A 53,880-nucleotide genomic window follows, 5' to 3' on the forward strand; every position below is an offset into this window, starting at 1 on the left:
CCTAAAGCTCCCGCCTATCTCAATCAACTCTCCGCGCGAAACCACAACTTCTTTACCCTTAGCAAAGGTATTAAAAATCAAAAACACCGCCGCGGCATTGTTATTGACAACAAGCACATCTTCTGCGCCCAAAAGAGCTTTAAACAAACCCTTTAAATGCACATATCGTTCGCTACGATTTCCTTTTTCTTGATTGTATTCCAAATTATTATAACGCGTCAAAAGAGGAAGAATCTCTTGTAGAATCGCGGGAGAAAACACACTGCGCCCAAGATTTGTATGCACTACGATTCCGGTGGCATTGACGAGTGGCTTAAGGGATTTTTGCGTGATTTTGTAATACTCCTTAGCAATCGTTTGTGCACAAGTTGCCAAATCCAAAATTTCACCACCCTGAAGCAAATCTTGGCGATAGCCCTCCAAAAACTCCGCAATCAGTCGCTTTGCTAACGCAAGATTCAACCCGCTCGAAATTTCAGACTTTAGGGAATTTAATAATTTGTCCGCTTTGGGAATATGTCTTAGAATATTTTGCATTTCCTATTCTCTTTTTGGTAAATTTTAGCCTAGAAGCGTAACGCATTCTTACTTTATTTTCTGTGAATTTTGCAAGATTTTGCTTAAGATTTGATATAATTTTTATTATTTTTAAAAGGCTTGTGATGAAACAAATTTTATTTGCCATTGACGGAACGAAATCCTGCCAAAAAGCGGCAGAATTTGTAGTGAATTTTTTTGGAGATAGGGAAGATTGTGCCATTACAATCATTCATGTTAAAACTCCCATTATGCTTTATGGAGAAGCAGCATTAGCCGCTTATGAAGAAATTGAAAAAAAAGAAAGCGCAGAAAGCGATAAATTGCTAGAAGAATTTGCCGCAGTCTTTACCAACAAAGGCGTAAATATCAAACAAAAACTCCTAGAGGGCGAGGCTGTAACGGAAGTATTGTCTTATGCGAAAGATTTTGATTTGCTAATTATCGGGCAAAGCGAAGAAAGCTTTTGGAATAAAATCTTCTCAACAAACCAAAACGACTTTTCGCAAAAATCTCCGATTCCAATTCTAATTGTCAAGTAGTTTTCAAAGATTTGCATAGATGAAAACTTTAACCCTTGCAAGCATTTATGAAATACAAGGACACGCTTACGAAGCGGCAGAGATTTACAAAACAATTTTGGAAGAAAATCCCGACAATGCCGAAGCAAAAATCGCGCTCAAACGCTTAGTAAGCAATCGCAAAAATTACGGCAAAGCAAGTGAAGATATGCTAAATTTGTTTGTCCAAATGGATAGCGAAGTAGAATTTAATGAGTTTGAAAGGTGGTTATTGAAATTATGGAACTAAAAGAAGCGATTTTACAAACATTAGCCGAAATTGATACAAGCGATTCTAACCAACCCGATACAAAAAGCGCGTTAGAGAGCCAAAAGCCAGAACGTGATGCTTTGTTGGATATTTTGCCCTCTGATAACCCCCATCGTGAAAATACCGAAACTACGCAGAATCCCTATGAGCGAAAGATTGAAAAGCTAGATTTTAAAAACGCCGAAGAGCTTAAAATGCTTCTAACAAAAGCTTATTTAGAAGAGGAGAAATTCCTCAATGCCCTACAAGAACGAATCCTCGTGCTTTTTGAAGGACTGCAATCCCCAAATAATCGCAATATTGAAACCAAAGTGGATATGATTTTAAACTTTTTAGAATTTACTTTGGCAATTATTGATGAAAAAAAGAATCAAAAATGAAAAAAAAATCTTTATTTACTTTTGATTTACCATTTTGCTTTATAATTTCATCATCTCAACGGGATGAGTTGAGAGACAAGCTTAACGCAATGTTAAGTTTGGGTTTTCTTGGAAAAGGGAAAATTTTTCATCCACTTCTCCTTTGCTTAAGGACACTTAGTGTGAGTAAGTTCTTTGAAAGTGTTGTCAATTCTAGTGGGCGTTTTCCTGAATTTTTATTTAACCCCCTAAAATACCCAATCCTCCTTTTTGTAAGGAAAACGCCATGCTAGAAGTGTTGATGATAGAAGATGATTTGGAGCTAGCAACCATTCTTAGCGAATACTTGAAAGCTCATAATATTAATGTAACGAATTATGACGAACCCTATACGGGCATGAGTGCGATAAACACTCGGCATTTTGACCTCCTTCTTTTAGATTTAACACTCCCAAACCTAGATGGGCTGGAAGTTTGCAAGAGGGTTGCGAAAGAAAAACGAATCCCAATCATCATTTCTTCTGCGCGACACGATATTGACGATAGAGTGCTGGGGCTAGAATATGGTGCAGATGACTATATTCCTAAGCCTTATGACCCAAAAGAACTCATAGCAAGAATCCATAGTGTCCTTCGTAGATACAATCTCTCTAAGGAATCCAACCAAGAAGAAGCTTCTATTCTTCCTTTTGTGCTTGATAAAGGAAGCAGAGAGATTTACCTCAACAACGAAGCACTCAATCTCACCAAAGCAGAATACGAGATTCTAAGCTTTATGCTTGAAAATGTCAATCAAGCCTTGACGCGTGATTCTATTGCGGCGCACTCGGATTCTATCAATCCTGATTCTAGCAACAAAAGCATTGATGTCATCATCGGGCGTTTGCGCAACAAAATAGAAAAGGGAAGCAAAAAATTCATTTTTTCTGTGCGCGGAATCGGCTATAAATTGCAGTTAAAAGATGATTAAAAATTCTATTTTTGTTAAAATCACCATATTATTTATCGTGGCAATCATTTGCTTAGGCGCATTTTCATATTATTTTATCCGCGAAGAAATCAATGAGGATATTCTCAAAGACCAACTCAAATATAGCCAATTTCTCGCGACAATCAACCAATTAGTGCGCTTTGGTGGCAATATTGAACTGATTGAAAAATATCTCAAAGAATTGGATTTACACCAAATTCAAGATGCTAAAACCTTAGAACAATTTCAAAACTATTTGACACAAAATCTCGCAAGTGGAATGATTGCAAAAGTCATTAAGCAAGAAAATGGCATTTATTTGTTTTTGCAAACTCCGCAGGAATGGAAACTTTATGGTGGCTCTTATCCTCACAATCTTTTTAATTATTATCTTATTACCTTTTTTGCTTTTGTCGTCGTCGTTTTCTTGTTTGCATTGGTAATTAAAAGCATTTTACCGCTCAAAATTTTGCGCAAAGAGATTCGTAAGTTTGCCGATGGGCAGATGAATATTTCTTGCAAAATCAACCAAAACGATGAAATCGGCGAACTTTCTCGCGAATTTGAAAATGCCGCCGAGAAAATCAACGCACTAAACCAATCCCGACATCTTTTTTTGCGCTCCATTATGCACGAACTCAAAACGCCCATTACCAAAGGCAGAATCACGGCAGAAATGATTGAACACCCACTTTACAAAGAGAGGCTTTGTAATGTATTTGACCGCCTCAATAGCTTGATTAATGAGTTTGCCAAAATAGAGGAATTAAGCTCCCGTAACTATTGCCTCAACAAGCAAGATTATGTGCTAAAAGACATTTTAAATCGCGTGTTTGCAATGCTGTTAATAGACAAAGAACAAATCCAAGATTCCTTTATCCTGCCAGAGGAAAACTATCTGTTGCGCTGCGATTTTGATATGCTCACTCTAGCTATCAAAAATCTATTAGACAACGCGCTAAAATACAAGACAAAAGGCAAAATTGAAATTAAAGTTGCAGAGGGCAATCTCCTCATCTCCAACTTCGGCGCACCTTTGCCACACAGCCTAAAAGACCATGCAAAGCCCTTTTTCAAAGATAACAAATCCAACAAAAATGGTGGCTTGGGATTAGGAATCTATATCGTCAAAAGCACTTTGGAATCGCAAGGATTGAAGTTGGATTATTATCACAAAGAGGACAAAAATCATTTTGTGATTCTAGGCTTTGCCAAAACCAAACAATAAAGGAAAACTATGTTTAAACGCTTAAGAAGAATCAGGCTAAACCCCGTCGTTAGGAATCTCGTTGAAGAAACAACTTTGCGCACACAGGATTTGATTTATCCTCTATTTATCACGCATGGCAAAAATATCAAAAACGCAATCGCTTCAATGCCCGATGTTTATCAGCTAAGCATTGACAATGCTTTGGAAGAATGCGAGGAGCTAGAAAAGTTAGGCATACAAGCCATTATGCTCTTTGGGATTCCAGCAATCAAAGATAGTGTGGGTAGCGAAGCACTAAGTGAGGAGGGCATTATCGCTGAAGCCTTACGCGCCATCAAAGCAAAATTCCCCCAAATGTTGCTTTGCGTGGATTTATGCTTTTGCGAATACACAGACCATGGGCATTGTGGAATCCTCAATCCAAAGCTTCAAAGCGTGGATAATGATTTGACTTTAGAGATTCTCAACAAACAAGCCTTAGTCTTGGCACAAGCAGGTGCGAATTTGATTGCACCTAGCGGAATGATGGACGGAATGATAGAATCCCTAAGAAGTGCGCTAGATTGCGCAGGATTCGCACATATTCCTATTATGAGTTACTCTACGAAATTCGCAAGTGGATATTATGGACCTTTTCGCGATGTAGCAAACAGCACACCAAGCTTTGGAGACCGCAAAAGCTACCAACAAAACCCCGCAAATCGCAGAGAAGCAATCGCAGAAAGCCTAGAAGATGAGCGGCAAGGAGCGGATATTTTGATGGTGAAACCCGCCCTTGCATACCTTGATATTGTGCGTGATATTAGAGAACGCACCTTGTTGCCTCTTGCTGTGTATAATGTCAGCGGGGAATACGCCATGTTAAAGTTTGCACAAAAAAACAATTTGATTGATTATGAACGCGTCTTGCTTGAAACAATGATTGGCTTTAAACGCGCAGGAGCGGACATCATCATCACCTACCACGCCAAAGAACTCGCAAGGCTTTTGAATCCTTGAAAACGGAATCTCTAAGGCGAGATTCCGCATTTTGGATTGCCGCGTCCTTGCAATCCTCGCAATGACGAGAGGGCGGAATCGCAGGTTATTTTACATTTCAGATTTGCAAGTGCGGGTGAGTTACTGACGCGACACACGCTTCGTCTCTCATTTTATTTATTCCCCGCAAGAACGCAATGGAATCCCAAAACTTAATAGAATACTTTTTGCTTAAAGATTTATGTGTCTTATTCTAAGAAGTTAAAGTTGTGGAATCGCATTGAATGCGGAGAACTACACCATAGAGGGAAAAGAAAAGATTACAAGAAACGGAATGAATTTCTATGCAAAATCCAAAGTGGAAAACTAGATAAATCCCTAGCATAGAATGAAAAAGCTTATGAAGCAAACAGATAGCGCGACATTTGCAAGGCAAATCAAGAATCCACACAAAACCAAGAAGAAGCAAAAAACTTCGGAGAATATTATAGAATCGCAAAACCCACGAAAACCTACTTTATATTTTGCTCCTCTAGCTCCAAATATTGTGTGATTTTTTCCTCGCACAATGCCTTTTTGGCTTCAAATTCTGCGGATTTCTCTTGCAATTCTTGTGTGCTTAAACTCCCGCTAAAAAGCAATTTCTCCAAAGCTTTAATTTCGGATTCTAATACTTCAATTTCTTGTGGCAAAATCTCCAATAACCGCTTTTGGTGGTAGCTTAGTTTCACTTTTTTAGGGGCTTTGGGAGATTCTTTTTCGTCCAAATCCTTCGTCTCTTGAGAATCGCAAACTGCCTTTTGGGATTCTAGCTCCGCACTCATTGCGCGGTATTCTGCCAACTCATTTTCAATCTCTAAATACTCACTAAAGCTTTTATGGGATTCTACAATCTCGCCATTTCCTTTAAAAACAAAGAGTTTTTGTGCGATTTTATCCACGAAATAGCGGTCGTGGCTGACAAAGAGAATCGTCCCCTCAAAGCTTTGCAGATATTCCTCCAAAATATTAATCGTGGGAATATCCAAATCATTGGTTGGCTCGTCCAAAATCAAACAATCATACGCTTTTGTAAAAAGCAAGGCAAGGGCTACGCGATTCTTTTCTCCACCGCTTAAATTTCCGATTTTCTTATCCAAAAACTCTTTTGGAAACAAAAAATTCTTCAAATAGCCAAAAATGTGCATACTTTTCCCGCGCACTTCAATATGGTCGCCACCAAAAGGGCAAAAGGTCTCCAACAAATCCTTGCTATCATCAAGCATTTCGCGGTGTTGGTCAAAATAGCCAATCTTCACATCGCCGCGTTCAATACTTCCGCTTGTTTGCGCAATCTGCCCCAAAAACACCTTAAGCAAAGTAGATTTTCCCGCGCCATTGCGCCCGACTATCGCGATTTTATCGCGTTGTAGAATCCTTGTGTCCAAATTGCCAATCAAGACTTGCCCATTGCGCTCCACACAAAGATTCTTAGTTTCAAACAGCATTTTTTTGCGATTGATTCCCTCTTCTTGGTTGAAATGCTTTCGTTCTCTCTCTAGTTCTAAACTCATCTTGCGGATAATAGAGGGATTCTGCTTTGCTAGTTTGCGCATTTCCATTAGTCTTTCCTTGCGCCCCTCATTGCGCTTCACTCGCGCACGCACCCCACGCGCCAACCACTCTTCCTCCGCCTTTAAATGCTTGAGTAGCACTTCGTGGCTTTGGGCAAGACTTGCAAGTAATGCTTCCTTTTGACGCAAATAATCGCTATATCCGCCGCTAAATTGGCGAATCTTGCCCTCTTCTACTTCTACAACACGCGTTGCGATTCTGTCTATGAAATAGCGGTCGTGGCTAATAAACACCAATGTGAAGTTTGAGCGCAAAAGCATAGATTCCAAGAACTCCACCATTTGCACATCTAAATGATTGGTTGGCTCATCAAGCAACAAAATATCCGGCTTCGTGAGCAAAAGACAAGCAAGTGCGACGCGCTTTTGTTCCCCTCCGCTTAGGAGATTCACGAATCTATCTTGCAAGGATTCTAGTTCAAAAGTCTCCAAAACCTGTTTGGATTTCGCCTCCAAATCCCACGCATTATGGTGATCAATGAAATTAGAGATTTGTGCATATTCGCGCAGAAGATTTTTATCTTCGGGATTGTTTTGGAGCAATTTCGTGATTTCAAAATAACGCTCTTTTGCGGTGTTTAGGGATTCTAATGCTTCTATGATAGCTTCTTTGGTTGTTTGCCCTTCTTTGAAATGAGGTTTTTGAATTAAATGCGCAATCTCTAAATCTCCCTCCACAATGCGCACTCCCTCATCTGCCTCTAATTCTCCGCTTAGGATTTTTAACAAAGTAGATTTCCCCGCGCCATTGCGCCCAACTATCGCGATTCTCTCTCCCTCGCGCACATGGAAAGAAACTTCTTTTAAAATCACTTTATAATCGTATTGCTTGGAGATATTTTGCAAGGAAAGATTAGCCATTTTTGTGATTCCTTGATGTTGGCGGATTGCTTGTTTGAGAAGTTGGATTCTCTTGAGATTGTGTGCGCTTGTAAAGCCACAACACAAAGCAGAATCCCCCAATAAGCAACGACAAAAACTGCCCCAAAGTAAGCCAATCAAAAGCAATAAATCCTAGCTGCGAATCTGGCTCTCTAAAAAACTCCGCGACAAAGCGCATTAAAGAATACCACATACCATAAAGAATCCCAATTTCACCGACAAAACGCATCCTTTTGCGCCAAAAATACAGAATCACAAAAACTAAGATTCCCTCCAAAAATGCTTCATAAAGTTGGCTAGGGTGGCGCAAAACTCCCTCTACATAGATTCCGATTCCGCTTGTCGTCTCGCGCCCTACTAATTCTTGATTGAGAAAATTCCCAATGCGCCCAAACACATAACCTAGCGGAACACTAAGTCCTACCAAATCCATAAAAAGCCAAAAATTGACTTTTTTGATTTTAGCAAAACACAAAGAGGCAATCAAAAACCCAATCACCGCCCCATGATAGCTCATTCCACGAATACCGACAAAATTCCCTTGCCTATCAAAAGGATTGAAAATTTCCCAAGGGTGGCTTAAATAATAGCTCGTATAGGGATCATAAAACAAAATATATCCGAGCCTAGCACCCAAAATCACACCAATTTCAACCCAAACAAAAAAGCTATCCAAAAGCGCGTTAGAAATCGGGTAGTTATCCAAGCGCACAAAAACTTTCGCCACCAAAAGCGCGATGAGCAAAGCCAAAACATACATTAATCCATACCAATGCACAGGGATTCCAAATACACTAAAAGCAATGGGGTCAAAATGGCTATAAATAGAGTTCCATGCTGTCATTAACAACCTCAAAAAACTGATGCAATCCCAAACGCACAAAAGTATCGTATAGATAAGGACTTGCAATATAAAAATGAAACTTAAAGCCATTTTTTCGCGCAAGTTTCAGCCAATAACCAAGAATATAAAAATTCACTTCCTTTGCTTGTGGAATCTCAAAATGAAGCTCTACATTGGATTCGTTTTTGCGCTTTTCTAAAAGAAACTTCATATCGTGATAATCGCTAACTTCTTTCATCTTCCCGCGCAAAATATACACATCATCTCTTACTTTTTTGATTTTCAAACTTAGCCTTTTGCAAGAAATTGTGAGATTTTAGCAAAAAGCGATTAAAGATTCCATTGTGTCATTATGAGATACAAATTGTGCAAGTGAGTGAAAATGTTTCACATTTGCGCTCTACAAGCGATAAATGACGCCCATAAACAGCAAAACTCCAAAAATTTAAATTTTTTTACTTTTTATTGCTAATTAATTGACTTTTAAGGGGGGGGGGGGGGTATTATTCTGACTTAATATTTTCTTAAAATAGGAGTTAGAATATGAGGAAGACAAGACTTTCCTACTTTGCCACCAAAGCCTTACTTGGTAGCTCTATGGCATTGCTTGGGACACAATTAAATGCAGCAGAGATTACGATTGCTAATCAAGCGGATTTTGAGCAATATTTTGAGCTTGATGATACAAATACTTGGGTATATCAAGGAGCTAAGGAGGATACAACTATTAATCTCAACACTGATAATATGCCAAGATTTGGCAATCCCAATCAAGACATTTATATCAATATAGGAGAAAGCAACACCCTTACAATTAAAGATTCTAGTATGTCAAATCCTTGTGGGAATAACTATAACTCGTGTGATACTGATGCAATCATTTATAATTTAGATGTGGGCAGAGAATTTGATTTCAATGCCAATAATCAAGTCACTGGAAATACCATATTGCAAAACATACATCTAGAAGCAGCAAGGGAAACAGGAATCAATTCAAATTTAGAGATTAAAAACTCTGAAGTATATTTCGTAGGCGGTTCTTATGAAGGACAAAGTTATAGTGGCATTTTGGGAGTTGCGGGAAATTTAAAGATTTCTAATTCAGAACTTAACTTTTATGGAAGAGGAATCATAAAAGCTGCTGGAAATGCAACAATTTCAAATACCGGCTTTTATCTCGTCAAAGATAGCTTTACCGCACTAGAAGCAAACAATCTCACACTTATAGAGGCAAAAAGCTTCAATAGCGATATAACCACCAACAAAATAAGCGGGGTAAAAACCATTTCCTTTAGGGATTATGTTTCAGATTCTGCATTGCTTAATGAGATTTATAAGGACGCTAAGGTAGTTTTGCCGGAAGACCTTTTAGATTTAAACGATATCAATAATGTAGCATTGGTAGCTTATACACTTGAAGTCAAAGATGGTAAGCTTGTTGCCAATGGAGGAGCGACAGAGGAGGCATACAAGACAGAGAATCAAGTTGCATTTGATAAGGCTGCTATTGATAGATTGCAAGAATATATAGATAATGAAGACTATAAAGGAGATTATGTATGGAGTGATGATCTTGTTGCTAGATTACAAGAATATTTGGACAACGCAAAAGCCGCATTAGATTCCATTGACGCTAGTGATGATAAAGCCTATATCAATGCAGTTACAGGAGGCTTAAACAATGAGGATATGACTGCTGCTCTTGCTTTGCGTGGGATTGCGGATTCTCTTGGTGCTTTTGGGGCAGATTTGATGAGTAGAGAAGGAATCCAACTTGCCATTGATATTAAAAACGACACACAAGAAAATGGTAAGAGCGCAAGTAATTTCACTCAAGCAACCAATACAACGATTTCTGTGGCAAATGATATGTCTATTGGCTCAAGAATTGCAATGCAAAACAATCCTTATAGCACTTATGCAACAAATCTTTCTAAACTCAAGTTTGCTTCTGTGGCAAGTGATATTGCACCAAACTACCTAGATAATACTTATGCGCGCAGTGTATGGGCAAATGTCTTTGGTGGAGCAAATATCATTGATTCTCATAGTGGAGGATTGTATGGGGTGAGTGTAGGGGCAGACAACTATATCACCGACAATGTCTTACTTGGAGTATATTTTAGCTATGCAAACTCTACACTCAAAGATTCCTCTTTCAAACAAGAAAGTGATAACTACCAATTAGGAATTTATTCTAATATCCATTTAAATCCTTTGTGGGAGCTAAACTTAAAGGGTTATGGACAAATCTCTCCTATGGATACAAACTATGCCCAAACAGATGGAGATTATAAAGGAGATTACACAAGTAAGTTTTTAGGACTTAGTGCAAGCATTGGTAGAAGAGTGGAGTTTGAAGATAGAAGCTTTTATCTCAAGCCTTTTGTAGGAGCGAATTATTACTTTAGCTATATCCCAAGCCATACAGACAAAGGATTAATTTCTAAGAAAATGGATTCAAGCAAGAACAACTCTCTAAGCCTAGAAGTCGGAGCAGAGTTTAGAAAATACTTCAACGAATCCTCTTATTTCTTTGCGATTCCAAAAATTGAACAATATGTGCTTAATAGCTCCGATGACTATAATGTAACTTTGGCGGCTAATAATGCGTTCTTTACACAAGTAAGAACTGATGACAAGAAAAAGACTTATGGCGGACTGATTGTAGGTGGAAATATGAATCTCACAGACCAACTAAGTTTAAATGTGGGCGTAGGTGCAAAACAAATCCTTGCAGGAAAAGTGGATAGCAAAAATGAAACTTATCTCACAGGACAGGCAGGATTAAAATATAAATTTTAATTGATTGCAATTTACACCAAATAATTTTAGAAAGTTTCATTCTCCTTTAGCTGAAGCCACAAATCGCTTGAAGTGATTTGTGGTGTATAGCATTATTTTAAGATTCTCTCAATTACTAGATTTTAGGAATTTCATTCCTTTACAAAGACTTGCCAATGTATCCTTGCGCAACCTTACAAAAAGCTTGTAATCATCTATAATGTCGGCTTTTATCATTGCAATGCCTCCTAAGAAGTTGTGGCACATCTAACTTATAAATTTTACCACTTCGTCCTTATTCAAATTTATGTTAAAATCTACCCAATCTTTACCCACAAAGGCAAAAAATGACAACAAAAGCCACAGAATCCGTAAAACTCAAAGAATTAGACCTCTCAAGTATTTGGCATCCTTGCACACAAATGCACGACCACGAAGCAAACATTCCTCTAATTCCAATCAAACGCGCACAAGGCGTATATCTCTACGACTTTGACGACAAAGCGTATTTGGATTGTATTTCAAGCTGGTGGGTGAATCTCTTTGGACATTGCAATCCCTATATCAACGCAAAGATCAAAGAACAACTAGAAAGCTTAGAGCATATCATCTTTGCGGGTTTCACGCACAAACCTATTATTGATTTATCACGCAGACTTTTAGGGCTTTTGGATTCTAAATTTGGCAAATGTTTCTATGCTGATAATGGTTCAAGTGCGGTTGAAGTCGCGCTCAAAATGGCATTCCACGCGAGTGTGATTCAAGGCGAGAAGAAAACGAAGTTTTTGTGTTTAGAAAATGCCTATCATGGGGAGACGATTGGCGCATTAAGCGTGGGAGATGTGGGCATTTATACGCAAGTCTATCAACCGCTTTTACTCCAAACGCTTAAGGTCAAAGCACCGAGCAAAGAGGATTTTGCGGAATCTTTAGAGTCCCTTGAAGCTCTGCTAGAATCGCACAAAGGAGAGATTGTCGCTTTTGTCTTAGAACCTTTGGTGCAGTGTGCAGGAAATATGAATATGTATAGTGCACAATTCGTGCAAGAAGCAGTAAAAATGTGTCAAGAGGCAGGGATTTATGTGATTTTTGATGAAATCGCGGTGGGATTTGGGCGCACAGGAAGTTTGTTTGCCTACGAACAATGCGGAGTTGTGCCGGATTTTTTATGTCTTAGCAAAGGAATCACGGGAGGCTATTTGCCTTTGTCTGTCGTGGTTACAAGCGATGCGGTTTATCGGCTTTTTTACGCGCCTTATTCTCAACATAAAGCGTTTTTGCATTCGCATTCTTATACAGGAAACGCTCTTGCTTGTGCTTGTGCTAATGCGGTTTTGGATATTTTTGAACGCGAAAATGTGATTGCTAAAAATGCGATTCTATCAAATTTCATTTGGGAAAAATTGCAAAATTTAAGAATCTTTGAATATGTGCAGAATCTTCGGCATCGCGGTATGATTTTTGCCTTTGATTTGGTGGGATTTGAAGGGGAGCGCAAAGGCTTGGAAGTTTTCAATAAAGGCTTGAAATATGGGCTTTTATTGCGCCCACTTGGCAACACTATCTATCTGATGCCCCCTTATATTTTGACCAAAGAACAGGCGAATTACATTGTAGAATCCCTTGCTTCAATCCTTAAAAGTTTCGCACGATGAAATGCAACGACATTGATTTAAAAAATTGGCGCGACTGCGAACGACAAGCGACCAAAGGGGGATAAAAATGCAAGATTTAACTTACGAAGAAGCCATAGAACAAGTCATGAGAAACAATGGTGGATTTGCTTCCTTAAAGCAAATCTATAATGAAATTTGGCTCTTTAAGGATAAAAGCAAAATTAGCGGTAAAACCCCACACAATACAATTCAAGAAAGAGTGCAAAGAAGTCAAAGGTTTTTTAGAATCGGACTTGGTGTTTATGGGCTAAGTGAGCTAAAAGATAAAATTTTACTCCACGAACAAACTCCTAAAACCAAAGAACAAAAGATTGAAAAAACTCACGCAAAGATTCAAGGAATGCTCCTTGAACTTGGGAATCTACGCGGATTTGACACTTATACAAACGATAAAAGCTGGACTTTTGATGGCAAAAATCTCGGAATGCTAAGCTCACTTAAGAGTGTGCCACCTTTTACTTATCAACCAATCATTGATAGAAATATCACATTTTGCGATGTTGTGTGGTTTAGCGGGGAAGAGTTTTTGTATCCCACAAGGATTTGCGAGGTGGAGCATAGCACTGATTTTAGGGACGCTCTGCTTAAATTCAAAGAACTTGAATTTTTCAATGTTGAATTTTATTGCATTTCTGATGAGAATCGGAGAACAAAATTTGATAAAGAAATTGCTAGAGTGGCATTTGAAAGCATTAAATCAAGGGTTAAATTTTTCACTTATGATGAAATTATTTCTACTTATGAGTTTGAAAAACAAAAAATAAAATTTTAAAGACGCAAAAGCAAGAATCCCATGGTCTTTTGCCCCCCTTGCTCCAAACAAGATTCCACGCTAGAATATCTGCATATTTTAAGAAAATAAAATCTAAAAGCGCGATTCTATTTGGATTTGCTCCTTTTGTGGAGGAAGAGGGTTTGCTTTGGCGAGATAAAAAGCCACGAGGATATTTACTATCATTGCGATAAGCAAAAGTGGCGCGGTGCGCTTGATAATCTCCATTGGAGAAACTTTCGCGAATCCCGCTAGGGCGAGGATTCCACCTGCGATAGGCGATGCAGCCCTTCCCAAACAAGAAGCGATTTCAATAGGCAGCACCAAAGTAATAGGCGCGATTCCAAGCTTCGTTGCGACTTCTGGAGCTAATCTCCCAAACGCATTAAACGCTGCGATTCCGCTACCCATAATCACAGAGGCAAAATAAACCAAAAAGCTAAAAACAACAATACTCACCAACACAGCAAAGGTCGCAAACTCTCCTTGCTTTGCCAAGCTAGAGACTGCATTAGCTAGAATCCCCACACCGCCTAATGCTTTAATCCCTTCTGCGAAAACTCCAGCGGCAATAATAATGCTCACAACACTAACAAAAATCTCTGCCATTGCCTTTAATATCACGACAATATCTTCGCCTAACTTCTTAGCGTCCCTGTGCCTTACAAATTCCACGACAAAAACAAAAGCGATGCTAACAAAATTCGCTGTTACCACATCTAGTTTGATTTGCAAAAAATACGCTGCGAATAAAAACACAACAGGAAACCAAGGGAAAAGTATATAAAAAGTCGGGCATTTAGGATTGATAATTTGCGGAATCTCCACCGCATCGCTTAACGCGCCTTTTGCCTTATCCCTCTTATCCACCCAAGCAAAATAAAGCGGAATCAAAAGCGCAATCACAACCACATACGCAAGAACGCTCCAAAGTTGGTAATTCAAAAAAAGCCCTACGACATTGTCTTTTTGTCCCACCATATCCGCCATATTAATAGAACTTCCGTCCTTTGGTCCATAATCTAGCGCAATCAAAGAAAGCACACACACCGCCGTAATAGGACGAATCCTTAGCGCGAGTAAAACAGGATAGATACAAGCAAGAAGCAACAAAAGCAATCCCGCATAGCTTGAAATTACGATTTTCAAAGCCATTCCCACAACAAATGTCCCGCTTAGAATCAAATATTTGTTTTGGATTCTACCCAAAGGCTTATTTGCCAAAAATGCAAGTTTTGCAGACACATTAATATGCTTCATATAAGCAGCAAATCCTGCAACACTCATAATAATCAAGCCAACGCCTGAAAGTTGTGCTTTAAAAGTCGCGGTGATAAAAGCAAAGCTATCTAGCAAAACATTCAAGAAACTCGTTTCTTCTAGCAACCTCATCGGAGCTTTTGGAATCGGACTTCCCGTCAGATAAAATGCGCCCACAAGCAACACCAAGCCCGAAAACAAAAATACGAAGATTGGATTGTAATTTTTGAGTATATAATACGCGACAATCCCAACAGATAAAAGCGTAGAAACTATCATCAAGCCCGACATATTTTTCCTTAAAACAGAAGTTTAGCCACCAAAACTATGATGCTGATTATAAAACAAAAGATTTAAATTATCAAACTTTTTCTTTGTAAAGCCACAGCACAAAAGAATCGCAAATCACACCGAAAGCGGGATAAAAAGCTGCGGAAGATTCGTCAAATGTGTGCTTAGATTCTCTACATCAGAAAGCGAGAAAAACAAAAACTTCTTCATACTTTCTCTGCGCAAAGGCAAAATTTGCAAAGTATGCTTTTTGGAGTTTAGCCAAAGAATCGGATTATGTGTGTTGGATTGTTCTACTTCTATTTTTTTGTCAAACACTTTGGCAATGTGTTTATAATAATCCAAAGCCACTTCGTGGTCGCCCTCATCGTTAGGATTAAAGTCATAAAGCAGAATCTTAAGCCCAATTTGTGTGGAAAAGTCAAAAACAACAGAAGAGATTTTTTCCGCTTCTTCTATGTTTTTTGGCAAAATCACAACACTATGTGTTAGCACTTCTAACTCCTGTGCGCCAAATTTTAACAAAGGAATCCCCAAATCTAGCAAATATCCCTTATATTCTTCAAACAAATAACTCTCCACCAAAACTAAGCCGATATTTTTGTTTGCCTTATCGGATTGCAAAATAGACTTGAGGGAAGTTTCATAAAACTCAATGTGCCACGAAATATTTTCTTCATTCAAACGCGCATCATTCCTTAGTTTTTCAATTACTTGCGTTGTCGTGGGATTAAAAAAACACAAATGGAGGCGTTTGTTTTTGAAATGACTAAACAGCCACAACGCTTGATTAACACATTTTTCAAGATTCTTAGAATGTAGCAAATCAAAATACATCACTACATCACGCCCAAAAGGCGTTGGAAACTGCCCAAACTCCTCTTTGATTCTATGATAAATCTCGCGTAGCGTATTGGGTTCTCCCACAAGCAACAACGAATCATTAGGCAGAATCGTAGTAGAATATTTGGGCATAATCAATTCTTCATTGCGATAAATTGCGACAATTTTCCATTTTTTTTGTTTGATAACGCCTACGCTACGATAGGCATAAGGACTTCCAAAGGGAACGCTAATCTGCATAATCTCGCCCTGCCCCAAACCGATATATTTCGCGGTGCGCGGGACATTAGGGAACTTTTCAAACAACTTCGCACTCAAAACAAGGGATTCGTTAATCATCAAAAGCTGTTTGTCCTTTTCTTGCAAAGGAATCTCGCCTAGCATACTAATCTGCAAGGACTTACTATACGCGCGTAAAGTATGATAAATAATCTCTCGTTCTTCTTTTTTGTCCGTGATGATATAACAATCCGTGATTTGGGCGGTTAGAATCTCACGCAACTTACTTGGTGAGCTAGGATCAAACTGATAGCACTCGTCATCTTGAGGAAGATTCTGTGGCAAGAGATTCCTATCTGAAGAGACAAAAATATAAGTATTTTTATCCAAATGCTTCGCTGTTAAGTTGCTTAGAAATTCTTTTGCTACAATTCCATCTAAAATCAAAAGCACTTTTCGCATACTTCCCCTTGTAAAAAACTCGCGAAAATGTAGCAAAAAAAGGTTGAAAATGGAATTTAATCTACAAAAGACAGACAGAAATGCACGCGCAGGGATTCTTAAACTCTCTCATGGAGAAGTGCCAACGCCGATTTTTATGCCTGTTGGCACACAAGCAAGTGTAAAAGCACTAGATTTTAGCGACCTTTTGGCACTTCAAGCACCCATTATCCTAGCAAACACTTATCACCTTTATTTGCGCCCCAATGATGAAATCATCAAAGAACTCGGCGGATTGCACGAATTTAGTCGCTTCCCGCATAACTTCCTCACAGATAGCGGAGGATTCCAAGCCTTTAGCCTTAATTCCAATGTCAAAATATGCGAAGACGGAATCCTATTTAAAAGCCATATTGATGGCTCAAGCCATTTTTTCTCTCCGCAAAAAGTTTTAGATATTCAATACAATCTTAACAGCGATATTATGATGATTTTAGATGATTTAGTAGGTTTACCCGCAAGTAAAGAGCGCATTATGGAATCCATAAACCGCACGACTAAATGGGCGCAAAGCGCAATCAATTATCACAATTACAAAAAACAAGTCGCGCTTGAAAATGGAATCGCACTTACAAACAATATCTTTGCGATTGTGCAAGGTGGCACAGATAAAGAGTTTCGCGAAGCAAGTGCAAGGGATTTGACGAATCTAGCAGATTTTGATGGCTATGCCATTGGTGGATTAGCCGTAGGAGAACCCAACGAGCAAATGTATGAAACGCTTGATTTTACCACACCTCTTTTGCCCCAAAACAAACCGCGTTACCTTATGGGCGTAGGCACTCCACGCGATATTGTGGAGGGAATCGCAAGAGGAATAGATATGTTTGATTGTGTAATGCCTACAAGAAACGCAAGAAATGGCACGATTTTTACGCACTTTGGCAAACTCTCTATCAAATCCCCACGCTTCAAGCTAGACACGCAACCTTTGGATTCTAAATGCCATTGTTATACTTGTGCCAACCATTCACGCGCCTATTTGCACCATTTATTCCGCGCGGGAGAAATCAGCTACTTTCGCCTTGCGAGTATCCATAATCTCCATTATTATTTAGATTTAGTAAGAGATGCTAGAGAAGCGATATTGCAGGGTGAATTTACGCGATTCTATCAAGATTTTATGCGTGAGCAAGGAATCGCATAGAGAAATGCGGAAATTCAAAAATAAATATTACATTATAAAAGTAAGTTTAAAGTGCAAAATATTATAATATCAAAATATTTTTAGGCAGGGAATCCAGAATCCAAATCTTTATAAGGACATAAGTGTTAGCTTGGAGTGAAGAATTTAGCATTAAAAACCAACATTTAGACGAACAACACAAAGCTTTTATGCAGCTACTTGTGGAGACTTTGGCGTTTGTTAAAAGTGCTTCGCCCAACAAAGCGCAAGAATTAGAATCACGAATGAATCTTGCTATTGAAAGTGCCAAAGAGCATTTCAATGACGAAGAAAAATATATGCAACACATTGGTTATCCCTTTTTAAACCAACACAAAACACGCCACCGCGAATTAATCTCCAACCTTTCTATGCTTTTGATGGATATAGAAGATGTAGAAAATAGTGCCAAAGAATTTTATGAATGTTTGCATAATTGGCTGATTGTGCATGTTTTAGGCGAAGACAAACAAATAGAATCCTATCGCAACCGCCTACACGATGTTAAAGAGATTCCTTATAGCCTAGAGCAAAAGACAAAGATTTTAGCCGAAACAGAAGATATTAGAAATGGCAAATGGCATAAATACATTTGTTTATGCCATTTAAAAGAATTTAAAGTTTGTGATGCTTTGCATAAGATTATGCAAGAAGAAAGCACTTTTGTGCGGTGCAAAGTCTGCAAACAACCAATCGTTTTTCGCGATTCTAGTTTAGATGATGAAGATAATTTTGAAACTTTGGCGAAAAAATATTTTAAACAATTCTAGGAAACAAACACACAATGGCATTCATATCCAAAGGACATAAGGTTTTTAACGATGTCAAAAATTTGCGGAATCTCTTGCTTCAAGAGCGTAAAAATTTTGGCGAAGAAATTGATTTTTATTTGCTAGATTTTCGCACCTTTTATAGCAAAAAAGGCGAAAACAAATACAAGCCTGTGAATGATTTGGGATTATTCAACAAAAACGCGAATTTTACTGCAAACATTGACATTAAACAGCTTTACAAAATTGAGATTCTCAAAAAAAGCGAGAAGCCTACTAGAACCTTTGGAATCAAGCTTGTGCCAAACGAAAATACCGCATTGCACGCGGTTTTGTTGTGCAACAACCAAATTAAGCACCACGAAGAGCTAAAGAACGAAATCTATCAAGAGCTTTACAAAACGATGATTTTGCAAGACTACCTCATCGGAATCCGTGAATATGGCAAACTCACAACACAAATTGACGCGTTTATCAATGAGCTAATTCGGGGCAAAATCTCACCCAAAACACTTCTAACTATCGGCACAGGCGTAGCAAGTGTAGAGGGGAAAGATGGCGAACTTAAAATCTTCCAAAACCTACAAACAGAGATTCTAGGTAAAGAAGCCCAAAATGACGGCGCATTTGCTCCAAAAATCTGTATGCAAGCTGTGCATAAAGGCGATGAGCTTTTTGAATACATTAAACCCGTAGCAGGACGCGCGGGACGGAATCTTAAAGGCGAGATATTGTCTATTGCCCCGATTAAAGCCAATGCGGTTAGCGTTGATGCGAGTATTCGTGTGCGCGAAGATGTGGATAGAATCAAATTCCAAGCAGGAAAAGACGGGTTTTTCAAAGAAATCAAGCCGCTTTGTTTTATCATCAGCGATGAGCTAAACACACGCCAAAGCGCGACACAACAACAAGATTCCGCAGAAAAAACCAGCAATCCCGCACCCCTCCCACAATCTCAAGCACTTAATATTGATGGACAAACGCATAGCAAATCCAAAATCCAAACCGACACCGCCTTTATCGGCTCTCATCGCGGGGCAATCAAAGCACATACCGTCGTGATTGATGTGCTAGAAAAGGGCAGCGTGGAAGCCAAAGTCGCTTATATCAACAGCACACTTGGCGGGACGATTATGGCGGATTATATTTACATCAAAGAAGTGCGCTCTTATAATGAAATTTACCCACGATATAGCCTTGTTGTAGATAATATTCTAGGCGAACACAATACTTTTGAACTCAATCCTGCCAAATTCTCCTTTATGCGTCGCGACCGCTTGGATTATGTAATGCTCTCCGACCAAATCAAAATCCGCTTAAGACACTTGCGAAAACAAATGGACGAAATTTATGCTTATTTACTCGCCTCGCAAGGAAAAGTGCATAAAATCCAACGCGACCAAGAAGAAAAGCCCGGCGAACCTTTGCCTAAAAACCTACAAAGTATCGTAGAACAATACGAAAAGGCACTTGCACACTATAAAGAACACTTGGTAGAATATGGCGAGATTATCAATCTCTACTACACAAATGAGATTCGCCTAAAAGGCATTGACGAGGGCGCATTAAGCGCAAAGATGATGATTCGCGGCAATCCTCCTGCGGCAGAAACAATGATCAAATTCAAAGCCTACACAGGCAATCGCGAAGAGACGCTCAAAACAATCCTCAACCAAGAAACTCCCGCGCATTTCTTTGAAGTCATCAAAGACGGGGATTTCTTCCGACTTAAAAGCAACAAAGACTTTGACCTCTCCTTGCTTTCTTGGATTGATGAAATGCGCCCACAAAAGCAGTAAGGGCGGTAATAACGCAATATTTGGCTTAATTCTAATCATAAAGAATTGGTAAGGCACACTAGAATCTGAAATTGATTCTTTGGTGTATAGGCTTTATGATTTGCGCAGTGAGGAAATAAAAATCATAGAAACAAGCTAAAAATTTATTATCATTATGTTAAAAAGCAAAAATGACAAGGACAAAGGGCGAGAAATGGAAGAATCAAAGTGGTTGTTATTTGGCGTTTTGACTGCTGGTATTGGCTTATTGATGGGTTTGCAGAGGGATATACGAGCGGATTTTCTGCTACACCCTCACCAACTATGCCTAAAAAGTATGGAGAGATTACAAAAGAGATTCAACAAAAACAAATACAAGCCCACAAGCAAATCAATGCAAATCACCAAAAACAAAGAATAAGTCTTAGAAATAAATAAAAAACCCGCAAAAAATAGTCATTCTAATAATACAAATCCACAAAATCAACTCAATATTCAAAATAATATTCTTATGGAAAATGAGCTTAATGCTATAGGAAAATTGCCTAAACCTCTAGCAAACCGCGCTTTTGCTTTGCTAGAAAAAACTGCTGAACACAAAATGCAAATGGATAAAGAAATCATTGAACTAGAAAAACAAGAGTAGAAAAATAGAGTGAGCGATAGTCGTTGGTTTTATCGTTTGCAAGGCTTAGGGGCTGTAACAGCAACCATTTTTATTGTCGGGAGCTTAGGAATATTTGCTTATCTTGTTATACAAGATAAACCTAACGCTTGGCTTTCACTTCTTCCTACGATTATTACTTCAATTGCCAAGCTAGGAAAGATTAAAAAATCTTAAAATCATCGCTTTAACTGATGAGATTTTGAGAGTCAAAGCAAATGATAGAGATGTTTCGGGCATTTGCCCTCAATACGACAAAGATTCCACCACCAACACAAGCAACTTAGAATCTGACATTGATAATTTAGGCTTTGAAAGTGATTTATGTAGAATCTTATAGATTCCCAAAAGAGAATCTATAAGAGTGAGTAAAATAAAAAGTTAAATCTTCCTATACGGAGCTTGTCCAACTTCGTAGTAGTTGTTGCCTTGCGCGTCAATCGCGACAATCGCAGGGAAGTTTTCAATCGTCAATCGCGCCACCGCTTCAGGTCCAAGCTCGGGATAAGCCAAAACCTCGTATTTGGTGATACATTTTGAAATCAGTGCTGCCGCGCCACCCACAGCCACCATATACACCACGCCGTGCTTTACCATAGAATCAATGACTTCTTGAGAGCGATAGCCCTTGCCAATCATTCCGTGGATTCCTTGTTCAATGATTGTCGGCGTGTATTTGTCCATTCTCCCGCTTGTGGTTGGTCCCGCACTTCCAATCGCATTGCCCGGCTTTGCAGGGGTTGGTCCGAGATAATAAATCGTCTCGCCATTCAAATCCACCGGTAGCTTTTCGCCTCGTGCAAGGGCTTCAGTTAGGGCTTTATGCGCCGCATCACGCGCACAGAGAATCGTCCCGCTAATCAATACGCTCTCCCCTGCTTTAAGGCTTTTTGCGACTTCTTTGCTTAAAGGTGCAGTGATTTTTTTTGGTTCTGACATTTTTCCCTCCTTAAATTTCAATATCCGCGTGTCGTGCCGCGTGGCAGTTGATATTCACCGCCACAGGAAGCCCTGCAATATGGGTTGGATACCATTCTACATTGACTTTAAATGCAGTGGTTGTCCCGCCTAGCCCTTGAGGTCCAACGCCCGTTTTGTTTGCGATTTCAAGCAATTCTTCTTCAAGCTTCGCATAACGCGGGTCAGGATTCTTAGAATCTATCTCACGCACAGCTGCTTGTTTAGCAAGAAGTGCCGCTTTTTCCATTGTCCCGCCGATTCCTACACCAATCACCATTGGAGGACACGCATTAGGTCCTGCGAGTTTAACCGCTTCGGTGAATACTTTTTTCACACCTTCAATTCCATCGGCTGGGACAAGCATTTTTAAAATGCTTTTATTCTCGCTTCCAAAGCCTTTAGGGCAGACTTTAAGGTGTAGTTTGTCGCCCTTAACAATGCGCGTATGAATCACGGCAGGAGAATTATTTGTCGTATTTTTGCGCTCATAGAGAGGTTCTTCTACGACGGATTTACGCAAATAACCCTCTGTGTAACCCTTTTTGATTCCCTCATTAATCGCATCTTCAAGGTATCCGCCTACGATATGCACATCTTGCCCAATCTCCACAAACACCACGGTCATACCGGTATCTTGACAGATTGGCATCATATTGGTTTCTGCGATTTTTCCATTTTCAATCAGCGTATCAAGGATATTTTGCCCCAACGCGGATTGCTCGGTTTGTTTCGCACCCGCAAAGGCTTTTTTAATATCTGGCGTCTGAATACAACAGGCATCAATCGCAAGTTTTGCGACGGCAGATTTAATCTGCTCAAATTGCACTTCTCTCATAATTCCTCCTCAAAAGTTTAAATAAAAGCGTAGAGATTTTACTCCACTATTTGTAAAAAATGCTTTAAAAATCTTGCTAGACTCTAGAAAACCTGCAATGGAATCCCATGCAAAGACAACAAAAGATTCTATATTTAAAAATCAACCTAAATTTTCAAATGTAGAATCTAATTCAAAAATTTATAAACTTGGGATTCCGCCAAAGCGCAATCCCAAATCAAACTTATCTTATAAATATCCTGCAAACATCGCAAAGACATAACCAAACACACAAGAGCTAAACACCCCAATAAGTCCGGGCAAAATAAAGCTATGGTTGATAACGAATTTGCCGATATGCGTTGTGCCGGAGCGGTCAAACTGAATCGTTGCCAAATCACTAGGATAAGTTGGCAAAATATAATATCCATAACACGCAGGAGCAAACGCTACAATAATTGCTGGATGAACGCCAATTCCAAGAGCTAAAGGCACAAACGCTGCAATTGCTGCGGCTTGGGAATTAACGAATTTTGAAATCAATAAAAGCATAATCGCATAAGTCCAAGGATAATCCTGCACCACGCTTCCTAACGCGCTTTTCATCATCGGTGTATGCACTGCAAACATTGTATCTGCCATCCAAGAGATTCCAAATACTGCCACAAGCGCAATCATACCGGAGCGGAAAATTTCATTTTTGCCGATTTTTGCCGCATCCACTTTGGTGAAAATCAACAACGCAGAACCCGCAAGAAGCATAAACATTTGAATCGTATCTACCATACTCATCGGTTTGTTTTTAAAATGCGGACGCAATTCAGGAAATGCTCCTAGAATCGCAACGATTGCAATCGCGCCCAAGAAAATCCACATTGCAGCCCATTGCACACCGGGGAGTTTGACGCCAAGCAAAGTTTTAGAATCCCCATAAACATACTTTTTAAACTCTTCGTCTTTAAGCTTTTCTTGAAACTCCTCGTCTTTGTCCAAGTCTTTGCCTCTAAACCAAGAGAAGATTCCAATCACTAAAACCCCGCACAAAGTCGAAGGAATCGTGATTTTCAATAAATCCACATAGCCATCAAAACCTGCTAAATGAGTTTCTGCGTTTAACAAAAATGCAGTCAAAGAAACCACCGCCACAGAAACAGGAGAAGCAATAATTCCCATTTGTGAAGAAATAGAAGAAGCCGCCATTGGACGCTCTGGACGGATTCCGTTTTTAATCGCAATATCGTAGATGATTGGCATCATTGTATAAACCACATGCCCTGTCCCGCAAAGAATCGTTAAAAAACAAGTTACAAAAGGGGCTAAAATCGTTAAGAATTTTGGATTTCTTCTTAGGATTCTCTCCGCAATTTGTAGCATTACATCTAATCCGCCACTTGCTTGTAAAGTCGCACTTGCTACAACCACTGCTAAAATCGTAAGCATAACAGAAACTGCGGGTTTCCCAGGCTGAACGCCAAAACCAAAAGCCAAGACCAAAAGCCCAATGCCTCCTAGAAGCCCAAGAGCAATTCCGCCTTTTTTCGCACCATAAAACAAACAAATTAAAACAACAACTAGCTGAATGCCAAATTGTGTTCCCTCATTTAAGGACATTAAAAAATCCATAAACTTTCCTTTACCAAATAAAATTAACATATAATTATATTACAAAAAGCAACAAAAGCAGCAAGAAATTAACAAATGTTATAAAAATTAGAGATTATTTTAATTTTTTAAGTTTTATTTTAAATAAAAAGTAAAAATATATTTGAATTTTTAGGATTCTATGGAATCTTCTTGACTAAATTATAGATTGTGGATTTGCACAAGTGAGCAGACTCCATAAATATGCGCTTTAGCGTTGCCTTACAAGGATAAAATTGCTCCTTGTCATTGTGCGTTGGAATCTTTAAGGACGAGAATTTAGATTATAGATTGCCACGACTTCTGCGAAGTTTTACAATGACGGCAAGACAATCAATGCATCATTGCGCAAGGCATTGCGACAAGGCACAATATTAACCTTTAAGAAAATGTGCAATAGAATCCTCGCAAGAACGCTTTATTTGTCCATTAAATCTAATTTGCAAAAGCAAAAATAACCCGTTGGATTCGCCCTTTTGTGCGTTTTGTAGAGATTCAATCCATAGCCATATCCAAAAAACAATCCCAAAAGTTCTTGTTGATTTAATCGCTTCTCTACCCAAATTTTATTTTGTGGGCTGATGTTAGCGAAGTTATAGCTACACAAAATATATTTAGGTTCTAAAGTACAAATCTTGCCAACAAAGCAAGACAAATCCAAAATGTATTCAAACAATCCCGCACAAACAACACAATCAAAAGCATTTTTGCGGAATTGTGGAAACTCATTTGCGTTGAAATCACAGAGGATATTATCGCTTTTATGTGGATACAAATCCACTCCGCAATACTTTAATTTCAAGCCGTTTTCTTCTAAAACTTCTCTAAAATACTGCACACCGCAACCCAAATCCAAAACAGATTTTAAGCTCTTTTTCGCGGTTGGAGAAAGCAAATCTAGCAGAATCTGCGCTCTTTGCTTAAACTCCAAATCATATTGAAAATCTGCACGCCACAAATTGGCAGGATTTGCTAAAATTTGTGGAATCTCTAAAGAGTTTTTTGCAGCTTTAAACTCTAAATCCCCCCCCCCCCGCAGAAGTGGGCAGAATCTAGCGTATCAAGATTCTCTGCTTTAAATTCTGCGATTGCTTGACGCACAACTTGCAATCGTGTCTCATCAATACTTTCTCCAAATTCCTTTTGGATACTTAAGTTTAGATTTTCTAGCATATTAGATTTTAGGGATTCTATATTTGGCGCGGTGGGGTTGAAATTTACGCGTTTTGCTTTCAAATCCTCTATACTCCAAACTTTTAGGATTCCATTAACTGCGCTAAAACGATTGATATTTTCTTGATTTCTTGCAATCAACACCACAGGAATCCCAAAAGCAGTGCAAGGAGCGGCACAATGCAGGGCGCAAGTAATAATGAGCTTCGCTTCTTTTTTGTAAGTTTCTAACAAAGTGCGCGTTTTAGCTTCATAATCTCTAGGGTTTAGGGATTCTTCTATCTTTACCGATTGTTGATTAATTCTCACCGCATTTTGACGCAAATCCTGCGGGATATACTCCAACAAATTATCCGGAATCCCGACCAAAAAAACTTTATCCGCGCTTTTGCTTAAACTCTCCTCGCGTTTGGGCAATGTAAGCGTCAAACAACGCGATAAATAAGCTTGGATTCCTAATCTTTGGCAGAATCGCAATGTCTCTAAATCCCTGCAACCAATTTCCTTAAAAACAAAATAATAAGGATAGTAAGCGACGAAGTATTCTAACGCTTTATAAATGCTCTCTGCGAAATGTGTCCCAACAAAAATTGGCAAAGTCTCATGACTTGGAAAATAATGGTGGTATCCAAACCAACCTTGCATAATAACAGGTGTTAAATCCCCCCCCCCCCGCAGAAGTAGCAACTTTACTTGTGGCAAAGGTTGTGAGGCAATCTCTGTCATGGTATTCATAAGTCGCATTTGGTAAAAGCTTTGACAATGCACTATGCGTGGCAATCGTTTGGACATAATCACCAAGATTAAAGCTACCAAGCCTAGCGATATGCTTATGATAATCAAATAACAAAAAATGATTTTTTGCAATGGACTTGTTTTGCGATTCTACTTGCTCTCTTGTGGCGATAAACTTTGATAACAAAAGTATTTCTTCTTCGGTCGTTTCACGCAAAAGAGTATTTAATTTAGATTCTAATGATAAAAACTGCTTTTGAGATTCTGCAAACTTCGTATTTATTACTTTTTCTAAGTTTTGAAATCTTACATTTAATAGACTTTCAATTCTTGTGTCTAAATGATTTTGAACTCGTGTTAATTTATTGGAAAGCTTAAAATTATTTGCAATATAAGCAATCATCACCTTTTTGAGTTTCGTAAGCATAAAGTCTCCTAGATGATAAGTTTTGAATGATACAATGATGAGAATAATCTCATATAACTTTTTGTTCCTTTCTTTGGATTAAACGCATAATATTTGGGATATGTTTATAAAAAATCACTACCATCATTAGCACCAAAGGCGTATGTGTAGTAATATGTGGAATTTCTGGGTGCAAGAAAAAGCTAGAAGCTACACCGCAAAAAACACCCAAAAGCGAAGCAAGAGAAGAGATTTTGAGCAATTTCCCAACAACAAGCCACATCAATATTCCTAAAATCGCTTCTAAAGGTAAAAATACCGCGACGACACCCACGCAAGTTGCGACGCCTTTGCCCCCTTCAAACTTCAAAAATGGCGAGAAACAATGCCCAAAAACAGCCAAAAATGCCATAAACCATTGTGCTTCAAAGCTCACATTAAAAGCTTTGGCAATCATTAGAATCACTACGCCTTTAAGCGCATCACTTAGCATAGTTAAAATCGCAATTCTTTTAGCAAGTTTTGGATTCTGCGCTTTTAATGCGCGTAAAACATTCGTCGCACCAATGCTTCCGCTTCCAACTTCGCGAATATTCACCCCGCCAAAAAACTTCCCATAAATCAAGCCAAATGGAATCCCACCTACTAAATAACTAAGAGTATAGAAGATTCCATTTAAGCTTGTAAAAAAATCAAGAACCCCACTTAAAAGATACATTATTTTCCTTTTTATTCGTTTTTACCTATGTTTTTTGCAAAAATTAAAGATTTCACATTAAACATCTAAATGTTTTACATCTTTGGCGTGGCTTTGGATATAATCCCGACGCGGTTCGACTTCATCGCCCATAAAGAGGGAAAAAACATCACTCGCTTCATTTTCATCTGCAATCTCCACACGAATCAATCGGCGGTTCTCTGGTGTCATTGTTGTTTCCCAAAGCTGTTCTGGATTCATTTCACCCAAACCTTTATATCTTTGGATATACGCGCCTTTTTTGCTACTCTCTTCAATACTTTCTAGCAAACTCACCGCGTCCTTTCCTTGTAAGAATCCTAAATCGTATTCTTTGATTTTATCAAACACAAAACGCGCTTCTTCAAAAAGCGGGTGTGTGAAAAGCTCTTCGTCAATCTTAATATCTACCAATCCCGAATCTGTTTGGACATACAAATGAATTTTATCTTCATTGGTGGTTTCATTGAGGATATTAAAACCAAGTGTGATGATTTTTTCTTTGATAGTTTGGCATAATGCGTCATTTTCAAGACTTAATAAGTCGTTATTTTCAATTAAATAGCGCACGATTTCAATCAAAGCGAATCGCTTTTTCAAACTCTGCAAAGTAGAACGATAATGCGCGACAATTTTGAAAAACTCTATAATTTCCTTTGTCCCGATTCCTTGAAATTCAAAATTTTCAATTCCATTTTCAATCAAATATTCACTTAAAGCGCGTTCATCTTTAAGATAAATTTCCTTTTTACCTTTTTTGAAACGATAAAGCGGAGGCTGTGCGATATACAAATACCCTGCCTCAATAATGCCTTTAAGATAGCGGAAAAAGAAAGTCATCAAAAGGGTTTGAATATGGCTTCCATCGACATCTGCATCGGTCATAATAATGACTTTATTATAACGCGCTTTTTGAATATCAAATTCTTCTCCGATTCCACAACCTAGTGCGGTGATAAGATTCTTAATTTCATCACTTTTTAGAATCTTATCTAAGCGACTTTTTTCTACATTGAGGATTTTCCCACGCAAAGGCAGAATCGCTTGATAAACTCTATCGCGCCCTTGTTTTGCTGAACCACCCGCAGAATCTCCCTCTACGAGAAAAAGCTCACTGATGCTTGGGTCTTTGCTTTGGCAATCTGCTAATTTACCGGGTAATGTTCCTACGCTAAAGGATTCCTTTTTGCGTGTAAGTTCTCTTGCCTTTTTTGCCGCTTCTCTTCCACGAGCAGCCAAAAGTGCTTTTTGCATAATCGCTTTGGCTTCGTTAGGATTCTCTTCAAAGAATTTTGAAATTTTTTCAAAACTAAGCTTTTGCACGATAGGACGCACAAAAGAGCTTCCAAGCTTTCCTTTGGTTTGTCCTACGAATTGTGGGTCAATCACTTTAACAGAAACAATCGCAATCAAACCCTCCCGAATGTCATCGCCTGTGATTTTGGAATCTTTTTCCCGCGCATTGGCATTTTCTTCAATATAATTTGTGATTGCGCGTGTCAAACCCATACGGAATCCCGCTTCATGTGTTCCGCCATCGGTTGTGTGAATGTTATTTACAAAGCTTAATAATCTCTCATCAAAGCCCTCATTATAAGCCAAAGCAATTTCTACTTCTACATTTTCATCTTTACCCTCAAAACTAATAGTTGGCGAAATGAAAGGTTTTTTGTTAATATCATTAATAAATTGCGACAAACCACCCTCAAAATGATAAGTTTCGTCAAAATCACTTTGTTCATCTTTGAAATGAATCGTGATTTGATGGTTAAGATATGCAAGTTCTTTGAATCGTTTTTTTAGGATTTCTTTATCAAAAGTTACAATCTCAAAAATACTATCATCAGGTATAAATTCTATCGTTGTTCCATTGCGTTTAGTTTCCCCAATCACTTCTAAATCATTTTGTGGAATCCCTTGCGCAAAGTCTTGGCGGTAGATTTGATTGTGTTTGTAAATCGTCATTTGTAACGATTTTGAAAGCGCATTGACAACCGAAACACCCACTCCATGCAAACCACCCGAATAGGTTTTTTGGTCAAACTTCCCTCCTGCGTGAAGCACGGTTAAAGCCACTGTGGCGGCAGAAATGTTTTCTGTGGGGTGAATATCTACTGGGATTCCGCGTCCATTATCAGAGATTTTAGCTCCACCTTCTTTGGTTAAAATCACTTCAATTTCTGTGCAGTATCCTGCCATTGCTTCATCAATGCAGTTATCTACAACTTCATAAATTAAATGGTGCAAACCACTGATATTGGTATCACCAATATACATTCCCGGTCGTTTTCTAACCGCTTCTAAGCCTTTTAAAACCTTGATACTCTGCCCGGTGTATTCTAAATCTTCCATTTTTTCCCTTAAATTTGATTCTTATGACTTCGTATTATTTAAATAATAATTGGCATTACAACGGTGGAAAAATTCTCACTTTTTAGGATAAAAGGCGCGTTTTTACCATTAAGTCCCCAAACGAAATCCGCAGTATCAATTTGCATTAAAAAGTCCAAAACATGGCGAGAGTTGATTCCAATTTCAATTTCTTCGCCAACTTCAAGATTCATTTCTATTTGTGTTTTCGCTTCAGAATTATCTTGACTTAGAGATTCAAACAAGATTTCATTGGGTTTAAATGTGATTTTTACATCATTAGTAACGGAATTAATGACTTTGATTCCTTCGATGATTTTAGCTTTTGGAATCGTAAGTTCTGTTGCAATTTCTTTAGGCAAGATTTTCTCATAATCTGGGAATTTTCCATTGATAAGATGTGAGAAGAAAATATAATTTTGTGATTTGATGATAATATCTTTTTCATTGTAGAAGAGTTCAATATTATCAAAGAAAAGGCGTTGAATCTCTGTGATTGCCTTTTTTGGGAAAATCAAAGCTAAGCTGTTTCCTGTCGCATTGTCAAATTTCACCATTGCAAGGCGTTTGGTATCGGTCGCGACAAAATTATAAGAATATTCTTTAATATCTAGCAAAGCTCCATTGAGTTCGCGTTTTTGGTTATTTGTATCAATAACTGGAAAAATTTTTTTCATTGAAGTGATGAGTTGCAAAGAATTGATTTCTAATTTTGGTAGATTCTCATATTCTGGAAAAGTTGGAAATTCTTGAGCATTAAACATTGGAAGTTTGAAAGAGCTTTTGTTTTGTTGGATATGTAGATTCTCATTTTGTGTATAGAGATTTACATCGCCTTCTTTTAGTCTTTTGATGATGTCCAAAGCTTGTTTTCCATTCACCGTTGCGATTCCGTTTTCGTTGATATTTAATGAATCACCAATTGCACAAAGTCCCATTTCAAAGTCTGTGGCTTTGCAGATGAGTTGGTTATCTTTTGTTTCAAGATAAATGTGTGAAGTAATTTGACTGGAATCTTTTTTGTCCAAAAAAGGTTGTAAGGAAGTGAAGATATTATCCAAGACGCTATTTGAAATGGTAATGTTCATAAAGAACTCCTTATTATTAATTAAATTTAGAAGTATTAGTAGGGGATTTGAATTATTGAATAACTGCTACAAACCTCTAAAATTTGGTGTTTTTTGTGAATGAATTTTCGGTTTTGTTTTCACATTAATTCACTATTTTAGCAAAACTTTGTTTTTATTGTATTTAAATGCTATTTTATTTTGTTTTTTATTTCTTCAATGATAGTTTTAAAGTTTGCATTTTCGTTGATCTCATCTTGGATACTTTTCATTGCTTTACTCACAGTGCTGTGGTCTTTCATTCCAAAGAAATTTGCGAGATAAGGCATAGAATTTGGTGTGAGCGTTCTTGCTAAGTAAATTACAATTTTCCGTGCAATAACGATGTTTTTGGTGCGATTCTTGCTTTTTATATCCGAAGGTTTGAGATTGTAGTATTTCGCCACGGTTTCAATGATTTTATCCATACTTACATTTTCTTTGGATTCTTTGATATATTCTTTTAAAACATCTTTGACGAAATCAAGGCTAATTTCTTGGATATTAGTAACATTCATTGAGAAGTTGAGCTTGACTAAAACTCCTTCAATTTCGCGGATATTGTCGTTAATGTTTGCGGCGATAAAGTGAATGATTGTGTCATTTAAGTGGATTCTATCTAATTCACATTTTGCGCGGATAATGTTGATTTTTGTTTCTAGTTCTGGAGGTTGAATATCTGCAAGAAGCCCTGAAGTAAAGCGCGTTTTAAGACGCTCTTCTAAGCCTTTCATATCTTTAGGTGCGCGGTCGGAAGTTAGCACGATTTGTTTGTTATTTTCTTTGAGTTCATTAAAAGTATGGAAAAATTCCTCTTGGATTTGTTCTTTGCCGCTTAAAAATTGAATATCATCAATCAGCAAATAATCACAAGCGCGGTATTTTTCGCGGAATCGCTCCATTGTGTTGTTGCGAATATGTAACAAAAAATCGTTTAAAAATTGTTCGCTTGTTGTATAAATTACATTTTTGCCAACGGCGATATTTGCGTTGCCAATTGCGTTTAATAAATGTGTTTTGCCTAAACCTGTGTTGCCATAAATCACGAGTGGATTGTATTTGATACTTTGGTTTTGTGCGACAGCTTTTGCGACATTAAAGGCAAAGGTGTTGGAATTTCCCACGACGAAAGAAGCAAAGGTAAAGGAAGGATTGAGATTGTTCGTGCCATTTTGTTTGCGCACATTGGTTTTGTTTTCTTTCTTTTTATTGGAATAATTGGCAACTTCAACGATAATTTCAGGCTTTAAGCCATTGTGGATTTCAAATAAATGTGCAATTTTATCCGCGTATTTGGTTTTAACCCAACTCGCGATTAAAATATTTGGGGCATTTAGCACGATTCTATCATCGCGTGAATATTTTTCATTGTAGGTAATTTGACTGATATAATTATCAAATTCAAAGGGCGTGATTTCACTTTTAAGTTGTAATAAAATTTGATTCAAAATCTTGCCTTTTAAAGTTATTCACAGGTGTGAATAGTATGTGAATAACTCGTGAAATTTGGGCGAATTTTATCTCAAAATTACTAAAAATTTTATATGATTGCGCAAATTTTAAATCATTTCAATAAGGCGATTCGTGAATATTTTAGGCATTGATCCGGGCAGTAGAAATTGCGGTTATGCAATCTTGCGATTAGAAAAAAATGTGATTTCCTTGCAAGAAGCAGGATTGATTAAAATCAAAGAAAGAATCTTGCAACATCAGATTTTGGAATTTGTCGAAGGGATTGATTTGGTGCTAAAAAATCACAAAATAGATTCTGTGGCAATTGAAGATATGTTTTATGCTTATAATCCCAAAAGCGTGATTAAACTTGCGCAATTTCGCGGGGCATTAAGCCTTAAGATTCTACAAGAGTTGGGGAATTTTGCCGAATATACGCCTTTGCAGGTTAAAAAAGCTTTGACAGGAAATGGCAAGGCACAAAAAGAGCAAGTTGCCTTTATGGTTAAGCGACTTTTGGGACTTAAAGGCGAAATCAAGCCTTTAGACATCACCGATGCGATTGCGATTGCAATCACACACGCACAACGACTTAAACTTCAAAATAAGGAATCTTAAAATGCAAATTACACTTCTAAATTATACAGAGCTTAAAACTTGCGCCCACGCGATTCGCACTTGTTGGCAGAGTTTTGATAAAAGTGATGAGGGTGGCGAGAGGGACAAAGAATTGATTTATCGTGTCGGAAATAAATTTAAACACGCTTCGACTTTAGAACACTTGCATTATACTTTTTATATTCAAGGAATCTCTAGGGCGACTTTGCAGGAATTAGCGCGGCATAGAATTGCGTCTTTGAGCGTGAAATCCACGCGCTATACGCTAAAAGAGTTAAAAAACGCGGAATCTTTTTCGCCATTGAATGCAGAGAATCTTAAACGCGCAGAGGAATTTTTAGTTTTCACCTATAATGAAGCGGTGGATAAGGCGAGTGTGATGGCGTTGGAGAATTTGAGGTTGTTATTGCAAGAAAATATCAGTAATGATTTAGTGAAATTTGCAATGCCAGAATCCTACAAAACCGAGCTTACTTGGAGTATTAATGCGCGAAGTTTGCAGAATTTCTTGAGTTTGCGGAGTTCAAAAAGTGCGCTTTGGGAGATTCGCAATCTTGCTTTTGCACTTTTTGAGGCTTTGCCAGAGGAACATAGGTTTGTATTTGAAGAGTGTATGGAGGGAGGGGAAAAGAATCGAATAAAACTAACTTTACAAGAGCGAGACAAGTTTAAAATATACTTAGAAGAATTTGTAAAACAAGTAGATAGATGCGCAAAAATAGGAAATATAAAAGAATTCAAAATCAAAGACTTAGAATCTAATTTTTTTGACTTATTAAAAGGAAAATATGAAGTTAAATTAGATGTGGGTAGCGGGAGGTTAAAGAATGATGTGTGTGGAATCGCATTTACAAGAGTTGATATTTTAGGTAATCATTATGCAAACACCAATAAGCCAACAAACAGGCAAGGTATTTATATTTATTTTGATTATCGCTATAAAGATAAGGAATATTATATTTATTTAGGTTGTGGGAATGAAACAAAAAAATGCAAAGCAAAAAGTTTTATAGAATCTAAAAATTACTTTGAGGGAGAAGAATCTTTGGATATAGACAAAATACTGAATAAATTTTTGGAATTAGCAGAAGAATATAACAAAATTCCCAAAGAAGATTTTTTGATATTGTAAATAATACACATAAAAACAAAGAAAATATGAATAACTAAACTTATTTCTTGCGTTGCGATTCCACGAGGGAATCGTGCAAAGATATTTTAAAGAAGTCTAGCGTTATTTAATCTTGCCCAAAATCGCGTTAAAAGTCGCGCTTGGACGCATAATGCGGTTGCATTTTTCATCGTCTAATTTATAATATCCTCCCAAATCCACTTTAGAGCCTTGTGCGCTTAAGTATTCTTGATGAATCTTGGCTTCGTTTTCGCTTAATTCTTGCGCGATTCCTTTAAAGAATCCCTGTAATGCAGAATCGCTACCATCGTTTGCTAGGGCTTTGGCGAAGTAAAGCGCAAGGTAGAAATGGCTCGTGCGGTTGTCATCTTCACCAACTTTGCGTGAAGGTGCTTTGTTGTTGTTTAGCCATTCTCCAATCGCGCTATCAAGGCAGTTTGCTAGAATCTGTGCTTGTTTGTTGCCCGTTTTTTGGGCATAAAATTCAAGACTAGCCTGAAGTGCCAAAAATTCACCCAAACTATCCCAACGCAAGTGGTTTTCTTCTACGAGTTGTTCTACTTGTTTTGGCGCACTTCCACCCGCGCCTGTTTCAAACATTGAACCACCATTAAGCATCGGCACAACAGAAAGCATTTTCGCACTTGTGCCAAGCTCCAAAATCGGGAATAAATCCGTCAAATAATCCCGCAAAACATTTCCGCTAATAGAGATTGCATCTTTTCCTGCGCGAATGAGTTTAAGTGATTCCAAACAAGCTTCTTTTGGTGGTAGAATCGCAATGTCTTTGCCTTTTTCTTTGAGGCGTGCTTGCACTAAATCTATCATAATCTTATTGCTTGCTCTTTTAGGATCTAGCCAAAAAATCGCCTTATTTCCGGTCAAATCCGCGCGTTCAATCCCTAAATCAATCCAATTTTGCACCGCTTCAAATTTTGCCTCATTTGCGCGGTAAATATCGCCTTTTTCTACTTTGTGTTCTAGCAAAATCGCGCCTTTTTCATCTACGATTCTAAAGATTCCGTCTTCTTTAGCGATGAAAGTTTTATCGTGAGAGCCGTATTCTTGCGCTTTTTTCGCCATTAATCCGACATTAGACACGCTGCCTAATTGGCTAGGATTCAAAGTGCCATTAGCGCGTAAATCTTCCACCACCGCTTCGTAAATTGTCGCGTAGGTTTTGTCCGGAATGAGTGCGTTTGTATCGCATTCTTTACCCTCTTTATCCCAAAGTCTCGCGCCATTTTTAAGCATTGCAGGCATAGAAGCATCGACAATCACATCGCTTGGAATATGCAAATTCGTGATTCCTTTGTCGGAATTTACCATGGATAAAGGCGCACTTTTGCTTAGAATCTCATTGTATTTTGTTAAGATTTCTTGCTTTTTAGGGCTGTTTTCTGCCTTGCTTAGAAGTTCGCTTACGCCGTTGTTAGGATTCACACCAAGTCGTGTAAATTCTTCACCAAAGGAATCAAAAAGCTCTTTGAAATACACTTGCACCGCGTGTCCAAAAATCACAGGATCGCTGACTTTCATCATCGTAGCTTTCAAGTGAAGAGAAAGTAAAATATTTTCGTTTTTGCAGATTTCAATTTGTTTTGCATAAAACGCGTCTAAGGCTTTTGCGCTCATAAAAGTCGCGTCTAAAATCTCATTTTTATCTAGTTTGAGATTCTCTTTTAACACTTCTATGCCTTTGCTGCCTACAAATTCAATCTTCGCTTTAGTGGGTTCGCTAATCAAGATGGCTTTTTCATTATCAAAAAAATCTCCCTCTTGCATATAAGAAACGCGTGTTTTGGAATCTTTATGAAACTCTACGACGCGATAGGGATTTTTTTTGGCATATTCTTTGACTGCTTTTGTGCAGCGGCGGTCGGAATTTCCTTGTCTTAGCACAGGATTGACTGCAGAACCTAAGACTTTTTGGTATTTTTCTTTGATGAGTTTTTGTGCTTCATCTTTGGGTTCATCGGGGAAGTCTGGCACATCAAAGCCTTTGGATTGTAACTCTTTAATCGTCGCTTTGAGTTGTGGGATAGAAGCGGAAATGTTGGGTGTTTTGATGAGGTTTGCGTCGCTTTGATTGACAAGTTCGCCCAAAATCGCAAGTTCATCTTTGACTTTTTGGGATTCTTTTAGTCTTTCTGGAAATTGGGCTAAAACGCGTGCAGCAAGAGAAATATCGGAAGTTTCTACTTGGATTCCAACTTTGCCCAAAAAGGCTTGAACAATGGGCAAAAATGAATAAGTCGCTAGGGCTGGGGATTCGTCTGTTAGCGTATAGGTGATTTTCATAGGGTTTCCTTTTGGTATAAAATTGTCGTTTGAGTATAACAAAGAATTGCGCAATTTTTGCTAATTTTAGTCAAGATTCTTTTTACTTTTTGCACAAAGAGGAAATTATGTTTTCACATTTACACACTTTGCTAAAGTCTTGAGAATAATTAGGGATTTAAAGGCGCAATTTAAAGACTTTAAAGTATAATCATAAATTATGATTTAGATTTGACGCTATTTTTGTCAATCAAGGAGCAAAAATGTTTCCTGTAAAAAGCAGTTTAAAATTGGTCGGTAGTGTGCTTGGAATCGCAACAGATAAAGATTCTATTATTTGTATGGACAATTTCTATAACATCTCCACTTTTTCAAAAGAAAATAAAGTGATTGATAAAGCGTTGCAGCTTTCCAAAGAAGTTGAACCCCTGCACCATTTTAGCAAAGCTGTTGCTACTTCTCACACGACTTCTAAAATTGCTATGGGATTCGTCAAAGCGACCAAAGGCGTAGTGGTTACGACTACTCCAGAGATTGCCCCGATTGCGCAGCTCACTTGGCAAAAACTCGCAATCTCTAAAGCTGCTTTTTCGCACGAAGACGATTATATCGCTACCGGCGGTGAAGATGGGCGCGTGTTGGTGTATTCTGCGGATAATTACCAACTTGCTTTGAGTTTGCCGCCATTGCCTGATTATATTTCTTCTATTGCTTTTAGCGAAGATGGGAGGCTGATATTTGCAGGTTGTTTTGGTAAAAGTGCAATGATTTTTGATGTTGTCAAAAATATGCCTATTGCGGATATTAAGACGGAATCCTTGATTGAAGATGCGTTTTTTTACGCAGGAGATACGCTTTTGTTTTGTGTTACCAAAGATGGGCAAACCTTGATTTATGATGTGCGAGAACAAAAATTCATCAAAGAAAGCCTTTTTAAAGGCGTGTGGTTTACGCGATGTCGTAAGCTCCCGGAAGAAGAATTTGCAATCGTTGGAGCAAAAGACAAACAACTGCGCATTATTGACTTAAAAGACAATACATTAAGTGATTCTATTAGTTTAGAACACAGCGGAATCACAATGATGAGATTGGAAGAAAATCTGCTTTATCTTGGCTATTCTGATGGGACGATAGAAATTGCAGATATTGACGAAGCGCGTGAGGAGATGATGGAGTTGCTCAATAACAACGACCTTAAAGGCGCATTGGGCTTGATTCAGGCAAAAAATATCTTCTTGCAAACTTTAAAAGAATACCGCACGAAGCTAGAAACCCTATGGAAAGAAATGTTGGCAAAAGCGATTGATTTACTTGCAAAAGACCAACTGCAAGAAGCTACCGCGGTTGTAGAACCCTTTATGCTAGATTCTCGCAAAAGAGAGGAGTTTGATTATTATTGGCAACAAAAAGAAGCGGTGGCGAAGTTTATGGACGCTATTGAAGCCAAAAATTATATGGAAGCTTATAAATTGGTAGACCAAAACGCTTACTTAAAAGAAACAGTGGCTTATGCCAAGCTAGAAGAGACTTGGGAAAAATCCTTTGAAGTTTCTAAGCGATTGCTTTTCCAAGATCCACAAGGGAATTTAGTCAAAGCCCAAGATTTATTGCGTCCTTTTGTTACGGTGAAATCCAAAAAAGATGCTGCGATGATGTTGCTTAGAAATAGCGATAAGTTCGTTCAAGCCGACAAAGAATACAAGGCAAAAAATTTTGTGGAATATTTTAAAATGTGCGATAGATTGCCGTTTTTAAAAGAAACTTTGATTTATAGAAGTGCTTTGCTAATCGGAGACCAAATTGCACAACGCGTGAATGCTTATGAAAACCAAAACGATTACACTAAAGCTCTTGAAATTTGTAAGCTACTTGCTTCTATGTCGCCTTTTAAATCTCTTGCTGATGAAAAAGCTAGAACAATTCAGATTAAACTAGAGTTTGCCCAAGCTTGCAAGGAGCGCAAACTAGCAGACGCGTTTAAGATGGCGGAAACTTATTTTGAATTGCGTTCTATGCCAGAATACAAAAAGCTTTATGACGATTTTAAAAGATATGAGAAAATCGCCTTTGGGTTTGCGACTGCGGGAAATGGCAAGGCAACTTTGGACAACTTAAAAGAATATCTCTACATTGAATATTGGCGGGATAAAATCGCCGCGATTCTAAAAATCGCTTATCTTTCGGAGTTTATGCTAAACGCCCCGGGCAAAAGCGGAGCGCAGCCGGATATTTGCTGGAGAGAAACTTTCCAATATTATATTGAACGCTATGGTAAAGATGAAGAAATAAAAAAGCTATCCGATGAAATTGGGTTGCGTGATGTGTTAGATAGCATTCCTTTTGATGGCAATCCAAAAGGCTATTTGACAACCATTGTTGCAGATTCTTTGTTGTGCATTGATAACCAACCGCTACACCAACACGGAGAAGAAAACAAAGAAGATGGAGCAAAGGGCAAATAACAAGACGATGGAATCCCAAACTTTACAACCGCGCTATCCGACGAAACAAATTGCTGTGGGGAATGTCTTGGTGGGTGGCGACGCGCCTATTTCGGTGCAAAGTATGACTTATAGCAAAACTGCGAATCTGCAAGAAACCAAAAAACAAATTGATTGTTTGCAACTTGCAGGGTGTGATATTGTGCGCGTGGCGGTGAGTGATGAGGAAGACGCACACGCATTAAAAAGCCTCAAAAATATGATTACGCTTCCTTTGGTCGCGGATATTCATTTTCGTTATAAATTCGCGTTAATTGCCGCGGAATCGGTAGATTGCATTCGCATTAATCCGGGCAATATCGGCTCAAAGGACAAAATCAAAGCGGTTGTTGATGCGTGTAAGGAGCGTAAGATTCCGATTCGGATTGGCGTGAATGCGGGGAGTTTGGAGAAGCAATTTGAAACCAAATATGGAGCAACACCAAAGGGAATGGTGGAATCCGCGCTTTATAATATCAAGCTATTAGAGGATTTTGGTTTTGACGCGATTAAAGTGTCTTTGAAAGCGAGTGATGTGGAGCGCACAATGAGTGCTTATCGCACACTGCGTCCTTTGGTCGCTTATCCTTTTCATTTGGGTGTTACAGAAGCGGGAGACTTGGAATCCTCTATGATTAAAAGTTCAATGGCTTTGGGAGGTTTGTTGATGGAGGGCATTGGTGATACAATGCGCGTATCAATCACGGGCGAATTAGAAAAAGAAATTGAAGTCGCGCGTGGAATCCTGCGCTACTCTGGAAGACAAAAAGAGGGAATCACTTATATTTCCTGCCCGACTTGTGGGAGATTACAAGCGGATTTAGTGCCGATACTCAAAGAACTAAAGAATCGTATGCCCAAAATCAAAACGCCTATGCAAGTCTCTGTAATGGGTTGTGCGGTTAATGCGCTGGGTGAGGCTAAACACGCAGATGTTGCGATTGCCTTTGGTAGTGGCGATGGATTGGTGATTAAGCGCGGCGAGATTGTGGGCAAATACAAGCAAGACGCGCTGATTGATGTGTTTATACAGGAAGTGCTAAAAACAGAACAAGAAATGATTCAAGCAATGAGCGCAGGGAAATAGCTAGATAGGATTCCTAGGATTCCATTGTAGAATCGTAAATTGGCATATTTACACTTCTTTGCTTTTTTGCGCGAAGACGCATTGTGTGTTGTTGCTGTTTTTAAGGCGATAGGATTTTGTGTTGTGTGGAATCTAAAGTCATTGTAGCTTGATTGGGATAATGGGCATTGCGCGTCTATCATAGAATCTAGAATTGGAAAAAAATGGATTAGAGATTCAAAGCTCTTCTGCAGATTAAGGGGGGAGGGATAATTCTGCAGAAAGAGCATTACACCAAAAGTGCGATTAGAATCTTACTCAAAAATTATAAGAAAAAAATAAAATTTATAAACTTTAGCAAAAGGAAATTTGTATTTGGCGATAAAAGAATAATGCAGTGGTGGCTCGAGGCGGAATCGAACCACCGACACGGAGATTTTCAGTCTCCTGCTCTACCGACTGAGCTATCGAGCCATTTAAATTTAAAATGAGTTTGTAATTTTATCTTAAAAATTTTAATAACAACTTAAATCAAACGCTTCTAAACCGAATCTATTACTTTTGGCGATTCTTTTAGGATTCTAAACCCGCCACAATCCAAACAAAGGCGATTCCGCATTATCCTAGCTTTTTCATCAAATAAGCCTGCACACCTTTTGTGTTGCAAAACGCGCGGACATTTTCATAACCATAAAAAAACGAAAGCTTCAAAAATTCTTCCACAGAATATTCATTTGCTTTTTCTACCAAAATCAACCCGCCACTGGCTAGTCGCTTATGCAAGGTCAAAAAGTCTTTCTTACATCTTTGATTCCATGCAGCTTCATCTTCTACAAACGCTACCATTAGCCGTTCTTTGCTGATTTTGTGAAACCACATTTTTAAGATGTTTTTGTTGTAATATTCCTTGACATTGAAGCGGTAAGGCGCGTAATGCGCTAATTTTACCTTTGTGCCTTTTAAGGCTTCGTCTAGCTCTTTTTCGTCGTTTAGAAATTCCGGTGCGGCTTTGTGTAGTAGCAAAACCCTCATCGGATCAACTTCGCTAAAGATTATTTTGTATCGCTTAAACACAAAGTCTTTAATATCAATGTATTCTAATTCTTCAAGGTCGCCTTTCCCCGCTTTTGGCATTTTTAGGGCTTCAGCACTCAAACATTTAATCCATAAATTAATCGCGTCTTTTGGCTCTCCCTCCAAAAACAAGCGAATCGCCATTGCTTCGTTATAGGTTTTGGGGTGGAGAAATTTTTTAACCCCACAATCTGGGAAGTTTCCGATTGTCTTAATCTCGTTCAAACGACTTTTAAGCCCCGCCAAGCTCGGATAGAAAAAATCCGATTCAAAGTTAATCTTTACTAGCGGATTGTTATCATAAATCAAACATCTCCGCTCATTAATCGCGGATTCAAACGCAAAAACATCGGCACTCATATAAGGCACAATCACCTTGTCGCCGGGCTTTGTATAAGATGAAATGACTTTTTCGTTTAAACCCAAAAAGTCCCAATCAGAAATCTTAACTAACTCTTTTAACCCCTGTAATTCCAAACCTAAACCTTATTCAAATAAGCTTAATATCAAAATCAAGATTTTAGCATAATTCTTTGTTTTTTATTTATTTTTTAACTCTCTAATTGCATAATTCTTATTTTTTGCCAAAAAGGAATCGTATGCAAGTATTTACAACCACGCAAGAATTACGAGAATTTATCGCTCAATACAAATCCCAAAATCCGACGAAAACCATTGGTTTAGTGCCGACTATGGGGGCTTTGCACAAAGGACATTTGTCCTTGATTGAAACGAGTCGTGCGCATTGTGATTGCACGATTGTTTCGCTTTTTGTGAATCCAACGCAATTTGGAGCAAACGAGGATTTTAGCCAATATCCACGCAAAAAAGAAGCGGATTTGCATATTTGTAACAAAGCCGGCGTCAATGTTGTGTTTATGCCTGAAATTGAACAAATGTATCCGCTAGATTCTACACTGCAAATCACTTTTAATGCACCCAAAGCAATGGCAAATGTATTAGAGGGCAAAACACGACCGGGGCATTTTAATGGCGTGTTGCAAATCGTTTTGAAGCTTTTTAATCTCGTGCGCCCTAACAAAGCATTTTTTGGGCAAAAAGACGCCCAACAATTATTGATTGTCCAAAAAATGGTCCAAGATTTGTTTTTGCCCATACAAATTATTCCTTGCCCAATCGTGCGCAACGAAGAGGGTTTGGCACTAAGCTCACGCAATGCTTATTTGAGTGCAAATGGAATCCAACAAGCCTTGAAGATTTCTGCTTCTTTAAATGCTACAACCAAAGCCATTATGCGCGGAATCAAAGAATCTCAAGAGCTTAAAAGAATCGCTTTAGAGATTTTAGAGGGGCTAGAAGTAGAATATTTTGAAATTGTCAATCACGAATTGCAGCCTTTAGAGCAAATCCAAAAAGATTCTACTTTGATTCTTGTTGTCGCTCGTGTAGAAGGTGTGCGATTGTTGGATAATCTGTGGTTTTAGGATTCTGCCACACTCCTTACTTCTTGTAGTAGCACAAAGAGATTCTGCATTTAAAATAGGGCGGAATTCCTGTGGCAATCATCAAATAAGAATTGTATTATAATTCCCCAAATATTTTAAGGAATCCCTATGCAAATTTTTATCGCTGGAAGCCATACAGATATAGGTAAAACCTCTGTAAGTGCGGCTTTGTGCTATGCGTTGGGATTGGATTATTTCAAACTCGTTCAAGCAGGTGTGCCAACAGATAGCCAAAGAATCCAATCCCTATCGCCAAAAACTAAAATTTTCCCCAATGGAATCACTCTGCAAACCCCCGCTAGTCCTCATATTGGTATGCAAAAAGAAAATGTGCATTATGACGGATTGCAGATTCCATTGCCCCTTTCAGAAAATTTGCTCGTTGAAAGTGCCGGGGGGCTTTTCACACCATTAGACCAACAAAATTGTATGATTGATTTTTTGGGATTCTCTAAGCTTCCTTGTTTGCTAGTTGGCGGATATTATCTTGGAGGAATCAATCATATTTTGCTAAGCATTGACGCATTAAAGACGCGAGAGATTCCATTGCTTGGCTTGATTGTTAGCAAAGATTCCAATCCGCAAATGGACGCATTTATTGAATCGTATGCTTCCATTAAAATTGCGCATTTCCCACAATATCACGACTTAACGAGCTTCCAAGAAAACGCCCAAAAGTTAAAATCACAAATGCTAAAATCTAAAATGATTTAAAACACACAAAAAGGCATATTTTAAGAGATAACACGCTAAAATAGCGCAAAAATTTAAAGGTATGCCATGAAATTTAAACTCGCACATGCCCCTTATATCGGAAATAAAATAGCATTAGATTTATCAAACTGCGGATTTGTAAGTGTTTTGCACGGATTAGAGAGCATTTCAAAAGTCGCGCAAAAGTTCATTGCAGCAAACATTCAAGAAGAAGCAAACATAGAAGAAAGAGCTAGAGAAATCCTAGAAGAAAACTTAGATGAAATTGAATTTATGCAAGCAGACGAACACCAACTTTTTTGGAAAATCAAGCAAAGATTAGCAGAAAATGAAAACTTTATCTTGAGTTTTGAAGACCGCTACAATCACCTAGCGCACAAGATTCTTGATGAGCTTTTTGAAGAAGACCTGATTGATTCTGCGACTTCAGAGACGCGCATTGTCAATGTGATTTTCAAAGCAATCAACAGCTATTCAAGAATCTACAATGAGATTGAAGAGATAGTGAGTGAGCGCATTTCCAACTACAAACGCAAAATCGTTTTTGGAAGCGAAGAATATGATTTGATTTTTGATAAACTCTATCAAGAAGAGCTTAAGAAGAAAGGGTTTTTATGATGGAAGCTCCGCTAAAAGATGTTTGGGTTTATTTGGCAAATGGCTTGTTTTTCAAGGCAAAGAGCTTTGGAAACGATAAAACAAGCGTGGGGGAATTGGTTTTTAACACCTCACTTACGGGCTATCAAGAAATTACGACAGACCCGAGTTATGCGGGACAATTTGTGTGCTTTACAATGCCAGAGATTGGAATCGTAGGCACGAATAAGCAAGATATGGAAAGTCGCGGAATCTTCGCTAAAGGGATTTTGTGTCGCCATTATAACGCGGATTTTTCTAATTTTCGCGCACAAAAAAGCTTAGGGGATTTTCTCAAAGAACACGATGTAATGGGAATTAGCGAGATTGATACGCGATTGCTTACAAAAGTGTTGCGTGAAGAGGGAGCGATGATGATGATTGCCTCTACAAAAATCTCTGACAAAGAAAAACTTAAAAAACAACTAGAAAACAGCCCCAAAATTGAAGAAATCAACTATATCCAAGAAGTCAGTACACAAGCACCCTACCAACATTCTTATGGCAAATTTAACTTCAAAACGATGGATTATGAAACGCCAAAAACGCACCAAAAAATCCTCGCTATTGACTTTGGAATCAAACGCAGTATTTTAAACCAACTCGTCAATGCGGGTTTTGATGTGGAGGTGATTCCGCATAACTTTGATGCACAATCCTTAATTGCGCGTTACAAAAAAGGCGAGTTTGATGGAATCTTTCTTTCTAATGGACCCGGCGACCCGCAGGTTTTGCATACAGAAATCGCCCAAATCAAAGAATTAATCGCCGCGAAGATTCCGCTTTTTGCGATTTGTTTGGGGCATCAGTTACTCGCACTCGCACAAGGTTATCCGACTTATAAGCTGAAATTCGGACATCATGGAGGCAATCACCCGGTGAAAAATCTTATCACGCAAGAAATAGAAATCACCGCGCAAAATCACAATTACTCCGTGCCAGAATCCATACAAGAGATTGCAGAAGTAACGCACCGCAACTTGTTTGATGGCACAATTGAGGGGGTGCGCTACAAAAACGCATTGATTTGTTCTTTTCAGCACCACCCAGAAGCCGGACCGGGACCTTTAGAATCCGCTGCACTTTTTAACGAGTTTGCGAAACTGCTTCAAAGCACAAAGGCTTAAAAGGCATTTGTGCAAATGTCTCTATTAAAATCAACCCATTGCGCCATAGAATCGCAAATCTCCCAAACGCTTGAAAACTTAAGGCAAGATTGCAATTATCGCGCTTTGATTGCCCAAAAACACGAGGGATTCCAAATCTTTAAATCCGCAAATGTTTCCAATGTTTCAAGCGACCAAACAAACCCCAATGCAAAATGGCTATTAAATCTCGCAAGTAACGATTATTTGGGACTTGCAAGTGATGAATCTTTTAATGAATCTTTTTTGGATTCTGCACTCTTTAAGGAATCCTTGATTTTTAGCTCCTCTTCTTCGCGCCTATTAAGCGGAAACTTTGAAATTTACACGCGTTTAGAATCCCATTTATCGCGCATTTTTGGCAAACAAGCCTTGCTTTTTAACAGCGGATTCCACGCAAATTTGGGTGCATTGGGCGCGTTAAATGCACTGAAAAATGTGCTGTTTGTCGCGGATAAATCCATTCATGCAAGTCATATTGATGGGCTAAAATCCTTTAAACCTGTGAATCTTAAAAGATTTCCGCATAATGATATTGTCTCGCTTAGACAAATCGTGCAAAAAAATGCGCACCAATACGACGCGATTTTTATCCTAAGTGAGGGGCTTTTCAGTATGGAGGGGGATTTCGCGCCTTTGCAGGAAATGGTCGCGCTAAAAAAAGCGTTTAATAATGTTTATTTGTATCTTGATGAGGCGCATAGCATTGGGAGTTTTGGCGAGGGGGGATTGGGATTGTGTGCGGATTTGGGATTGTTGGAATCTGTGGATTTTCTCGTGCTAACCTTTGGCAAGGCACTCGCTTCTATGGGAGCTTGTGTGTTGTGCGATTCTGTTTTTTGCGAATATTTCATTAATTTTTCGCGTTCTTTGATTTATTCTACTGCTTTGCCGCCGCTTAATGTCGCGCGAAGCCTTTTTGGATTTTTGGAATTGCCAAATTTAACCCAACAAAGAATCGCCCTAGCGAAGCTTAGCGCGGATTTTAAGGCACTTCTTGCACAGCATTTAGACTTAGAAATATCGGGGGATTATAATATTGTTAGTTTGATTCTAGGAGAAAATGCTAAGGCAGTGTATTTTGCCAAAGCCTTAGAACAAGAGGGCTATTTCGCTCCGGCAATCAAATCCCCAACTACTCCAAAGAATCGCGCACTTTTGAGATTCTCACTCACCGCCAATCTCCCCTTTGAACGATTGGAATCCCTAGTTTTTGCGCTTAAAAAGATTCATTATGCGTCTTTATCATCAATGCAATAATCGCGAAAACTGCCTACTACTCTTTGGCGGATTTGCCGCACACCCCTCGCATTTTTTGCCCTTTATCCCGCAAGGTTATGATTGCATTATCGTTTATCATTATCGGCACTTAGATTTTAGCGCATTAAAGGCACTTTTAAAAGAAATTGGCAAAGAATCCAAAATCACTTTGTTGGGCTTTTCTATGGGCGTGTTTGCCGCACGGGTTTTTTTGGAATCCTTGCAAGATGATTTACAGGGGGAATCGCAGGATTTTATGCGGCGAGATTCTGCTAAAGAGGATTCTTTGAATTTCGTGCGCAAAATCGCAATCAATGGCACAGAGTTTGGCATTCATCTGAAGTTTGGAATCCTGCCTAGACTTTTTAAGCTCACACAAAAATCTTTTGATTTGGAATCTTTTAAGTGCAACTTGTTTGGGGAATTTTTAGACAAAGCCAATGATTTTGTTTTTCGGGATTCTAAAGTTTTGCGTGAAGAGTTGGGATTCTTTATCCAATCTTGCGCACAATTTGACAAGCTTACAAATACGATTCTTTGGGACCAAGCTATTATTTCTAAACAAGATTTGGTTTTTAATCCAGAAGCGCAGAGGGCGTTTTGGGATTCTTATCGGCGCGAAAGAGACAAAAGCAACCAAATCCTAGAGATAGACGCCCCGCACTTTGCGTTTTTCAAATGGCAACTCTAATGCACACAAAAGCACAAATCCAAGCAAGATTCCACAAAGCAAAGCCAACTTATGCCCAAAATGCGACGATACAACAAGAAATGCAACACACCTTGCTTCAAATGCTATCCAAACACTGCCCAAAGCGAAATTTAGCCAATGTCTTAGAATTGGGAAGTGGCAATGGAATCTTATGTCAAAAACTTCTGCAAATCTTTGATTTTGAATCTTTTTTGGCGGTTGATTTGGTGGATTTTTCTCGCGAGTTTGCAGAGATTGGACAAAAAACTAAGAGCAAAATAAAATTTCTACAAGCGGATTTTGAAGATTTTAACGCGCTCCAAAGCGTTCAGCCAACCTTAAAATACGATTTGATTCTTTCCAATGCCGCGATTCAATGGGTGCATCAGCCTAGTTTTTTGCCTAAACTCAATGCTTTGTTAAGCCCTAATGGATTCTTGGCTTTTAGCACTTTTGGTAAGGAAAACTACAAAGAGTTGCGCGAACTCTCTAGTGTGGGATTGGAATATTTAAACTTGGAGGATTATGCAAAAATTTTGGGGGCAAATTTTGAAATTTTAGAATCTTTCGCGGACAAAAAACAGCTACGATTCCCTAATGCGCTTGAAGTTTTTAGGCATTTACAAAGCACAGGAGTAAATTCTCTAAAGCACGATTTTTCGCTCCATAAAACACATTTAAAAGCCTATCAAGAGCGATTTTGCAATGTTTTGACTTATCATTGCCTCTATGTCGTCGCTGGAAATCGCCACAAATGCGATTTTTAAGCCTTACGCAATCAGTGGATTCCACATTTTATCTATTTTTCCCGCATAAGAATCTTTGATTTTGCTATAATTGCCCAATAAAAATCCAAAGGAAACCTTATGAGAAATCCATCATATCTAAAATTTACAAAATTCATCTTTGGCGCGATTTTTGGCGTATTTTTGGCATTTAATACACTCAATGCGCAGACCTTAAAAGAGGGCAGAGACTATATCGTGCTTCAAAAGCCTCTTGATGTGCCACAAAAATCTATCGTAGAGATTTTTAATGTAGGTTGTCCGCATTGTGCCAAAATGAGCGAGATTCTGCCAAGATTATTCGCCGTGATTCCACAAGAGGCGGTGTTTTTGCCCTATCATATTATCACGCAAAATGCCTTTAGCGCACAAGCAAGTGAGGTTCTAGCAGTAGCAGTTAGCATTGATGCAGAGCGTAATTTGCATTCAAGAGATATTGAATCTTATTTTAGACGCGCGAGTAACGCCTATTTTGACGCATTTTTCAAACAACAAAAAAAATTTAAAAACAAAGAAGCGTTCATCGCGTGGGGATTGGACGCGATGGAGATTTCACAAACCAAGTTTGAAACGCAACGAAGAAGCCAAGAAGTGCAAGAAATGCTTAAAGTTTGGCAGGATTCCGTTGAACAAACAGGCATACAAAGCGTTCCGGCTTTTATCGTCAATGGAAAATATCTAATCCTCCAAGACGCGCTAAAAGACGCGGAAGATTTCATCTACAAAGTAGATTATTTGTTGGGCAAGTGAAGTTGCAGGGCAAATTCATAGAAATTTGAGATTATCTTCACAATTTATTGACAAAGTGTTTTTATAATTTCAGGCGAAAATAAAACAATCTAAGGAGATGAAATGAAAACTTTGAAATTCTTTGGAGCATTCCTAAGTGCGGCGATTCTTACCACTTCTGCGATGGCGGATTATGACTTTGATGTGCAAGGACAAATCGCCGCTGTGGATAACGCGAACAAAACCATTACCCTAGCAGGTCCTAGCGGACAACTTGTGATTAAAGTTTTGCCTTATACAGAGATTAAAGGCGATGATTGCGGTGCTTTTGGGCAAGATGTTTATGGGACTTTTAAGGATTTGACGATTGGAAAATTCGTAAAAGTAGAGGCGATTCCTTATGGAGGATACAACGCGTATGCAGAAAGCAATGCCCAAGCGGTTAATCCACAAACAGGTTTGCCACAAAATATGCAATTAACCGCTAAAGAAATTGAATGGAAATGCTATCCTAGAGCTTATTAATCCTCTGTGCGGATTTTCTATTGCATTCCTGCGCGATTCTACATTGCGCATTGTATTGCTTGTCGTCATTGCGAGATTCCGCAATAGCGGAATCGTGGCGCACAATTTATGAAACAAATTTCACCTGCACTTGCAAATCTACAATCTAAAACCACTACCAAAGATTCTACTGCGTTATTGCGAGACTTCGTAGAAGTCGTGGCAATCTACAATCTAAAATCTCGCATTGTAGAATCCTCTTTTGTTTAGATTTGGATTGCTTTATCGTTCGCCCTGCTCATTTCGCGCAATGACACAGCGGTGAAATCCTTGCACGATTCCGCAATCCTTCATTAATCTTTAAGAAAACTTCTCTTATAATTTAATATATGAACAAATGCTCATATATTATAATAAATGAAAATCAAAGGAAATTCTATGCCAGAAATTGATGAAAATCGTGCAAAAACCTTGCAAACCATTCTAAAAACATTGCCCAAAGAAGAATTGCTTTATGATTTGGCAGAGTTGTTTAAAATCTTTGGAGATTCTTCAAGGATTCGGATTCTTTCGCTTTTGCAGGTTGATAAACTTTGCGTCAATGAAATCTCACAGCTTCTAAACCTCACGCCAAGTGCGGTTTCTCATCAGCTAAGAATCCTGCGTCAAGCGCGACTTGTGCGCTACCAAAAAATCGGCAAAGAAGTTTTTTATTCCCTAGATGACGACCATATTGAAAAGATTTTCAATCAAGGCTTAGAGCATATCCAAGAAATGTAAGGAGGCGAAAATGAGTTGTTGCAACGAAGAATGCCAAAACGCGTTACAAAATACAGAATCTAAAGCCCCACAAGAAACAAGCACACAAGGCGTTTTAAGCAATGTCCTTTTTGGGGGCGCAATGATTCTTTATGGTTTCGCGCTTTTGGTGGATTTTGGGTGGATTGGATTGTCTTTGGATTCTACGCTTTTGAGCGCGATTTTCATCTTATGCTACCTTGTTTTGGGGTTTGGAATCCTAAAAGAAGCCTTTATTGGGCTAATCAGCCGCGAATATTTTAACGAAAATACCTTAATGGCACTTGCTTCTTTAAGTGCGTTTTATATTGGAGAGAGTGCGGAAGCGGTTGCGATTTTGGTGTTTTATCGCATTGGAGAAAGCCTAGAAGAGCGTGTTGTAGCCAAAGCCAAAAAACAAATCCAAAACCTAAGCGCACTAAAAATTGAAAGTGCGAGAGTTTTGCGTGAGGGGGTGCAAGTGAGCATTCACCCTAAAGAGATTCAAAAGGGCGATGTTTTGGTTGTGTTTGCGGGAGAAAGAATCCCTGCAGATGGCAAAATCATCAAGGGCGAGGGCAGTGTGGATAATTCCGCACTCAATGGTGAATCTATCCCGCAAAGTGTAATTGTGGGCGATAAAGTTCTTTCCGGCGGAATCAATTTAGACGCAAACCTACAAATAGAGGCGACGCAAAATTACGCAGATTCCGCATTTAGCAAGATTTTGCGTTTGATTGAAGAGGGCAATGCGCAAAAAAGCCATAGCGAAGAGTTCATCACGAAATTCGCGCGGTATTATACGCCCATTGTTACGCTTTTAGCCTTTGCTATCACGCTTTTGCCGACTTTCTATTTTTGGGCATTAGGTGCGGATTTTATGGAAGCGTTCAAAACTTGGTCTTATCGTGGAATCATTTTTTTAGTCGTTTCTTGTCCTTGTGCGCTCGTGATTTCAATCCCTCTTACCTTTTTTGCTTCGCTTGGAAAAGCCTCCAAAATGGGAATCTTAATTAAAGGTTCAAGCTATTTAGAATCCCTATATTCCACAGGCACGATTGTGTTTGACAAAACCGGCACACTGACAAAAGGCGAACTTGTTGTCAAAGAGGTTCAAGTTTTTGGAGAATACGACAAAGATTTTGTGCTAAAAAATGCCCAAATACTAGAATCGCATTCTAACCACCCTATTGCCAAAGCGATTTTAAACTACGCGATTCCACAAAATGCGGCATTGAATTCTGTGCAAAATACGCAAGATAGGATTGAAGATTTCAAGGAATACGCCGGAGGTGGCATTCGTGCAACCCTCAATGGAAAGGCATTTGCGCTAGGTAATGCGCGGTTTATAGAATCCCTCATCAAGCGTGAGATTTGCGAGGAGCAAAGTGCGAAGTGCCAAGTGTTTTTAAGTCTTGAAAACCAAATCATCGGCGCATTTACTTTAGAAGACGCACTCAAAGAAGAAGCCAAAGACGCGCTTTTGAAACTCTCCGCAAAATCTATGGATTTGGTTATGTTAAGTGGCGACAAACAAAGCGTGGCACAAGAAGTCGCCCAAAGCGTGGGCATTTCTACATATTATGCTAATTTGCTCCCCCATCAAAAAGTCGCACATTTAAAAGAGATTCTACAAATCCAAAAGGCAAAGGGCAAAAAGGTGATTTTCGTAGGCGATGGCATTAATGACGCACCCTCACTCGCGCTTAGTGATATTGGAATCGCAATGGGCAAAGTCGGTAGTGATGTGGCGTTAGAGGGGGCTGATATTGTGATTATGGACGATGATTTAAACAAGATTCCACAAACGCTTGAAATTGCTAACAAAACACGCAGAATCCTATTAGAAAACATTGTCTTCGCACTTGGGGTGAAAGCGGCGATTATGGTTTTGGGGGCGTTGGGTTTGGCAAATCTATGGTTGGCACTTTTTGGAGATGTGGGCGTAGCACTTCTTGCGCTGCTAAATGCCAAACGCACGATGAGTTAGGGATTTATGCGTTTTGTGGGTTTGGCGGAATGTGGCAAAGTGAAATCTTCACAAAACCGCCACACTGCCACGATGTCGGCTTAAGTCTTTCGTATTTTATTCTTTGTTGTGCGGTTTTTGCGCAAACCCGCGCTTTGGCGTGGAATTTTTTTTGGATTTTCTAGCGGAATCTCACGCGAAATGATAGCTTCCTTATTACTCTATCCTCTTGATTCTGTCTTGATATTTTTGGCGGTATTTTTTGATGTTTTCCGCTGCTACTTTTTGCATATCTGCTACTTCGTCAAACTCATCTAAAATCTCTTTGCCAAGCAGGGTTTCAATCGCATCTTCACGCGTAACCACGCCATAAAATTGCCCATATCTATCTTGCACGACAAATAATTGTTCTTTTTGAGAAATAAAAAGATTCAGCAGATTTAGCACAGAGAGATTAAACGACACAACATAAACCGGTCGCATTAAATCCCCGATGGTTCGCTTCTGCGCACCTTCTTTTAGCCCGGCTTCTAAAATATCTTGTGTATGCACGATTCCAATCACAAAATCTTCGTTTTCACCATAAACAGGAATCCTAGAGTAGTTGTGAATTTCTTTGAGGCTTAATGCTTCTTGAAGCGTATCGCTATAACATAGTGAAACAACCACGCTACGAGGCGTGAGAATATCAATGGCTTGATAGTTTTTGAGTTTGAGTAGATTCTCTATGATATATTCTTCGCGCATAGAAATAGAACCGCTTTGATGTCCTATTTGACTAGCCGCTAGAATCTCATCGCGCCCGATAAACAAGCTAGAGCTTGTTTTGACAAAGCGCGTAATTAGCTTCGCAATCCAAACAAAAGGAAAAACGATTTTTAGGAGATAATGAATGCTTAGCGTTACATAAGGAGCTAGATTTTTCCAATAAGTCGCGCCGATAGTTTTGGGTAGAATCTCGGAAAAATAAATCAACACAATCGTCAAAATTGCCGCTCCCAATGCTTGATAATCCAAACCATAAAGACTTGCAACTTGGATTCCAACTCCCGTTGCCGCCGCTGTTGTCGCAAAGGTATTCAAAACCAAAATTGCCCCCTCTGCGTCATCAACATTATCTTTGAGATATTTCAAACGCGCCCCAACTTTTGGGTTTTGCTTTTCAAAACTCGCGACAAAAGACGGAGTGATAGACAAAAACACAGATTCCATAATGGAGCAAAAAAAAGTAAAAACAATTGCAACTAAGCAATAAACAACTAAAAGAATCATATTTTCTCCTATCTCTGCTGCAAGTTACCCACGCCAAGCGCGGCATTAATCGCATCTTCTAACGCCACGATACCCACGACTTTTTGCGTCTCATCAACAACCAAAAACAAATGTTCTTTTTGTGAGATAAACTTTTCTAGCAAATCCAACACGCCCATTTGGGATTCTACCTTGAAAATGTTTTTTGCGATAGCTTGCAAACTCTCCGCGCCTTTTTCTTCAAGGTTTGAGCGTAAAATGTTCTTTTTAAACACCACCGCGTTGATATTGTCTAGGCTTTTGGCAAACAAAGGAATCCTAGAATATTTATGCACATTAGGAATCTCTAAAGACTTTTGAATGCTTATCGTTTCTTCTAGTGCGAAAATCTTGTCTTTGGGCGTCATAATATCTTTGGTTTTAAGTGTTTTTTGCACAATCAAATGCTCCAAAATGTCGCCCTCTAGCTCATTGATAGAACCGCTTTTCTCTCCAAGGTCCATAATCGCCAAAATCTCATCACGGCTCATTTGGTTGGTATCTTTTCTCTTGAATAAATGCGTAATAATGCGTGAAATATACACAAAAGGAAAGGTAATGCAATAAAGCGTAAAAATACAATAAGACATTGGCAAAACAAGTATTTTCCAATAAGTCGCGCCGATAGTTTTGGGTAGAATCTCGGAAATATACAAAATGCACAAAGTCATAAATAAAGCAACGAATCCTTGCCAAGATTCGCCAAAAATCTCCACTGCTTGTGCGCCCACTCCTGCCGCGCCCACGGTGTTTGCAAAGGTATTGACAACCAAAATCGCGCCCACGGCATTATCAATATTTTCTTTTAAGTATTTTAAAATCTTGCCACTTTTAGGGTGAGATTTCGCATAGCTTTCCATAAATGGAGGCGTAACAGAAAGCAAAGCTGCTTCTAACACCGAACAAACAAAAGAAATCACAATC

At 38.7% G+C, this 53,880-nt stretch carries 53 protein-coding genes, 1 tRNA gene and 1 pseudogene (1 of these 55 cut by a window edge); 33 read left to right on the plus strand and 22 right to left on the minus strand.

Features of this window, described 5'->3' with window-relative positions; all coding sequences use genetic code 11:
• Positions 1-537, minus strand: the 5' end (the start) of a protein-coding gene (gene selA, locus LS69_RS04445; protein WP_138122555.1) for an L-seryl-tRNA(Sec) selenium transferase. 852 nt of this gene lie to the left of the window's left edge; the window shows 537 of its 1,389 coding nt (coding positions 1-537); the start codon lies at positions 535-537; the stop codon falls past the left edge of the window.
• Positions 538-662: 125 nt separating this feature from the next.
• On the opposite strand from selA, the gene LS69_RS04450 reads away from it, so the two are divergent.
• The 6 genes from LS69_RS04450 to hemB all read left to right on the plus strand — a co-directional run bounded on the left by LS69_RS04450 (position 663) and on the right by hemB (position 4,906).
• Positions 663-1,079, plus strand: coding sequence for a universal stress protein (locus tag LS69_RS04450; protein ID WP_138122557.1), 417 nt, complete (start codon positions 663-665; stop codon positions 1,077-1,079).
• Positions 1,080-1,098: 19 nt separating this feature from the next.
• Positions 1,099-1,347 carry a tetratricopeptide repeat protein gene (locus LS69_RS04455; RefSeq protein WP_138122559.1) on the plus strand — a complete coding sequence of 83 codons (249 nt, stop codon included), beginning with the start codon at positions 1,099-1,101 and terminating at the stop codon, positions 1,345-1,347.
• On the plus strand, positions 1,338-1,748 hold the full coding sequence (locus tag LS69_RS04460; protein ID WP_138122561.1) for a hypothetical protein: 411 nt from the start codon (positions 1,338-1,340) through the stop codon (positions 1,746-1,748). The genes LS69_RS04455 and LS69_RS04460 overlap by 10 nt, the downstream gene beginning before the upstream one ends.
• Positions 1,749-2,013: 265 nt before the next feature.
• Positions 2,014-2,697, plus strand: a complete 684-nt coding sequence (locus LS69_RS04465) for a response regulator transcription factor (RefSeq protein WP_138122563.1) — start codon at positions 2,014-2,016, stop codon at positions 2,695-2,697.
• The gene (locus LS69_RS04470) at positions 2,690-3,925 is read left to right on the plus strand and encodes an ArsS family sensor histidine kinase (RefSeq protein ID WP_138122565.1); all 1,236 of its coding nucleotides are present in this window, start codon (positions 2,690-2,692) and stop codon (positions 3,923-3,925) included. The genes LS69_RS04465 and LS69_RS04470 overlap by 8 nt, the downstream gene beginning before the upstream one ends.
• 9 nt (positions 3,926-3,934) lie before the next feature.
• The gene (gene hemB, locus LS69_RS04475) at positions 3,935-4,906 is read left to right on the plus strand and encodes a porphobilinogen synthase (protein WP_138122567.1); all 972 of its coding nucleotides are present in this window, start codon (positions 3,935-3,937) and stop codon (positions 4,904-4,906) included.
• A gap of 491 nt (positions 4,907-5,397) precedes the next feature.
• On the opposite strand, the gene abc-f is transcribed toward hemB, so the two are convergent.
• From abc-f to LS69_RS04490, 3 genes are read right to left on the minus strand one after another with little or no spacing between them, the layout of a single operon-like run.
• On the minus strand, positions 5,398-7,359 hold the full coding sequence (abc-f, locus tag LS69_RS04480) for a ribosomal protection-like ABC-F family protein (RefSeq protein WP_138122569.1): 1,962 nt from the start codon (positions 7,357-7,359) through the stop codon (positions 5,398-5,400).
• Positions 7,352-8,224, minus strand: a complete 873-nt coding sequence (gene lgt, locus LS69_RS04485) for a prolipoprotein diacylglyceryl transferase (RefSeq protein ID WP_138122571.1) — start codon at positions 8,222-8,224, stop codon at positions 7,352-7,354. Before lgt ends, abc-f begins: the two co-directional genes overlap by 8 nt.
• Entirely contained in the window at positions 8,199-8,510 is a 312-nt protein-coding gene (locus LS69_RS04490) for a hypothetical protein (RefSeq protein WP_138122573.1), read from the minus strand. Before LS69_RS04490 ends, lgt begins: the two co-directional genes overlap by 26 nt.
• A gap of 257 nt (positions 8,511-8,767) precedes the next feature.
• Between LS69_RS04490 and LS69_RS04495 the strand changes: the two genes are divergently transcribed.
• From LS69_RS04495 to LS69_RS04505, 3 genes are all read left to right on the plus strand, one after another.
• Complete coding sequence (locus LS69_RS04495; RefSeq protein ID WP_238699136.1) at positions 8,768-11,029, plus strand: autotransporter outer membrane beta-barrel domain-containing protein; 2,262 nt, start codon at positions 8,768-8,770, stop codon at positions 11,027-11,029.
• Between the two features lie 326 nt (positions 11,030-11,355).
• Entirely contained in the window at positions 11,356-12,663 is a 1,308-nt protein-coding gene (locus LS69_RS04500) for an adenosylmethionine--8-amino-7-oxononanoate transaminase (RefSeq protein WP_138122575.1), read from the plus strand.
• A gap of 67 nt (positions 12,664-12,730) precedes the next feature.
• Positions 12,731-13,456, plus strand: coding sequence for a hypothetical protein (locus LS69_RS04505; protein WP_138122577.1), 726 nt, complete (start codon positions 12,731-12,733; stop codon positions 13,454-13,456).
• A 93-nt stretch (positions 13,457-13,549) separates the two neighbouring features.
• Here LS69_RS04505 and dcuC read toward each other — a convergent pair whose 3' ends face one another.
• Both dcuC and LS69_RS04515 read right to left on the minus strand, forming a co-directional pair.
• A complete protein-coding gene (gene dcuC, locus LS69_RS04510) occupies positions 13,550-15,007 on the minus strand; it encodes a C4-dicarboxylate transporter DcuC (RefSeq protein ID WP_138122579.1) in 1,458 nt (485 codons plus the stop codon).
• Positions 15,008-15,121: 114 nt separating this feature from the next.
• Positions 15,122-16,531, minus strand: a complete 1,410-nt coding sequence (locus LS69_RS04515; RefSeq protein WP_138122581.1) for a TrkA C-terminal domain-containing protein — start codon at positions 16,529-16,531, stop codon at positions 15,122-15,124.
• 49 nt (positions 16,532-16,580) lie between these two features.
• On the opposite strand from LS69_RS04515, the gene tgt reads away from it, so the two are divergent.
• From tgt to LS69_RS10375, 6 genes are all read left to right on the plus strand, one after another.
• A complete protein-coding gene (tgt, locus tag LS69_RS04520; RefSeq protein WP_138122583.1) occupies positions 16,581-17,717 on the plus strand; it encodes a tRNA guanosine(34) transglycosylase Tgt in 1,137 nt (378 codons plus the stop codon).
• A 122-nt stretch (positions 17,718-17,839) separates the two neighbouring features.
• Positions 17,840-18,505: a hemerythrin domain-containing protein gene (locus tag LS69_RS04525; RefSeq protein WP_138122585.1), complete on the plus strand. Its 666-nt coding sequence runs from the start codon at positions 17,840-17,842 to the stop codon at positions 18,503-18,505.
• 14 nt (positions 18,506-18,519) lie between these two features.
• A complete protein-coding gene (locus LS69_RS04530) occupies positions 18,520-20,304 on the plus strand; it encodes a flagellar assembly protein A (protein WP_138122587.1) in 1,785 nt (594 codons plus the stop codon).
• Positions 20,305-20,497: 193 nt separating this feature from the next.
• Positions 20,498-20,704 carry a hypothetical protein gene (locus LS69_RS04535; protein ID WP_138122589.1) on the plus strand — a complete coding sequence of 69 codons (207 nt, stop codon included), beginning with the start codon at positions 20,498-20,500 and terminating at the stop codon, positions 20,702-20,704.
• Between the two features lie 234 nt (positions 20,705-20,938).
• Positions 20,939-21,124, plus strand: a complete 186-nt coding sequence (locus LS69_RS04540; protein ID WP_138122591.1) for a hypothetical protein — start codon at positions 20,939-20,941, stop codon at positions 21,122-21,124.
• 25 nt (positions 21,125-21,149) lie between these two features.
• The gene (locus LS69_RS10375) at positions 21,150-21,287 is read left to right on the plus strand and encodes a hypothetical protein (RefSeq protein WP_194145407.1); all 138 of its coding nucleotides are present in this window, start codon (positions 21,150-21,152) and stop codon (positions 21,285-21,287) included.
• A gap of 41 nt (positions 21,288-21,328) precedes the next feature.
• Here LS69_RS10375 and LS69_RS04545 read toward each other — a convergent pair whose 3' ends face one another.
• The 10 genes from LS69_RS04545 to dnaA all read right to left on the minus strand — a co-directional run bounded on the left by LS69_RS04545 (position 21,329) and on the right by dnaA (position 32,336).
• Positions 21,329-21,886: a Fe-S-containing hydro-lyase gene (locus tag LS69_RS04545; protein WP_138122593.1), complete on the minus strand. Its 558-nt coding sequence runs from the start codon at positions 21,884-21,886 to the stop codon at positions 21,329-21,331.
• Between the two features lie 10 nt (positions 21,887-21,896).
• Complete coding sequence (locus LS69_RS04550; RefSeq protein ID WP_138122595.1) at positions 21,897-22,742, minus strand: fumarate hydratase; 846 nt, start codon at positions 22,740-22,742, stop codon at positions 21,897-21,899.
• Between the two features lie 228 nt (positions 22,743-22,970).
• Positions 22,971-24,344, minus strand: coding sequence for an anaerobic C4-dicarboxylate transporter (locus LS69_RS04555; RefSeq protein ID WP_138122597.1), 1,374 nt, complete (start codon positions 24,342-24,344; stop codon positions 22,971-22,973).
• Between the two features lie 436 nt (positions 24,345-24,780).
• Positions 24,781-25,320 (minus strand): methyltransferase domain-containing protein, encoded by a 540-nt coding sequence (locus LS69_RS04560; RefSeq protein ID WP_194145408.1) that lies wholly within the window; start codon positions 25,318-25,320, stop codon positions 24,781-24,783.
• A 59-nt stretch (positions 25,321-25,379) separates the two neighbouring features.
• Positions 25,380-26,180: a polysaccharide pyruvyl transferase family protein gene (locus LS69_RS04565; protein WP_238699141.1), complete on the minus strand. Its 801-nt coding sequence runs from the start codon at positions 26,178-26,180 to the stop codon at positions 25,380-25,382.
• Complete coding sequence (locus tag LS69_RS10805; protein ID WP_238699137.1) at positions 26,137-26,697, minus strand: hypothetical protein; 561 nt, start codon at positions 26,695-26,697, stop codon at positions 26,137-26,139. Before LS69_RS10805 ends, LS69_RS04565 begins: the two co-directional genes overlap by 44 nt.
• Before the next feature lie 49 nt (positions 26,698-26,746).
• On the minus strand, positions 26,747-27,394 hold the full coding sequence (gene plsY / locus LS69_RS04570) for a glycerol-3-phosphate 1-O-acyltransferase PlsY (RefSeq protein ID WP_138122603.1): 648 nt from the start codon (positions 27,392-27,394) through the stop codon (positions 26,747-26,749).
• Between the two features lie 57 nt (positions 27,395-27,451).
• On the minus strand, positions 27,452-29,764 hold the full coding sequence (gyrB, locus tag LS69_RS04575; RefSeq protein ID WP_138122605.1) for a DNA topoisomerase (ATP-hydrolyzing) subunit B: 2,313 nt from the start codon (positions 29,762-29,764) through the stop codon (positions 27,452-27,454).
• A gap of 38 nt (positions 29,765-29,802) precedes the next feature.
• Positions 29,803-30,870 carry a DNA polymerase III subunit beta gene (dnaN, locus tag LS69_RS04580; protein WP_138122607.1) on the minus strand — a complete coding sequence of 356 codons (1,068 nt, stop codon included), beginning with the start codon at positions 30,868-30,870 and terminating at the stop codon, positions 29,803-29,805.
• A 170-nt stretch (positions 30,871-31,040) separates the two neighbouring features.
• On the minus strand, positions 31,041-32,336 hold the full coding sequence (dnaA, locus tag LS69_RS04585) for a chromosomal replication initiator protein DnaA (RefSeq protein WP_138122609.1): 1,296 nt from the start codon (positions 32,334-32,336) through the stop codon (positions 31,041-31,043).
• Between the two features lie 136 nt (positions 32,337-32,472).
• Between dnaA and ruvC the strand changes: the two genes are divergently transcribed.
• Positions 32,473-32,958, plus strand: a complete 486-nt coding sequence (gene ruvC, locus LS69_RS04590; protein WP_138122611.1) for a crossover junction endodeoxyribonuclease RuvC — start codon at positions 32,473-32,475, stop codon at positions 32,956-32,958.
• A 1-nt stretch (position 32,959) separates the two neighbouring features.
• Positions 32,960-33,568, plus strand: a pseudogene (gene thyX / locus LS69_RS04595) (FAD-dependent thymidylate synthase); the annotation flags it as partial.
• 624 nt (positions 33,569-34,192) lie between these two features.
• On the opposite strand, the gene LS69_RS04600 reads toward thyX, so the two are convergent.
• A complete protein-coding gene (locus LS69_RS04600) occupies positions 34,193-36,391 on the minus strand; it encodes an NADP-dependent isocitrate dehydrogenase (RefSeq protein ID WP_138122613.1) in 2,199 nt (732 codons plus the stop codon).
• 242 nt (positions 36,392-36,633) lie between these two features.
• Here LS69_RS04600 and LS69_RS04605 point away from each other — a divergent pair, with 242 nt between their 5' ends.
• Positions 36,634-38,832 carry a WD40 repeat domain-containing protein gene (locus LS69_RS04605; RefSeq protein WP_138122615.1) on the plus strand — a complete coding sequence of 733 codons (2,199 nt, stop codon included), beginning with the start codon at positions 36,634-36,636 and terminating at the stop codon, positions 38,830-38,832.
• 7 nt (positions 38,833-38,839) lie between these two features.
• Positions 38,840-39,937, plus strand: coding sequence for a flavodoxin-dependent (E)-4-hydroxy-3-methylbut-2-enyl-diphosphate synthase (gene ispG, locus LS69_RS04610; protein ID WP_138122657.1), 1,098 nt, complete (start codon positions 38,840-38,842; stop codon positions 39,935-39,937).
• Here the strand turns inward: ispG and LS69_RS04615 are convergent.
• From LS69_RS04615 to LS69_RS04625, 3 genes are all read right to left on the minus strand, one after another.
• Complete coding sequence (locus LS69_RS04615; RefSeq protein ID WP_138122617.1) at positions 39,913-40,119, minus strand: hypothetical protein; 207 nt, start codon at positions 40,117-40,119, stop codon at positions 39,913-39,915. The two genes, ispG and LS69_RS04615, sit on opposite strands and share 25 nt — an antisense overlap.
• A gap of 195 nt (positions 40,120-40,314) precedes the next feature.
• A tRNA-Phe gene (locus LS69_RS04620) sits at positions 40,315-40,390 on the minus strand.
• Between the two features lie 144 nt (positions 40,391-40,534).
• Entirely contained in the window at positions 40,535-41,467 is a 933-nt protein-coding gene (locus tag LS69_RS04625) for a hypothetical protein (RefSeq protein ID WP_138122619.1), read from the minus strand.
• 122 nt (positions 41,468-41,589) lie between these two features.
• On the opposite strand from LS69_RS04625, the gene panC reads away from it, so the two are divergent.
• From panC to LS69_RS04685, 14 genes are all read left to right on the plus strand, one after another.
• Positions 41,590-42,435 (plus strand): pantoate--beta-alanine ligase, encoded by an 846-nt coding sequence (panC, locus tag LS69_RS04630; protein WP_138122621.1) that lies wholly within the window; start codon positions 41,590-41,592, stop codon positions 42,433-42,435.
• A gap of 129 nt (positions 42,436-42,564) precedes the next feature.
• Entirely contained in the window at positions 42,565-43,170 is a 606-nt protein-coding gene (gene bioD, locus LS69_RS04635) for an ATP-dependent dethiobiotin synthetase BioD (RefSeq protein WP_138122623.1), read from the plus strand.
• A gap of 66 nt (positions 43,171-43,236) precedes the next feature.
• Positions 43,237-43,788, plus strand: a complete 552-nt coding sequence (locus LS69_RS04640; RefSeq protein ID WP_138122625.1) for a DUF507 family protein — start codon at positions 43,237-43,239, stop codon at positions 43,786-43,788.
• Positions 43,788-44,933, plus strand: coding sequence for a glutamine-hydrolyzing carbamoyl-phosphate synthase small subunit (gene carA, locus LS69_RS04645; RefSeq protein ID WP_138122659.1), 1,146 nt, complete (start codon positions 43,788-43,790; stop codon positions 44,931-44,933). The genes LS69_RS04640 and carA overlap by 1 nt, the downstream gene beginning before the upstream one ends.
• A gap of 15 nt (positions 44,934-44,948) precedes the next feature.
• Entirely contained in the window at positions 44,949-46,211 is a 1,263-nt protein-coding gene (locus LS69_RS04650; RefSeq protein ID WP_138122627.1) for an aminotransferase class I/II-fold pyridoxal phosphate-dependent enzyme, read from the plus strand.
• Positions 46,186-46,902, plus strand: a complete 717-nt coding sequence (locus tag LS69_RS04655) for a DUF452 family protein (protein WP_138122629.1) — start codon at positions 46,186-46,188, stop codon at positions 46,900-46,902. The genes LS69_RS04650 and LS69_RS04655 overlap by 26 nt, the downstream gene beginning before the upstream one ends.
• Entirely contained in the window at positions 46,902-47,669 is a 768-nt protein-coding gene (locus tag LS69_RS04660) for a methyltransferase domain-containing protein (RefSeq protein WP_194145410.1), read from the plus strand. Before LS69_RS04655 ends, LS69_RS04660 begins: the two co-directional genes overlap by 1 nt.
• Positions 47,670-47,768: 99 nt before the next feature.
• Complete coding sequence (locus LS69_RS04665; RefSeq protein WP_138122633.1) at positions 47,769-48,437, plus strand: thioredoxin domain-containing protein; 669 nt, start codon at positions 47,769-47,771, stop codon at positions 48,435-48,437.
• A 102-nt stretch (positions 48,438-48,539) separates the two neighbouring features.
• Positions 48,540-48,941 (plus strand): hypothetical protein, encoded by a 402-nt coding sequence (locus LS69_RS04670; protein ID WP_138122635.1) that lies wholly within the window; start codon positions 48,540-48,542, stop codon positions 48,939-48,941.
• Complete coding sequence (locus LS69_RS10810) at positions 48,910-49,053, plus strand: hypothetical protein (protein ID WP_238699139.1); 144 nt, start codon at positions 48,910-48,912, stop codon at positions 49,051-49,053. Before LS69_RS04670 ends, LS69_RS10810 begins: the two co-directional genes overlap by 32 nt.
• Complete coding sequence (locus tag LS69_RS10380; RefSeq protein WP_194145411.1) at positions 49,050-49,190, plus strand: hypothetical protein; 141 nt, start codon at positions 49,050-49,052, stop codon at positions 49,188-49,190. The genes LS69_RS10810 and LS69_RS10380 overlap by 4 nt, the downstream gene beginning before the upstream one ends.
• 168 nt (positions 49,191-49,358) lie before the next feature.
• Positions 49,359-49,700 carry a metalloregulator ArsR/SmtB family transcription factor gene (locus LS69_RS04675; RefSeq protein WP_138122637.1) on the plus strand — a complete coding sequence of 114 codons (342 nt, stop codon included), beginning with the start codon at positions 49,359-49,361 and terminating at the stop codon, positions 49,698-49,700.
• A gap of 10 nt (positions 49,701-49,710) precedes the next feature.
• Positions 49,711-51,687 carry a heavy metal translocating P-type ATPase gene (locus LS69_RS04680; protein ID WP_138122639.1) on the plus strand — a complete coding sequence of 659 codons (1,977 nt, stop codon included), beginning with the start codon at positions 49,711-49,713 and terminating at the stop codon, positions 51,685-51,687.
• Positions 51,615-51,851 (plus strand): hypothetical protein, encoded by a 237-nt coding sequence (locus tag LS69_RS04685; RefSeq protein WP_138122641.1) that lies wholly within the window; start codon positions 51,615-51,617, stop codon positions 51,849-51,851. The genes LS69_RS04680 and LS69_RS04685 overlap by 73 nt, the downstream gene beginning before the upstream one ends.
• Positions 51,852-51,882: 31 nt before the next feature.
• On the opposite strand, the gene LS69_RS04690 is transcribed toward LS69_RS04685, so the two are convergent.
• Together LS69_RS04690 and LS69_RS04695 are read right to left on the minus strand one after the other, a co-directional pair.
• Positions 51,883-52,938 carry a CNNM domain-containing protein gene (locus LS69_RS04690; protein WP_138122643.1) on the minus strand — a complete coding sequence of 352 codons (1,056 nt, stop codon included), beginning with the start codon at positions 52,936-52,938 and terminating at the stop codon, positions 51,883-51,885.
• 8 nt (positions 52,939-52,946) lie between these two features.
• A partial coding sequence (locus LS69_RS04695) for a CNNM domain-containing protein (RefSeq protein WP_138122645.1) occupies positions 52,947-53,880 on the minus strand: 934 nt, incomplete at its 5' end.

The organism is Helicobacter sp. MIT 05-5294 (assembly GCF_000765675.1).
Taxonomy (GTDB): Bacteria; Campylobacterota; Campylobacteria; order Campylobacterales; family Helicobacteraceae; genus Helicobacter_D.

What these genes read in the sequence shown, in the direction of transcription:
- LS69_RS04670 (WP_138122635.1), top strand. Translation starts at nt 48,540, where the DNA reads ATGAAAACTTTGAAATTCTTTGGAGCATTCCTAAGTGCGGCGATTCTT.
- LS69_RS04455 (WP_138122559.1), top strand. Translation starts at nt 1,099, where the DNA reads ATGAAAACTTTAACCCTTGCAAGCATTTATGAAATACAAGGACACGCT.
- LS69_RS04450 (WP_138122557.1), top strand. Translation starts at nt 663, where the DNA reads ATGAAACAAATTTTATTTGCCATTGACGGAACGAAATCCTGCCAAAAA.
- LS69_RS04685 (WP_138122641.1), top strand. Translation starts at nt 51,615, where the DNA reads ATGGTTGGCACTTTTTGGAGATGTGGGCGTAGCACTTCTTGCGCTGCT.
- LS69_RS04530 (WP_138122587.1), top strand. Translation starts at nt 18,520, where the DNA reads ATGGCATTCATATCCAAAGGACATAAGGTTTTTAACGATGTCAAAAAT.
- LS69_RS10805 (WP_238699137.1), bottom strand. Translation starts at nt 26,697, where the DNA reads ATGCTTACGAAACTCAAAAAGGTGATGATTGCTTATATTGCAAATAAT.
- carA (WP_138122659.1), top strand. Translation starts at nt 43,788, where the DNA reads ATGGAAGCTCCGCTAAAAGATGTTTGGGTTTATTTGGCAAATGGCTTG.
- LS69_RS04690 (WP_138122643.1), bottom strand. Translation starts at nt 52,938, where the DNA reads ATGATTCTTTTAGTTGTTTATTGCTTAGTTGCAATTGTTTTTACTTTT.
- LS69_RS04655 (WP_138122629.1), top strand. Translation starts at nt 46,186, where the DNA reads ATGCGTCTTTATCATCAATGCAATAATCGCGAAAACTGCCTACTACTC.
- LS69_RS04565 (WP_238699141.1), bottom strand. Translation starts at nt 26,180, where the DNA reads ATGCAAGGTTGGTTTGGATACCACCATTATTTTCCAAGTCATGAGACT.
- LS69_RS04680 (WP_138122639.1), top strand. Translation starts at nt 49,711, where the DNA reads ATGAGTTGTTGCAACGAAGAATGCCAAAACGCGTTACAAAATACAGAA.
- LS69_RS04460 (WP_138122561.1), top strand. Translation starts at nt 1,338, where the DNA reads ATGGAACTAAAAGAAGCGATTTTACAAACATTAGCCGAAATTGATACA.
- dnaN (WP_138122607.1), bottom strand. Translation starts at nt 30,870, where the DNA reads ATGAACATTACCATTTCAAATAGCGTCTTGGATAATATCTTCACTTCC.
- LS69_RS04470 (WP_138122565.1), top strand. Translation starts at nt 2,690, where the DNA reads ATGATTAAAAATTCTATTTTTGTTAAAATCACCATATTATTTATCGTG.
- LS69_RS04660 (WP_194145410.1), top strand. Translation starts at nt 46,902, where the DNA reads ATGCACACAAAAGCACAAATCCAAGCAAGATTCCACAAAGCAAAGCCA.
- tgt (WP_138122583.1), top strand. Translation starts at nt 16,581, where the DNA reads ATGGAATTTAATCTACAAAAGACAGACAGAAATGCACGCGCAGGGATT.
- LS69_RS04495 (WP_238699136.1), top strand. Translation starts at nt 8,768, where the DNA reads ATGAGGAAGACAAGACTTTCCTACTTTGCCACCAAAGCCTTACTTGGT.
- LS69_RS04545 (WP_138122593.1), bottom strand. Translation starts at nt 21,886, where the DNA reads ATGTCAGAACCAAAAAAAATCACTGCACCTTTAAGCAAAGAAGTCGCA.
- LS69_RS04555 (WP_138122597.1), bottom strand. Translation starts at nt 24,344, where the DNA reads ATGGATTTTTTAATGTCCTTAAATGAGGGAACACAATTTGGCATTCAG.
- LS69_RS04515 (WP_138122581.1), bottom strand. Translation starts at nt 16,531, where the DNA reads ATGCGAAAAGTGCTTTTGATTTTAGATGGAATTGTAGCAAAAGAATTT.
- hemB (WP_138122567.1), top strand. Translation starts at nt 3,935, where the DNA reads ATGTTTAAACGCTTAAGAAGAATCAGGCTAAACCCCGTCGTTAGGAAT.
- LS69_RS04675 (WP_138122637.1), top strand. Translation starts at nt 49,359, where the DNA reads ATGCCAGAAATTGATGAAAATCGTGCAAAAACCTTGCAAACCATTCTA.
- bioD (WP_138122623.1), top strand. Translation starts at nt 42,565, where the DNA reads ATGCAAATTTTTATCGCTGGAAGCCATACAGATATAGGTAAAACCTCT.
- LS69_RS04650 (WP_138122627.1), top strand. Translation starts at nt 44,949, where the DNA reads ATGTCTCTATTAAAATCAACCCATTGCGCCATAGAATCGCAAATCTCC.
- LS69_RS10380 (WP_194145411.1), top strand. Translation starts at nt 49,050, where the DNA reads ATGAAACAAATTTCACCTGCACTTGCAAATCTACAATCTAAAACCACT.
- LS69_RS04605 (WP_138122615.1), top strand. Translation starts at nt 36,634, where the DNA reads ATGTTTCCTGTAAAAAGCAGTTTAAAATTGGTCGGTAGTGTGCTTGGA.
- LS69_RS04550 (WP_138122595.1), bottom strand. Translation starts at nt 22,742, where the DNA reads ATGAGAGAAGTGCAATTTGAGCAGATTAAATCTGCCGTCGCAAAACTT.
- LS69_RS04665 (WP_138122633.1), top strand. Translation starts at nt 47,769, where the DNA reads ATGAGAAATCCATCATATCTAAAATTTACAAAATTCATCTTTGGCGCG.
- LS69_RS04640 (WP_138122625.1), top strand. Translation starts at nt 43,237, where the DNA reads ATGAAATTTAAACTCGCACATGCCCCTTATATCGGAAATAAAATAGCA.
- plsY (WP_138122603.1), bottom strand. Translation starts at nt 27,394, where the DNA reads ATGTATCTTTTAAGTGGGGTTCTTGATTTTTTTACAAGCTTAAATGGA.
- lgt (WP_138122571.1), bottom strand. Translation starts at nt 8,224, where the DNA reads ATGACAGCATGGAACTCTATTTATAGCCATTTTGACCCCATTGCTTTT.
- LS69_RS04600 (WP_138122613.1), bottom strand. Translation starts at nt 36,391, where the DNA reads ATGAAAATCACCTATACGCTAACAGACGAATCCCCAGCCCTAGCGACT.
- LS69_RS04535 (WP_138122589.1), top strand. Translation starts at nt 20,498, where the DNA reads ATGGAAGAATCAAAGTGGTTGTTATTTGGCGTTTTGACTGCTGGTATT.
- LS69_RS04615 (WP_138122617.1), bottom strand. Translation starts at nt 40,119, where the DNA reads ATGATAGACGCGCAATGCCCATTATCCCAATCAAGCTACAATGACTTT.
- LS69_RS04505 (WP_138122577.1), top strand. Translation starts at nt 12,731, where the DNA reads ATGCAAGATTTAACTTACGAAGAAGCCATAGAACAAGTCATGAGAAAC.
- abc-f (WP_138122569.1), bottom strand. Translation starts at nt 7,359, where the DNA reads ATGGCTAATCTTTCCTTGCAAAATATCTCCAAGCAATACGATTATAAA.
- LS69_RS04500 (WP_138122575.1), top strand. Translation starts at nt 11,356, where the DNA reads ATGACAACAAAAGCCACAGAATCCGTAAAACTCAAAGAATTAGACCTC.
- LS69_RS04465 (WP_138122563.1), top strand. Translation starts at nt 2,014, where the DNA reads ATGCTAGAAGTGTTGATGATAGAAGATGATTTGGAGCTAGCAACCATT.
- ispG (WP_138122657.1), top strand. Translation starts at nt 38,840, where the DNA reads ATGGAATCCCAAACTTTACAACCGCGCTATCCGACGAAACAAATTGCT.
- panC (WP_138122621.1), top strand. Translation starts at nt 41,590, where the DNA reads ATGCAAGTATTTACAACCACGCAAGAATTACGAGAATTTATCGCTCAA.
- gyrB (WP_138122605.1), bottom strand. Translation starts at nt 29,764, where the DNA reads ATGGAAGATTTAGAATACACCGGGCAGAGTATCAAGGTTTTAAAAGGC.
- dcuC (WP_138122579.1), bottom strand. Translation starts at nt 15,007, where the DNA reads ATGTCGGGCTTGATGATAGTTTCTACGCTTTTATCTGTTGGGATTGTC.